The 54801-nt window shown below is 68.1% G+C and carries 52 protein-coding genes (1 of these 52 only partly in view); 25 read left to right on the forward strand and 27 right to left on the reverse strand.

The features are described from left to right. The first annotated feature begins 131 nt into the window (after window positions 1-131). Entirely contained in the window at window positions 132-854 is a 723-nt protein-coding gene (locus AAFN88_RS20400) for a purine phosphorylase (RefSeq protein ID WP_347522534.1), read from the forward strand. Here AAFN88_RS20400 and hpnH read toward each other — a convergent pair. Both hpnH and hpnA read right to left on the reverse strand, forming a co-directional pair. Beyond that, window positions 837-1976, reverse strand: a complete 1140-nt coding sequence (hpnH, locus tag AAFN88_RS20405) for an adenosyl-hopene transferase HpnH (RefSeq protein ID WP_347522535.1) — start codon at window positions 1974-1976, stop codon at window positions 837-839. The two genes, AAFN88_RS20400 and hpnH, sit on opposite strands and share 18 nt — an antisense overlap. A gap of 133 nt (window positions 1977-2109) precedes the next feature. Next, a complete protein-coding gene (gene hpnA, locus AAFN88_RS20410; protein ID WP_347522536.1) occupies window positions 2110-3102 on the reverse strand; it encodes a hopanoid-associated sugar epimerase in 993 nt (330 codons plus the stop codon). A gap of 85 nt (window positions 3103-3187) precedes the next feature. On the opposite strand from hpnA, the gene AAFN88_RS20415 reads away from it, so the two are divergent. From AAFN88_RS20415 to AAFN88_RS20430, 4 genes are all read left to right on the forward strand, one after another. Then, entirely contained in the window at window positions 3188-3814 is a 627-nt protein-coding gene (locus AAFN88_RS20415; RefSeq protein WP_347522537.1) for an ABC transporter substrate-binding protein, read from the forward strand. Between the two features lie 105 nt (window positions 3815-3919). Beyond that, the gene (locus AAFN88_RS20420) at window positions 3920-5149 is read left to right on the forward strand and encodes a CoA transferase (RefSeq protein ID WP_347522538.1); all 1230 of its coding nucleotides are present in this window, start codon (window positions 3920-3922) and stop codon (window positions 5147-5149) included. Next, the gene (locus AAFN88_RS20425; RefSeq protein ID WP_347522539.1) at window positions 5146-5850 is read left to right on the forward strand and encodes a glutathione S-transferase C-terminal domain-containing protein; all 705 of its coding nucleotides are present in this window, start codon (window positions 5146-5148) and stop codon (window positions 5848-5850) included. The genes AAFN88_RS20420 and AAFN88_RS20425 overlap by 4 nt, the downstream gene beginning before the upstream one ends. A 112-nt stretch (window positions 5851-5962) precedes the next feature. After that, complete coding sequence (locus AAFN88_RS20430) at window positions 5963-6586, forward strand: sulfotransferase family protein (RefSeq protein ID WP_347522540.1); 624 nt, start codon at window positions 5963-5965, stop codon at window positions 6584-6586. Window positions 6587-6599: 13 nt separating this feature from the next. Here AAFN88_RS20430 and AAFN88_RS20435 read toward each other — a convergent pair whose 3' ends face one another. Beyond that, window positions 6600-7604: an NAD(P)-dependent alcohol dehydrogenase gene (locus AAFN88_RS20435; RefSeq protein ID WP_347522541.1), complete on the reverse strand. Its 1005-nt coding sequence runs from the start codon at window positions 7602-7604 to the stop codon at window positions 6600-6602. A gap of 148 nt (window positions 7605-7752) precedes the next feature. Here AAFN88_RS20435 and AAFN88_RS20440 point away from each other — a divergent pair, with 148 nt between their 5' ends. The 4 genes from AAFN88_RS20440 (at window position 7753) to AAFN88_RS20455 (ending at window position 11217) form a co-directional block, all read left to right on the forward strand. After that, complete coding sequence (locus tag AAFN88_RS20440) at window positions 7753-8802, forward strand: cobalamin-independent methionine synthase II family protein (protein WP_347522542.1); 1050 nt, start codon at window positions 7753-7755, stop codon at window positions 8800-8802. Between the two features lie 13 nt (window positions 8803-8815). Continuing rightward, window positions 8816-9760, forward strand: coding sequence for a DMT family transporter (locus AAFN88_RS20445; protein WP_347522543.1), 945 nt, complete (start codon window positions 8816-8818; stop codon window positions 9758-9760). Window positions 9761-9903: 143 nt separating this feature from the next. Beyond that, on the forward strand, window positions 9904-10791 hold the full coding sequence (locus AAFN88_RS20450) for an ABC transporter substrate-binding protein (protein ID WP_347522545.1): 888 nt from the start codon (window positions 9904-9906) through the stop codon (window positions 10789-10791). Between the two features lie 21 nt (window positions 10792-10812). Next, on the forward strand, window positions 10813-11217 hold the full coding sequence (locus AAFN88_RS20455; RefSeq protein WP_347522546.1) for a hypothetical protein: 405 nt from the start codon (window positions 10813-10815) through the stop codon (window positions 11215-11217). Window positions 11218-11334: 117 nt separating this feature from the next. On the opposite strand, the gene AAFN88_RS20460 is transcribed toward AAFN88_RS20455, so the two are convergent. The 4 genes from AAFN88_RS20460 to AAFN88_RS20475 all read right to left on the reverse strand — a co-directional run bounded on the left by AAFN88_RS20460 (window position 11335) and on the right by AAFN88_RS20475 (window position 17376). Then, complete coding sequence (locus AAFN88_RS20460; protein ID WP_347522547.1) at window positions 11335-12528, reverse strand: O-succinylhomoserine sulfhydrylase; 1194 nt, start codon at window positions 12526-12528, stop codon at window positions 11335-11337. Between the two features lie 59 nt (window positions 12529-12587). Beyond that, a complete protein-coding gene (locus tag AAFN88_RS20465; RefSeq protein ID WP_347522548.1) occupies window positions 12588-13010 on the reverse strand; it encodes a rhodanese-like domain-containing protein in 423 nt (140 codons plus the stop codon). 147 nt (window positions 13011-13157) lie between these two features. Then, a complete protein-coding gene (locus tag AAFN88_RS20470; RefSeq protein ID WP_347522549.1) occupies window positions 13158-14807 on the reverse strand; it encodes an ABC transporter substrate-binding protein in 1650 nt (549 codons plus the stop codon). A gap of 127 nt (window positions 14808-14934) precedes the next feature. Continuing rightward, on the reverse strand, window positions 14935-17376 hold the full coding sequence (locus AAFN88_RS20475) for a mechanosensitive ion channel domain-containing protein (RefSeq protein WP_347522551.1): 2442 nt from the start codon (window positions 17374-17376) through the stop codon (window positions 14935-14937). Window positions 17377-17507: 131 nt separating this feature from the next. Here AAFN88_RS20475 and AAFN88_RS20480 point away from each other — a divergent pair, with 131 nt between their 5' ends. Further along, entirely contained in the window at window positions 17508-19193 is a 1686-nt protein-coding gene (locus AAFN88_RS20480) for a thiamine pyrophosphate-binding protein (protein WP_347522552.1), read from the forward strand. Between the two features lie 159 nt (window positions 19194-19352). On the opposite strand, the gene AAFN88_RS20485 is transcribed toward AAFN88_RS20480, so the two are convergent. Beyond that, window positions 19353-20084: a hypothetical protein gene (locus AAFN88_RS20485; RefSeq protein ID WP_347522553.1), complete on the reverse strand. Its 732-nt coding sequence runs from the start codon at window positions 20082-20084 to the stop codon at window positions 19353-19355. A 403-nt stretch (window positions 20085-20487) separates the two neighbouring features. On the opposite strand from AAFN88_RS20485, the gene AAFN88_RS20490 reads away from it, so the two are divergent. After that, window positions 20488-20724 (forward strand): hypothetical protein, encoded by a 237-nt coding sequence (locus tag AAFN88_RS20490; protein WP_347522554.1) that lies wholly within the window; start codon window positions 20488-20490, stop codon window positions 20722-20724. A gap of 97 nt (window positions 20725-20821) precedes the next feature. Next, complete coding sequence (locus tag AAFN88_RS20495) at window positions 20822-21334, forward strand: hypothetical protein (RefSeq protein WP_347522555.1); 513 nt, start codon at window positions 20822-20824, stop codon at window positions 21332-21334. 65 nt (window positions 21335-21399) lie between these two features. On the opposite strand, the gene AAFN88_RS20500 is transcribed toward AAFN88_RS20495, so the two are convergent. Next, complete coding sequence (locus AAFN88_RS20500) at window positions 21400-21708, reverse strand: hypothetical protein (protein WP_347522556.1); 309 nt, start codon at window positions 21706-21708, stop codon at window positions 21400-21402. A 222-nt stretch (window positions 21709-21930) separates the two neighbouring features. On the opposite strand from AAFN88_RS20500, the gene AAFN88_RS20505 reads away from it, so the two are divergent. Together AAFN88_RS20505 and AAFN88_RS20510 are read left to right on the forward strand one after the other, a co-directional pair. Then, window positions 21931-22542, forward strand: a complete 612-nt coding sequence (locus tag AAFN88_RS20505) for a LysE family translocator (RefSeq protein ID WP_347522557.1) — start codon at window positions 21931-21933, stop codon at window positions 22540-22542. Window positions 22543-22553: 11 nt separating this feature from the next. Beyond that, window positions 22554-23465, forward strand: a complete 912-nt coding sequence (locus AAFN88_RS20510; protein WP_347522558.1) for a DMT family transporter — start codon at window positions 22554-22556, stop codon at window positions 23463-23465. A gap of 9 nt (window positions 23466-23474) precedes the next feature. Here the strand turns inward: AAFN88_RS20510 and AAFN88_RS20515 are convergent, their stop codons facing one another. The 5 genes from AAFN88_RS20515 to AAFN88_RS20535 all read right to left on the reverse strand — a co-directional run bounded on the left by AAFN88_RS20515 (window position 23475) and on the right by AAFN88_RS20535 (window position 26904). Then, on the reverse strand, window positions 23475-23864 hold the full coding sequence (locus AAFN88_RS20515; RefSeq protein ID WP_347522560.1) for a type II toxin-antitoxin system death-on-curing family toxin: 390 nt from the start codon (window positions 23862-23864) through the stop codon (window positions 23475-23477). Beyond that, window positions 23861-24085: an AbrB/MazE/SpoVT family DNA-binding domain-containing protein gene (locus AAFN88_RS20520; RefSeq protein ID WP_193369590.1), complete on the reverse strand. Its 225-nt coding sequence runs from the start codon at window positions 24083-24085 to the stop codon at window positions 23861-23863. The genes AAFN88_RS20515 and AAFN88_RS20520 overlap by 4 nt, the downstream gene beginning before the upstream one ends. 79 nt (window positions 24086-24164) lie before the next feature. Continuing rightward, window positions 24165-24959 (reverse strand): ABC transporter ATP-binding protein, encoded by a 795-nt coding sequence (locus AAFN88_RS20525; RefSeq protein ID WP_347522561.1) that lies wholly within the window; start codon window positions 24957-24959, stop codon window positions 24165-24167. Then, window positions 24956-25879 (reverse strand): ABC transporter permease, encoded by a 924-nt coding sequence (locus AAFN88_RS20530; RefSeq protein ID WP_347522562.1) that lies wholly within the window; start codon window positions 25877-25879, stop codon window positions 24956-24958. Before AAFN88_RS20530 ends, AAFN88_RS20525 begins: the two co-directional genes overlap by 4 nt. Before the next feature lie 53 nt (window positions 25880-25932). Then, window positions 25933-26904: an ABC transporter substrate-binding protein gene (locus AAFN88_RS20535; RefSeq protein WP_347522564.1), complete on the reverse strand. Its 972-nt coding sequence runs from the start codon at window positions 26902-26904 to the stop codon at window positions 25933-25935. A gap of 227 nt (window positions 26905-27131) precedes the next feature. Here AAFN88_RS20535 and AAFN88_RS20540 point away from each other — a divergent pair, with 227 nt between their 5' ends. Continuing rightward, a complete protein-coding gene (locus AAFN88_RS20540; protein ID WP_347522565.1) occupies window positions 27132-28139 on the forward strand; it encodes an aldo/keto reductase in 1008 nt (335 codons plus the stop codon). Between the two features lie 93 nt (window positions 28140-28232). Beyond that, entirely contained in the window at window positions 28233-28862 is a 630-nt protein-coding gene (locus AAFN88_RS20545; protein WP_347522566.1) for a MarC family protein, read from the forward strand. 12 nt (window positions 28863-28874) lie between these two features. On the opposite strand, the gene mgrA is transcribed toward AAFN88_RS20545, so the two are convergent. From mgrA to AAFN88_RS20560, 3 genes are all read right to left on the reverse strand, one after another. Then, a complete protein-coding gene (mgrA, locus tag AAFN88_RS20550) occupies window positions 28875-29906 on the reverse strand; it encodes an L-glyceraldehyde 3-phosphate reductase (RefSeq protein ID WP_347522567.1) in 1032 nt (343 codons plus the stop codon). Window positions 29907-30005: 99 nt separating this feature from the next. Beyond that, window positions 30006-30584 carry a GNAT family N-acetyltransferase gene (locus tag AAFN88_RS20555; RefSeq protein ID WP_347522568.1) on the reverse strand — a complete coding sequence of 193 codons (579 nt, stop codon included), beginning with the start codon at window positions 30582-30584 and terminating at the stop codon, window positions 30006-30008. A gap of 61 nt (window positions 30585-30645) precedes the next feature. Further along, the gene (locus AAFN88_RS20560; RefSeq protein WP_347522569.1) at window positions 30646-31428 is read right to left on the reverse strand and encodes an SDR family oxidoreductase; all 783 of its coding nucleotides are present in this window, start codon (window positions 31426-31428) and stop codon (window positions 30646-30648) included. 132 nt (window positions 31429-31560) lie between these two features. Here AAFN88_RS20560 and AAFN88_RS20565 point away from each other — a divergent pair, with 132 nt between their 5' ends. After that, complete coding sequence (locus tag AAFN88_RS20565; RefSeq protein WP_347522570.1) at window positions 31561-32034, forward strand: DUF1203 domain-containing protein; 474 nt, start codon at window positions 31561-31563, stop codon at window positions 32032-32034. Window positions 32035-32044: 10 nt separating this feature from the next. On the opposite strand, the gene AAFN88_RS20570 is transcribed toward AAFN88_RS20565, so the two are convergent. The 5 genes from AAFN88_RS20570 to AAFN88_RS20590 form a co-directional block, all read right to left on the reverse strand. Next, window positions 32045-33847, reverse strand: coding sequence for an acyl-CoA dehydrogenase C-terminal domain-containing protein (locus AAFN88_RS20570; RefSeq protein ID WP_347522571.1), 1803 nt, complete (start codon window positions 33845-33847; stop codon window positions 32045-32047). A gap of 10 nt (window positions 33848-33857) precedes the next feature. Next, on the reverse strand, window positions 33858-36188 hold the full coding sequence (locus AAFN88_RS20575) for a 3-hydroxyacyl-CoA dehydrogenase NAD-binding domain-containing protein (protein WP_347522572.1): 2331 nt from the start codon (window positions 36186-36188) through the stop codon (window positions 33858-33860). Beyond that, window positions 36188-37327 (reverse strand): thiolase family protein, encoded by a 1140-nt coding sequence (locus tag AAFN88_RS20580; RefSeq protein WP_347522573.1) that lies wholly within the window; start codon window positions 37325-37327, stop codon window positions 36188-36190. Before AAFN88_RS20580 ends, AAFN88_RS20575 begins: the two co-directional genes overlap by 1 nt. Before the next feature lie 3 nt (window positions 37328-37330). Next, window positions 37331-39139 carry a long-chain fatty acid--CoA ligase gene (locus AAFN88_RS20585; RefSeq protein WP_347522574.1) on the reverse strand — a complete coding sequence of 603 codons (1809 nt, stop codon included), beginning with the start codon at window positions 39137-39139 and terminating at the stop codon, window positions 37331-37333. 221 nt (window positions 39140-39360) lie between these two features. Next, entirely contained in the window at window positions 39361-40338 is a 978-nt protein-coding gene (locus tag AAFN88_RS20590; protein ID WP_347522785.1) for a zinc-dependent alcohol dehydrogenase family protein, read from the reverse strand. Window positions 40339-40452: 114 nt separating this feature from the next. On the opposite strand from AAFN88_RS20590, the gene AAFN88_RS20595 reads away from it, so the two are divergent. The 4 genes from AAFN88_RS20595 (at window position 40453) to AAFN88_RS20610 (ending at window position 43829) form a co-directional block, all read left to right on the forward strand. Beyond that, window positions 40453-40827 (forward strand): hypothetical protein, encoded by a 375-nt coding sequence (locus tag AAFN88_RS20595; RefSeq protein WP_347522575.1) that lies wholly within the window; start codon window positions 40453-40455, stop codon window positions 40825-40827. Window positions 40828-40843: 16 nt separating this feature from the next. Beyond that, entirely contained in the window at window positions 40844-42397 is a 1554-nt protein-coding gene (locus AAFN88_RS20600) for an altronate dehydratase family protein (RefSeq protein WP_347522577.1), read from the forward strand. Further along, window positions 42394-43491 (forward strand): Ldh family oxidoreductase, encoded by a 1098-nt coding sequence (locus AAFN88_RS20605; RefSeq protein ID WP_347522578.1) that lies wholly within the window; start codon window positions 42394-42396, stop codon window positions 43489-43491. The genes AAFN88_RS20600 and AAFN88_RS20605 overlap by 4 nt, the downstream gene beginning before the upstream one ends. An 83-nt stretch (window positions 43492-43574) precedes the next feature. Then, on the forward strand, window positions 43575-43829 hold the full coding sequence (locus tag AAFN88_RS20610) for a hypothetical protein (protein WP_347522579.1): 255 nt from the start codon (window positions 43575-43577) through the stop codon (window positions 43827-43829). Window positions 43830-43833: 4 nt separating this feature from the next. Here the strand turns inward: AAFN88_RS20610 and AAFN88_RS20615 are convergent, their stop codons facing one another. Together AAFN88_RS20615 and AAFN88_RS20620 are read right to left on the reverse strand one after the other, a co-directional pair. Further along, entirely contained in the window at window positions 43834-44151 is a 318-nt protein-coding gene (locus AAFN88_RS20615; RefSeq protein ID WP_347522581.1) for a DUF2061 domain-containing protein, read from the reverse strand. 130 nt (window positions 44152-44281) lie between these two features. Next, complete coding sequence (locus AAFN88_RS20620) at window positions 44282-45454, reverse strand: AGE family epimerase/isomerase (RefSeq protein ID WP_347522582.1); 1173 nt, start codon at window positions 45452-45454, stop codon at window positions 44282-44284. A gap of 356 nt (window positions 45455-45810) precedes the next feature. Between AAFN88_RS20620 and AAFN88_RS20625 the strand changes: the two genes are divergently transcribed. Continuing rightward, window positions 45811-46527 carry a Crp/Fnr family transcriptional regulator gene (locus tag AAFN88_RS20625; protein ID WP_347522583.1) on the forward strand — a complete coding sequence of 239 codons (717 nt, stop codon included), beginning with the start codon at window positions 45811-45813 and terminating at the stop codon, window positions 46525-46527. Between the two features lie 384 nt (window positions 46528-46911). Beyond that, window positions 46912-47652 carry a LuxR C-terminal-related transcriptional regulator gene (locus AAFN88_RS20630; RefSeq protein WP_347522584.1) on the forward strand — a complete coding sequence of 247 codons (741 nt, stop codon included), beginning with the start codon at window positions 46912-46914 and terminating at the stop codon, window positions 47650-47652. 108 nt (window positions 47653-47760) lie between these two features. Here the strand turns inward: AAFN88_RS20630 and AAFN88_RS20635 are convergent, their stop codons facing one another. From AAFN88_RS20635 to AAFN88_RS20645, 3 genes are all read right to left on the reverse strand, one after another. Beyond that, window positions 47761-48483 carry a response regulator transcription factor gene (locus AAFN88_RS20635; protein WP_347522585.1) on the reverse strand — a complete coding sequence of 241 codons (723 nt, stop codon included), beginning with the start codon at window positions 48481-48483 and terminating at the stop codon, window positions 47761-47763. Window positions 48484-48842: 359 nt separating this feature from the next. Beyond that, complete coding sequence (locus AAFN88_RS20640) at window positions 48843-49826, reverse strand: nickel/cobalt transporter (RefSeq protein WP_347522586.1); 984 nt, start codon at window positions 49824-49826, stop codon at window positions 48843-48845. An 11-nt stretch (window positions 49827-49837) separates the two neighbouring features. Beyond that, the gene (locus AAFN88_RS20645) at window positions 49838-50509 is read right to left on the reverse strand and encodes a DUF1007 family protein (protein WP_347522587.1); all 672 of its coding nucleotides are present in this window, start codon (window positions 50507-50509) and stop codon (window positions 49838-49840) included. A gap of 460 nt (window positions 50510-50969) precedes the next feature. Between AAFN88_RS20645 and AAFN88_RS20650 the strand changes: the two genes are divergently transcribed. Together AAFN88_RS20650 and AAFN88_RS20655 are read left to right on the forward strand one after the other, a co-directional pair. Then, window positions 50970-51284, forward strand: a complete 315-nt coding sequence (locus AAFN88_RS20650; protein ID WP_347522588.1) for a DUF1127 domain-containing protein — start codon at window positions 50970-50972, stop codon at window positions 51282-51284. A gap of 278 nt (window positions 51285-51562) precedes the next feature. Continuing rightward, window positions 51563-54801 carry the 5' portion of a PAS domain S-box protein gene (locus tag AAFN88_RS20655; protein WP_347522589.1) on the forward strand. The gene runs 241 nt beyond the window's last position, so the window shows 3239 of its 3480 coding nt (coding positions 1-3239); it begins with the start codon at window positions 51563-51565; its stop codon lies beyond the right edge, outside the window.

Raw genomic sequence — 54801 nt, forward strand, 5'->3', positions numbered from 1 at the left:
GTCAGGAAGCCCGCTCGCTGCGTCGAAGCCCTCAACCGTAGTCCCTGCTACGCTTTTCGGACTTCTCCTGCCGAACGGGCTTCCTGACGCGATGACGCGCCGCCATAGCCTGAGAATTCCGGGCTAACCCGGTGGCCCCTGCCCCACAGGCTGCAACCTCCCGCAAGATCGGTGTCGTCACCGGGTTGGCTTCCGAGAGCGAGATCGCCGCGGCTCTGCTCGCCGACGCGACCCTGGAAGCCGAGGTGCTCTGCGCCGGCGCCAGCGCAGCACGGGCCGCCGAGCGGAGCGCCGAGCTCATCGCCAACGGCTGCCAGGCGCTCTTGAGCTTCGGCATCGCCGGCGCTCTGGCGGGCGAACTGGACTGCGGCGACCTGATCGTCGCCCACGGCCTGCGCGACCCCGAGGGGACAGACTACATCACCGACGCCGCCTGGCGCGGCCAGCTCGTCGCGGCGATGCAGGACAATGCCCTGCTCTACCGGGAGGGTGCGATCCTGGGCAGCCCGCGCACGCTGCGCAACCCGGCCGACAAGGCGGCGGCTTTCGCGGACAGTGGCTGTCTGGCAGTGGACATGGAATCAGTCGCCGTGGCCGGCGCGGCCGCGGAGGCCGGCCTGCCCTTCCTGGCGGTGCGCGCCATCGCCGACAGAGCCAAAGACAGCCTGCCGGCGCTGGTGGAGAATGCCGTGAAGCCGGACGGGCGGCCCGATGTGGCGCGCGCGCTGGCGGCGCTGCTGCGCCGGCCGGCGGAGATTCCGGCGACCCTCAGGCTGGCGCGCCAGACCGAGCTGGCGCTCGCCCGCCTGCGCATGCTGGAAGACGTGAAAGAGGTGTTATTCGGCCGCTTCTGAGGAGGAACCCGGTTTCTCGGGCTTCTGCTGTACCGCCTCGGCGACGAACTCCTCGAAGGTGTACTCGGCGGGGCGCTGTTTGGAGAGATCGATCTCCGGGGCCATCTCGCCCTCGGTGGAGACGCCGCTGAGCGCCACCTTCAGGGCCTTCAGCGGATGCGCCACGGTGTCGGCCACCGCCGTGCCCTCATAGCCGCAGTGGACCATGCAGTTGGCGCACTTCTCGTAGTTGCCGGTGCCGTAGCTCTCCCACTCGGTCTCATCCATCAGCGCCTTGAAGCTCGGCGCGTAACCCTCGTTCAGCAGATAGCAGGGCCGCTGCCAGCCGAAGACGTTGCGCGTCGGGTTGCTCCAGGGCGTGCACTCGTAGGCCTGGTTGCCGGCCAGGAAGTCGAGGAAGAGGCTGGACTGGGAGAAGCGCCACTTGCGCCCCTTGCCGCGGCGGAAGACCTCGCGGAACAGCTCCTTGGTGCCGCGCCGGCTGAGGAAGTGCTCCTGGTCGGGCGCGCGCTCGTAGGCGTAGCCGGGCGAAATGGTCACGCCCTCGACCCCCAGGTCGCGGGCGAAGTCCAGGTACTCGGCCACCTCGTCGGGCTTGGCGTTGTTGAAGAGGGTGCAGTTCACGTTCACCCGGAAGCCGCGGTCGCGCGCCATCTCGATGGCCTTCACCGCGCGCTTGAAAACGCCCTTCTGGTCGACCGCCCGGTCGTGCTCCTCCTCCAGGCCGTCCAGGTGGATGGAGAAAGTCAGGTACTGGCTGGGCGTGTAGTCGCCGATCTTCTTTTCCAGCAGCAGGGCGTTGGTGCAGAGGTAGACGAAGCGCTTGCGCTTCACCAGCTCCGCGACGATCTGCGGCATCTCCTTGTGGATCAGCGGCTCGCCGCCGGGGATGGAAACCACCGGCGCGCCGCTCTCCTCCGCCGCTTCGATGCACTCCGCCACCGAGAGCCGGCGGTTGAGGATCTCCTCGGGGTAGTCGATCTTGCCGCAGCCCGGGCAGGCCAGATTGCAGCGGAACAGCGGCTCCAGCATCAGCACCAGCGGATAGCGGCCGTTGCCCTTCAGGCGCTGCTTCATGATATAGGCGCCGACGCGCAACTGCTGAATAAGGGGAACCGCCAAGGGGTCACTCCGGAGACATAAGGGGAATCGCAGGCAAATACCGTTTTTCCGGGCCCCAGTCTAACGTTTTTGCGCTGCGACACCACCCCACAGGCTGTGGGGATTTAGGGGCACCTTCCCCGCCCGGCCTCCGTCAGGCCAGGTAGCCCGCCTGCTCGAACCAGCCGACCGCGTCCCGCAGGGCCTCCCTGGCGGGCCGGGGGTGGTAGCCGAGGCAGCGGCGCGCCTTGGCGCTGGAGAAATACATCGGCTTGGCGGCCATCTTCAGGCCGTCGACGGTCAACAACGGCTCCCGCCCTCCGGCCATCCGCGCCCAGGTTTCGGCGGCGTAGGCCAGGGGGAACAGCGGGCGGCGGGGCAGCCGCAGCCGTGGCGCCGGGGCTCCGCGCAGGGCCGCGACTTCCCGGAGGATCTCCCCAAGCCCCAGGTTCTCGCCGCCCAGCACGTAGCGCTGGCCGGTCTCGCCCTTTTCATAGGCCGCCAGGTGGCCCGCCGCGACGTCGTCGACGTGGACGACGTTGAGGCCGGTATCGACGAAGGCGGGAATCCGGCCCCGCGCCGCGGCCAGCACCATGTGCCCGGTCGGGGTCGGCTTCACGTCGCGCGGGCCGATGGGCGTGGAGGGATTGACGATCACCGCCGGCAGTCCGGCCTGGCGCTGCAGGCGGCGGACCTCCTCCTCGGCCAGGAACTTGGAGCGCTTGTAGACGCCGATCATGTCATCCAGGCAAACCGGCGTCTCCTCGTCCGCCGGCGCGCCCGCCGCCGCCTTGCCCAGCACCGCGACGGAGGAGGTATAGACGATCTTCTCCACCCCCTGGCGCAGCGCCAGTTCCATCAGCCGCCGGGTGCCCGCCACATTGGTATGGAGCATGGTCTCGGGCCGGCGCACCCAGATGCGGTAGTCGGCGGCGACGTGGAACAGGACCTTGGCGCCCTTGACCGCCGCCGCCAGGGACTCGCCGTCGGTCAAGTCTCCCTCGACCGCCTCGATATCCAGGCCGTCCAGATTGCGGTGGTCGCTGCCGCGCCGCACGAGACAGCGCGGCCTTTCCCCACGGGCAACCAGGGCTCGCACCACGGCGGAGCCGACGAAACCGGTGCCCCCGGTGACGAGAATAGTCATGGGGATCAGCTTGCGCCTCCCCCAGCGGGATCACAAACCACAAATTTCTTGCATGGGGCGGCGGCGACCGTACATCTGAGGAGGCATGAAAACGGCGACATCGATGAATATCTCCCTGCCGAAGACCTTCCTTCTGGCCCTGCTGCTTCTGCTGGCGCCCACCGCAAAGGCCGCGGAAACGCCCAGCGCTACGGTGGAGCGGCTGAACGCCGCCTTGCTGGAAACCATGCGGCAAGCCGAGGAACTGGGTTTCGAGGGGCGCTATGCCAAGCTGGAGCCGGTGCTGACGGAGGTCTTCGACTTCCCGGCCATGGCACGGATCACCCTGGGCAACCAGTGGTCCGGCATCAGCGACGCCCAGCAATCGGCCTTCACCCAGGCCTTCGCCGACTACAGCGTCGGCGTCTTCGCCCACCGCTTCGACGGCTTCGGCGGCGAGCGCTTCGAGGTTCTGGGCGAGCAGGAGGCCCGGCGCGGCGCGGTCCTGGTGCGCAACCGGATCGTGAAGAGCGACGGCGAGGCGGTCGAGATCAACTACCTGACGCAGCCCCGGGACGACGGGACCTGGCGCATCGTCGACACCATCCTGGGCGGCACCGCTTCGGAACTGGCGGCACGGCGCGGCGAATACAGCAGCATCCTGAGGAAGCTGGGCATCGACGCCCTGATCCGGACCTTGAAGGACAAGACCGCCGGCTTCGCCGCGGAATAACCCCCCAGTCCGACACAATTGCGTGTGGATTTGGCGCCGGACCCCCCTTCCCCTTATATAGGAGGACGCGCGCAAGCTCCACGAAGGGACGGAAAGGGAGAATCCATGCCGGGACCGCTGGACGGCTTCAGGGTCGTCGATCTGACCACCATGGTGTCGGGGCCGCTGGGCAGCATGATCCTGGCCGACCAGGGCGCCGACGTGGTGAAGGTGGAGATGCCCAGGGGCGGCGACCACACCCGCCAGGTGGCGACGCGCCGCAACGGCTATTCCGCCTCCTTCCTCAACAACAACCGCAACAAGCGCTCCATCGCCCTCGACCTGAAGACGCCGGACGGCCTGGAAGCGGTGAAGCGCCTGGTGCGCGAGGCCGACGTCTTCCTGCAGAACTTCCGCCCCGGCGTCACCGACCGCCTGGGCCTGGGCTACGAGGACCTCAGGGCGATCAACCCGCGCCTGGTCTACGTCTCCATCGCCGGCTTCGGCTTCGAGGGCCCCTTCGCCGGCAAGCCGGTCTTCGACCCTCTGATCCAGTCGCTGAGCGGCCTGACCACCGTGCAGGCCGGCTCCGACGAGGATCGCCCGCGCCTGGTGCGCACCATCCTGCCCGACAAGCTGACCGGCTTTGCCATGTCCCAGGCGGTCTGCGCCGCGCTGCTGGCCCGCAGCCGCAGCGGCGAGGGCCAGCACGTGCGCCTCTCCATGCTCGACACCGTGCTCGCCTTCCTCTGGAGCTCCGACATGGGCGGCCACACCTTCGTCGGCGACGAGATGGAGAAGGAGGCGGCGCAGAGTTGGATCGACCTGATCTACGAGACCAAGGACGGCTACATCTCCGTCGCGGTCATGCGCCACAAGGAGTGGCTCGGCCTCGCCGAGGCCGCCGAGCGGCCGGAATGGACCGAGGACCCGCGCTTCCAGGACTCCGAGAGCCTCGACAGGCACAAGCACGCGCGCCTGGAGCTGACCCAGGAGGTCTTGCGCGAGCGCACCACCGCCGAATGGATCGACCGGCTGGAAGCCGCCGGCGTGCCCTGCGCCCCGGTGCTGACCCGGCGCGAGGCGATCCGCCACCCGCAGGTCCAGGCCAACGGCATCGTCTTCGAGAACGATCACCCCGCCGCCGGGCGCCTGCGCCAGGCGCGCAATCCGGCGCAGTTCTCCGCCACGCCCAACGAGCACCGCTTCGGCGCCCCGGCACTGGGCGGCCAGACGCGGGAGATCCTGGCGGAGGCCGGTTATAGTCCCGCCGAGATCGAGGCCCTGATCGAGGCCGGCGCCGCCGCCGAACCCAAGCGTGCCGGCCCCCAGGGTACCGGAGAGGACGCGGCATGATCGATTTCTACTACGCCCCGACGCCCAACGGCTGGAAGGTCGCCATCCTGCTGGAGGAACTGGGCCTCAACTACACCACGCACCTGCTGAAGCTGGCCGAGGGTGACCAGTTCAAGCCGGAGTTCCTGGCCATCAGCCCCAACGCCAAGATGCCGGCCATCGTCGACCATGACGTCGAGGGCGAAGCGGTCAGCGTCTTCGAGAGCGGCGCCATCATGATTTATCTGGCCGAGAAGACCGGGCGCTTCCTGCCCCAAGGGCCGCTGGCGCGTAAGGAGCTGCTGGAATGGATGTTCTGGCAAGTCGGCAACCAGGGGCCCATGGCTGGCCAGCTCAGCCACTTCAAGAACTACGCGCCGGAAGGCCAGGACTACGGCTTCAAGCGCTACCTCGGGGAATACGAGCGCAATCTGGCGGTGCTGGAACGGCGCCTCGAAGACCGCGACTGGATCCTGGGCAAGGCCTACACCATCGCCGACATGATCGCCTTTCCCTGGGTCTTCATCGCCAAGCCTTTGGGCTCCTCGCTCGACGACTTCCCGAAAGTTGCGGCCTGGCGCCGGCGCATCAAGGAGCGCCCGGCCGTGCAGCGCGCCATCGACCTCTACAAGGACCGCCAGAACCGCGGCCAGCACACCGCCGAGAACAACGCCCTGCTATTCAATCAGGGCGCCCGACACCTGAAGGGCGCGGAAAACTAGGCCGCCCCTCTCGGCAGCCGCCGTCGACAACCTGGGGTCAGTTGCACACCCTGCGCCGATTGGCGATCCTCGACGCTTGCCCGGGGGTCGCGGCAACGAAGGGGGTTAGATCATGGGGCTATCGGTCATCGGCGCCGGCTTCGGGCGCACCGGAACTTTGTCGCTGAAAGGCGCGCTGGAACAGCTCGGCTTCGGCCCCTGCCACCACATGGCGGAGGTCTTCGCCCATCCCGAACAGATTCCCGCCTGGAAGCAGGCCACCGCCGGCGCCGCGGTCGACTGGGACGAACTCCTGGCGGGCTATCGTGCGACCGTCGACTGGCCCTCGGCCTACTTCTGGCGCGAACTGGCCGCAGCTTACCCCGAAGCCAAGGTCCTGCTCAGCACCCGCGACGTGGATTCCTGGTACGCGAGCTTCAGCAACACCATTCTGAAGCTGATCGCCGCGAAGGACGAGATTACCGTGCCGCCCGTCCGCGCGGCCTTGGAAATGGGCGCCCCCCTGGTCTCCACCAAGGTCTTCGGAGATCGCGCCGACGATCCGGAGCATGCCAAGGCGGTGTTCCGGGCGCACGAGGCGGAGGTGCGCCGGACCATCCCGGCGGAACGGCTGCTGGTCTTCGACGTGCGCGAAGGCTGGGCGCCGCTCTGCGCCTTCCTCGCTGTGCCGGTCCCCGACGGCCCCTTCCCGCGCCTCAACGACGCCGAGCAGTTCAAGGCGCTGACCGGAAGCTAGACTGCCCCGGGATTTAGATCTCGATGACCAGCTTGCCGAAGTGGCCGGCCGCTTTCATGGTGCGGTAGGCCTCGGGCGCGTCGTCGAAGGCGAAGCTGCGGTCGATGACCGGGCGCAGTTCCGCCGCGGCGATGGCCTGGTTCATGTCGCGGAAGAGGTTGCGCGAGCCGACGTAGATGCCCTGCACGGTCAGCGACTTGCTCATGATCGGGCGCGGGTTGACCACACCGCCGGAAAGCACGCCGATGAAGCCGATGGTGCCGGCGATGCGCGTCGCGGCGATGGACTTCTCCAGGGTGCCGGCGCCGCCCACCTCCACGGTCAGGTCGACGCCGCGGCCTTCGGTCATCTCCAGCACCGCCTTTTCCCAGTCCGGCGTGGCGCGGTAGTTCACCGTCTGCCAGGCGCCCAGCGCCTTCGCCTTGGCCAGCTTCTCGTCGCTGGAGGAGGTGATGATGACCCTTGCGCCCATCAGGGTGGCGAACTGCAGGGCGAAGATAGAGACGCCGCCGGTGCCGAGCAGCAGCACCGTGTCGCCGGCCTTCAGCTTCCCGACCGGCACCAGGGCGCGCCAGGCGGTCAAGGCTGCGCAGGGCAGCGTCGCCGCCTCGGCGAAGCTCAGGTGGTCGGGGATCTTCACCAGGCCGTCGGCCCGGAGGTTGCGCTCCTCGGCCAGCACGCCCTCTATCTCGCCGCCCAGGGCCGAGGCCATGGCTTCCGCCGTGCAGGGCCCGTCGATCCAGTTCTGGAAGAAGCAGCCGGCAACCCGGTCGCCCGGCGCGAAACCGCTCACGCCCGGCCCCACCGCCAGCACCTCCCCGGCGCCGTCGGAGTTGGGGATGCGCGGCAGCTCGACGTCGCGCGCCACCGGGTCGCTGATCACGCTGAGGTCGCGGTAGTTGATGGCATTGGCGCGCAGGCGCACCCGCACCTCGCCGGGGCCCGGGTCCGGCAGGCCGACCTCCGCCAGCTTCAACCCGTCCAGGCCCTCGGTGGTTTGGATCTGCCAGGCGCGCATTCTCGACTCCTCCCTCTCTAAAGACAGCGCCGATCATAGCCGGACGCGGCCCAGCCGCAATGGGGGGCCGCAATGGGGGCCCTTTCCCTGGCGGCCCGCGCCAAGCTCTGCTAAAGCCTTGGGAGCGATTCCGGGGGGAAGAGTAGAGATGCCTTTGCTGACCACCACCATCGGGGCCTATCCCAAGCCGAAGTCGGTGAAGATCCCCGACTGGTTCGACCCGGGCGCCATGGACTCCAGCGTCGCCACGCGCGACTACGTGCAAGCCGTCGCGAAGCTGGGCGCCGAGGCGGAGAAGGTTATCGCCCAGGGCGTCAAGGAGGTGATCGAGGACCAGGTCGCCTGCGGCATCGACATCCCCACCGACGGCGAGGTGAAGCGCGAGAACTACGTGCACTACCACTGCCGCCACCTGGAGGGCTTCGACTTCGAGCACCTGACCCACCGGGTGCTGCGCGGCGGCGCCTACGAGACCGACCTGCCGACGGTGCGCGGCCCGGTCAAGGCACGCGCCCCCTTCCTGCCCGGCGACTGGAAGCTGGCGCAGTCCTTCACCGAGCGCCCGGTGAAGATGACCCTGCCCGGCCCCATGACCATCACCGACACCACGGCGGACGAGCACTACGGCGACCCCATCGCCCTCGGCCGCGACCTGGCCGAGGCGCTGAACCAGGAGGTTCTGGCCCTGGCCGAGGCCGGCTGCAGACACATCCAGATCGACGAACCGCTCTTCGCGCGCAAGCCCAAGGAAGCGCTGGACTACGGGCTGGAGAACATCGCGCGCTGCTGGCAGGGCGTGCCGGACGGCGTCATCAAGACCATGCACATGTGCTGCGGCTACCCCAACTACCTGGACCAGCAGGACTACGCCAAAGCCGACCCGCGCGCCTACTTCGACCTGGCCCAGGCCGTCGACGAGTCCGTCGTCGATGCCATCTCCATCGAGGACGCCCACCGTCCCAACGACCTCTCGCTGCTCGACCTCTTTCAGAACACCACGGTGATCTTCGGCGTCATCGCCATCGCCCGCAGCCGCGTCGAGACGGTGGAGGAAGTGCGCGAGCGCCTCAAGGCCGCCCTCGAGCATCTGCCGCCCGAACGCCTCGTCGCCGCGCCGGACTGCGGCCTGGGGCACCTGGGCCGCGAGCTGGCGATGAAGAAGCTGAAGGTGCTGGGCCAAGCGGCGAAGAGCGTCTAGCCGCAAGGCGCCTATGACCCGGACCCTCGATCAGCCTACGCTCACGGCACCGGACCACGAGAGCCATCCGCTCGGCCCCTGGCTGGTCTTCGCCTCTGCCGTAGTGTGGAGCTTGGGCGGCATCCTGGCGCGGCTTGCCGAGGTCGAGAATCCCTGGACCACCATCTTCTGGCGCGCCGGCACGGCGACGCTGTTCCTGCTCGCCTTCATGCTGCTGCGCGACGGGCGGGCGGGCACTGCCGCGCTCTTCGCCCGCATGGGGCCTGCGGGCTTCGCCGTCGGCCTCTGTTTCGCCATCGCCTCGACGTCCTTCGTCGTCGCGCTGCAGTTCACCACCGTGGCCAACGTGCTGCTGATGCAGGCCGGCGTGCCGCTCATCGCCGCGCTCATTTCCCGCGTGCTGTTCGGTGAACCCTTGCGGCTGGTGACCGGCCTCGCCATCGCCGCGGTGATCGCCGGCGTCGCGGTGATGGTCTCGGACTCGCTGACCGGACGGGTGTCGCCTGTCGGGGACGGCCTCGCGCTGCTCATCGCGTTCTCCGTCGCCACCGCGACCGTCATCACCCGGCGCAAGTCAGGCATCCGCATGACGCCAGCGGTCTGCACCGGGTCGGCCATCGGCTGCGCGGTGGCGCTGGCCATGAGCCTCGCGACGGCAGGCAGCGTGGCGGTGGCGGGCTGGCAACTGCCCATCCTTGCCGTATTCGGCATGACCCTCGGCCTCGGCATGGCCCTCTTCACGCAAGGGGCGCGCCTCATCCCCTCCGCCTTCGCCGCCCTGCTCGGCACCGCCGAGACGATCCTAGGGCCCCTGTGGGTCTGGCTGGTCCTCGATGAGACGCCGACGCCGCGCACGATCGTCGGCGGCGCCATCGTCCTGACCGCGATCGTCGGCTATCTGATCTGGCAGATCGCCAACCAACGCAAGATCCGGCGTACAGCGCCGCCTGCCCTGTAACGCCAGCGACTCCAGGCCATCAGTTATGCGGCGGCGCCGACAGATATCGGGCCTGCTGCCTTGAACCGGGGCGCCGCGCGCGGCTAGGCTGAGGGCAAGGCTGCCGTCCGTGCAGCCGTCTTCGCAATTCGGGGGATCTCGCCTTGGAAAAGATCAACATCCAGTTCACGCTGTTTTCCGCCTTCTACTCGCCGCTGATCTCCACCATGTCCGGCGGCTTCCTGAAGGAGGAAGGGCTGGATCCCGAGTGGTCCGTTGCTCAGCCCGGCGTCTCCGCCATCCAAGCGCTGCAGGACGGCACCGCCCACGTGGTGCAGTCGGCGCTCAGCCAGGCCTTCGGGCCGCTGAACGAGGGCAAGACCCCGCCGGTGGTGCACTTCGCCCAGGTCAACGAGATGGACGGCTTCTTCATCACCGGGCGCGAGGCCGACCCCGACTTCACCTGGGACAAGCTGGAAGGCGCCGAGGTGGTGATGTTCAAGGGCGGCCAGCCGCGCGCCATGTTCAACTACGCCTGCCACAAGGCCGGCATCGACTTCGACAGGATCAAGCCGGTCACGCCGGGCGGCGCCGCCGACATCGACAAGGCCTTCCGCGAGGGCCAGGGGCTCTACGTGCAGCAGCAGGGTCCCTTCCCCCAGCAGCTGCAGGCCGACGGCATCGGCCACGTGGTGGCCCAGGTCGGCCCGCAGATCGGCCCCTGCGGCTTCTCGAGTTTGGCGGCGACGCGCGAGTGGCTGCGGACCGACATGGCCAAGGCCTTCGTGCGCGCCTACAAGAAGACCCGCGCCTACATGAACGAGACCCCGGCCGCCGAGATCGCCAGGGCGGAGAAACCCTACTTCCCGAAGATCGACGAGGCGGTGCTGGCCGACTGCATCGCCACCTATCAGAAGCTCGGCTGCTGGACCCCGCACGTGGAAATCATCGAGGCGGCCTACGAAGTGACGCTCGACGTCTTCGAGTACAACGGCCTGATCAAGCAGCGCTACGCCTACGATCAGGTCTGCGTGAAGCCGCCACAGGGGTAAATTAAGGCGAGGGTGACTGGAGTGAGTGAGGACTACGACGCCTTCGGCAACGATCGAAACGCGGTTCGCGTCCCTTATGACGCCTCGACTGCGGGCTTCGACGATATCGATCTAAGGAACGTCAGGTCGGCCATCCGGGAACTCGGCGGGTTTGATGGCGCAGCGATAGCCAGCTACATGGCCTTGATCGGCGTTTCAGATAAGAACCTCAGAGATCTGTCTGATCGATTGGATCACCCCGGCCAATTGGGCTTGCTTACACAAGAAGAGCTTTGTGCATTGATTGCCATGTGCAACGTCGTCTGCGCTGCTTTGGGAGACGAAGAACTCGCGACATTGACCGAAAGCGGTCGCGATGAGCACTTTCTGACCATCCGCCGCCTTTATCACGCATTCAGGCGCCAAACCCGGTCGCAACGCACCTAGCCGAACACTTGGCTTGTCATGCTCGGGCTTGACCCGAGCATCCATGGCAGAGGCCGGCCGCCAAGCGGCAGCCATGGACCCTCGGAACAAGTCCGAGGGTGACAGGTGGAGAGTGCCCTAGACCTTCAGCGCCTGTTCCAGGTCTTCCACTAGGTCGGCGGCGTCTTCCAGGCCGACGGAGAGGCGCAGGGTGCCGTCGCTGATGCCCAGCTCGGCGCGGGCCTCGGGCGAGAAGCGCTGGTGCGTCGTCGTCGCCGGGTGGGTGACGAGGCTCTTGGAATCGCCGAGGTTGTTGGAGATATCGATCAGCCGCAGCGCGTTCAGCAGGCGGAAGGCGCGGGCCTTGCCGCCCTCCACCTCGAAGGCCACCAGGGTGCTGCCGCCCTTCATCTGGCGCTTGGCCAGCTCGGCCTGCGGATGGCTGGGCAGACCCGGATAGAGCACCCGCGTGACGCCGGGCTGCCGCTCCAGGAACTCGGCCACCGCCAGGGCGTTGGCGCAGTGGCGCGCCACCCGGATGTCCAGCGTCTCCAGGCCCTTGACCATGACCCAGGCGTTGAAGGGGCTCATGGAGGGGCCGGTGTGGCGGTAGAACATCTGCAGATGGTCTTCGATGAAGGCGTTGCTGCACAGCACCGCGCCGCCCAGGGTGCGGCCCTGGCCGTCGATGTGCTTGGTGGCGGAGTAGACCACCACGTCGGCGCCTAGCTCCAGCGGGCGCTGCAGCACCGGCGTGGCGAAAACGTTGTCCACCACCACCGTGGCGCCGGCGGCGTGGGCCAGCTCGCTCACCGCCTCGATGTCGATCACCTCCAGCGTCGGGTTGGAGGGCGTCTCCATGAAGACCGCCTTGGCGCCCTTGGCCAGGGCCTGCTCCCAGGCGGACAAATCGGTGCCGTCGACGAGCTGGCTCTCGACGCCGAAGCGCGGCAGCAGCTCGGAGATGATGTAGGCGCAGGAGCTGAAGAGCGCGCGCGAGGCGACGAGGCGGTCGCCGGCCTTGAGCTGCGACATGAGGGAGGCGAAGACCGCGCCCATGCCGCTGGCCGTGGCGCGGCAGGCCTCGGCGCCCTCCATGAGGCGCAGGCGTTCCTCGAACATGGAGACCGTGGGGTTGGCGTAACGCGAATAGACGAAGCGCTCCTTGTCGCCCTTGAAGGCGGCCTCGGCCTCCTCGGCGGTGGCGTAGACGTAGCCCGAGGTGAGGTAGAGCGCCTCGCTGGTTTCCTCGAAGGGGCTGCGCGCCAGGCCGCCGCGCACCAGTTCGGTCTGCGGGCGCCAGCGGCGGGTCGTGGTGGTGTCTTTCGGCATGATCTTGTTCTTCGATGTCGGCCGGGAAATTCCGGCCCGCTTATTCTTAGCCCTCGTCCTTACCCTTGGGCCCAGGGCAGGCCGGCAACCTTCCAGCCGCCGACGCTGCCGCGGTGCATGTCGCCGTCGCGGTCGCCCTCGAAGCCCTCGGCCACGTTGTAGCAGGGCCCGAAGCCGGCGGCGGTCAGCGCCATGGCGGCCGAGCGTGAGCGCGCGCCCGAGCGGCAGAGCAGCAGCACCGGCTGGTCCTTGCCCACGCCCTTGGCCGCGACCTCCTCGACGAAGCCCTCGTTGCGCGCCATGTCCGGAAAGACCTGCCAGGAAACGCAGAGCGTCTCCTTGCCGATGCCGTCAAGGCGCGGCACCCCGACGAAACCCCACTCGGGCAGCGTCCTCACGTCCACCAGCACCGCCTTGGGATCCTTCTCCAACAGCTCCCAGGCCTCCGCCGGACGCAGGTCGCCTGCATAGCCTTCGTTCATGCTTCGCTCTCCCTCTTCCGGCCCCTTGTCCCGGCGCCGGCCTGTCGTTCGATCCGGCCGTCTGCCGGGGCGGCGAGTTTAGGCCTCGGGACGGCAGACGCAACCACCTATTTCACACCAGGAAATGCAGCCTGCCCATGAAATAACTCAAGATTTGAGGAAATAGTCCTCAGCGAAGAGCAGCGTGGCCGGATGCAGGCGGAAACCGCCCACCTTGTCGGACATGACCGTGACCACGGAAAGCCAGGACGGCTGCACCATAGGACCGACTTCCTGCATCCTGATCTGGATGCGGCGCATCACCTCCCGCCGCGCGGCGATGTCGACCTCCGCCCCGGCGCGCTGCAGCAGTGCGTCGATCTGCGGATCGGCGAAGCCGGTGGTGTTCCATGGCACGCCGGAGCGCACGGTGAGGTCCAGCAGCATGAAGCCTAGGGGCCGCGGCGCCCACTCGACAAAGGCCAGGGGCGCCTTGTCCCAGACCTCCCAGAAGCGCGGCGGCGGCAGAACCTCGGTGGCGCAGCGGATGCCGGCCTCGGCGTACTGAGCCGCCATGACCTGGACCGCGTCCAGTTCCCACTGCGGCCAGTTCTTGCAGGTGATGGTGATGTCGATCCCCTCGGGGTGGCCGGCCTCGGCCAGCAGGGCCCTGGCCGCGGCCGGATCCCGCGCCAGCGGCGGCAGCGGCGCATAGCCGGGATGGACCGGCGCCACCAGGTGGTGCTCGGCCGGCTCCCCGAAGCCGCGCAGGGCCAGGCGGGTGACCTCGGCGGCGTCGATGGCCAGGCGCATGGCGCGGCGCACCCTCACATCGTCGAAAGGCGGCCGGTCGACCTTCATCTGCAGCATGGCGGTGGCGGCGGTACGGGTCCGGTGGACCGTCAGGCCCGGCCGTCCGGCCAGGGTTTCGGCGACGGCATAGTCGCAGCGCACCAGGCCGTCGACCTGCCCGGAAACCAGTGCCCCGCTGGCCGCGACGGGCTCGTCGCCCAGGTCGATGACCGCCAGTTCGTCCAGCAGGGCGCCGCGCGGTCCCGCCCCTTCGCGGGCCCGCAGCACAGCGCGCTCGCCGACCTGCCATTCCACCAGCCGGAAGGCGCCGGTGCCGTTGCTGTCGATGCCGAAGTGCCCGCCCTCCTCCGGATCCAGCATGACGTTGGTGAAGTGGAAGAGGTGCTCGGGCACCGCCAGTTGCGGCTGCTTGAGGTTGAGGCGAACGTGAAAGTCGCCGGCCTTCTCCACCGCGCTGGCGTCCCAGAGGCGCCGGGTGACCGCGCCGTCCTGCAGCTTCTCCTCCAGCATGTAGCCGCTCATCAGGCCCAGGGCCGAGGATCCCGTCGCCGGATCGAGGATGCGGCGCAGGTTCCAGACGACATCGTCCGCCGTGAAGCGGCGCCCGTTGCGCCAGGTCACGTCGTCGCGCAGGAAGAGGTCCCAGGTCTTCAGATCCGGCGCCACCTGCCAGTGCGACAGCAGATGCGGACGGGTGATGTTGTCGAAGCCGGTGCGGGTCAAGGGTTCGCAGACCTGGTGCACCAGGCTGGCCGGCGGCAGCCAGGCCAGGGCATGGGGGTCGCCGAGGGCGTGCACCCGCCCGCCCAGGGTCAGGCGGCCGCCGCGCCGGGGCCGCAGCGCCTGTGCCGCCGCCGGGCGCGGTCCTCCGGCCAGGGCCGCCGCAGCGCCCGCCGAAAGGCCCAGCAGCGTCGCCAGACGGAGGAAATCGCGGCGCCTCAGCCGCCCGGCAGCGAGCAGCCCGCCGGCTTGATCGATCAGTGGATGCAGGCGCTCTTCGCACATCCCGGCCTCACTTCCTGTGGCAGAGGCCAAACCCATGCGGCCTCCCGACCGCCGTATGTCCAGCGGGAGACTCCGCCAACCAGCCCTACCCTGAGGCGATATGATAGGCGGGGCCGGAAAGCCAAGTCTAGGCTGGCGGCCCCGCTTCGGAGCGGCCGGGTTCCGGCAGCTTTGCCTGGTCGGCGAAGTGGATCACATGCTGCGGGAAGGGAATCTCGATGCCGGCTTCGCGGAACGCCTTGTCGATGGCGAAGCGAAGATCGCTGGAGATCATCAGGCGATAGCTCACTTCGTTGGTGAAGCAGCGCAACTCGAAGTCCAGGCTGCTGTTGCCGAAGTTCACGAACAGCACCTGCGGCTCCGGCGAGGTCAGCACCTTTTCGTGATGGTTGGCGCAGTCCAGCAGCACCTCCCGTACCTTCTCGACGTCGGAGCCGTAGGCCACGCCGATCGAAATCTCGATGCGGCCGTAGGTGTCCTTGTGGGTCCAGTTGATCACCGAGGTCGAGATGAATTCGGAGTTCGGAATGATCACCGAGGCGCGCTGAAAGGTGGTGAGCTCCGTCGAGCGCACCGTGATCCGTTTCACCGTGCCCTCGTTGCCGCCCACCAGAACCCAGTCGCCGACTTTGATCGGCCGCTCGATAAGCAGGATGATGCCGGAGACGAAATTGCTGACGACCGCCTGCAAGCCAAAGCCGATGCCGACCGAGAGCGCGCCGGCGATCAGCGCGATGTTGGAGAGGTCGATACCCAGGGCGGAAATGCCGAAGGCCGCGGCGACGATCACGCCGATATATCCGAGACCCGCGGAGAGCGAGTTCTGCACGCCGATATCGAAGCCCGTATTGGGCAGGACCCGATTGGTCAGAAAGCGCTGCCCGAGGCGCGTCAGCGCCAGCAGGACGGCGAATACCGCCAAGGCCACGACCATATCGGAAAAGGAGATGGTGACTCCGCCGATCGTGATTCCGGAGGCCAGACGGCGGGCCTCCGCCCAGTATTCGCCGAAAGGCGCAAACCAGATCGAGGCGATGAGCACCGGGGCGGCGATCGCCAGGACCGTGTCGAGCAGAAACCGCAGCCAGAACTTCAAACGGTTGCGCAGGACATGAGCCAGTCCCAGCACGTTGCTCACGGCATTCGACCGCATGGCCGCGCCGATCAGCTCCCGCACCAAGCCGCGCAGGATGGCCATCGCCACCAGGATCAGGATGCTCAGCAGCAGATTGGAGATGAGGAAATCGGCAAGGTCGGCGTAACCGAAGAAGGCCGCGACGATGCCGGCCAGGGCGATGGGCGCGATCAGGCGGCGCAGGAAGCGCCAGAGAGCGGACTCCGGCACGCTGCCTTCGTCTTCGCCCGCTGCGGCTTCGCCGGCCGTCCCGGCCTCCGCCGCCTCGGCTTCCCCGGAGATCAATTCGCGCCGCCAGTAGCGCTGGCGCGAGATGTCGATGACCGGCAAGGCCAGCACCAGGATCACGATGAAGGTCGACAGCGAGAAATAAGCATCGCTGACGCCGATTTGCTTCTGCGCCTCGAAGAGGAAGATGGCCGCGGCGAAGAGCCCCGCCAGCAAGGCGAAGCGCCAGCCCAGCCGGCGCGAGTTGTCCGGCGTGACCGGCAGCAGCCGCCACTGCGGCAGGTCGGGGGACAGCACCGCATAGGGCACCGCCCAGGCGAGGCTGAAGAAAACCATGACCGCCAGGAAGGTGGTGACCACGGTCCAGAACAGGCTAGCGTCGGCCTCGTAATGCGGCCTCGCGGCATAAAGCAGCCCGGCGAAAACCAACGCCGGAATGATGCCGCGGGCGACGGCGCTGGCGATGGCGGCCAAGAGCCGTGCGCTGTAACTCGGCTGGCTCGCCGAAGGGTCGCGGCCGTAGCGCCCCAGCAGCCAGCGCCGCAGCAGCCAGCCCGCCGCGATCGCCAGCAGCAACTGCAGGCCGATGCGCAGCGACACCTTGCTGCGGCGTTCCTCGGCTTCCAGGTTCTGCCACCAGGCGACCGGCGAGCGCGCGATCTGGTTGATGATCGAGAAGAACTCGGGCCCTGCGGTACGCCAATTCTCCATCGCCCAGGGCGCCGGATAGGCACGGAACAAGGCTTCGAAGCGCTTGCGCTGCGTGAGCGTGCCGACCAGCTTGTCCAACTCGTCGGCCTGGACGATGACGAGGTTGGCCTGGGTGATGAGCGCCTTCACCTGCTGCAGTTCCATCTGCAGCGCCTGGCGCTGCTGAGCGACTTCCGGCGCCTCTTCGCCTTGACCTTCCTCCGGCGGTGGGCCGAGGGCGGCCAGCCGGCGCTCCCTGGCCTCGACTTCAGGCTGCATCGCCTCGATCAGGGCTTCGGCCTTCCCGCGCACCTCCCCGGTCGCTTCCAGGAATCCTCCCGCGCTCTCCGCCGTGGTGTCGGCGCGGTACAACTGCTGCTCGATGAGGTCGAGCCGGTGGGTCCACTGCTCGATCGCGGCTTGCCCTTCGGACACCTGGGCAGCGGCGGGCCCTGCCGCGGCGGCGCCCAGGCAGAGAATCGTCAGGACAAGCAGGCGAAGCATGAGCAGGCGCAAAGCGGCGATCCTTCCCGGAAACCAGAAATACCTACCATGCCGACTTAAGTCAGAGAAAGCTGCCCTTGCAACCGCCCGATCTTATTCTAGTCTGAAGACCACAGAGGGCAGAGATCACCGAACGGAACCCCATGAGCAGCAATCTGGCCAACGGCGGCAGAATCCTGGTTGATCAATTGGCGGCCGAGGGCGTCGACCGCGCCTTCGGGGTGCCCGGCGAGAGCTATCTGGCGGTGCTCGACGCCCTTCACGACACCCCGGAGATCACCTACCATCTCTGCCGCCAGGAAGGCGGCGCGGCGATGATGGCCGACGCCTACGGCAAGCTGACCGGGCGCCCGGGCATCTGCTTCGTGACGCGCGGGCCGGGGGCGACCAGCGCCAGCGCCGGCGTGCACGTCGCCTTCCAGGACTCCACGCCGATGATCCTTTTCATCGGCCAGGTCGGCCGCGGCATGACCGAGCGCGAGGCCTTTCAGGAGATCGACTACCGCCGCATGTTCGGCCAGATGGCCAAGTGGGTGGCCGAGATCGACGACGCCCGGCGCATCCCGGAAATGGTGAGCCGCGCCTTTCACACCGCCACCTCGGGCCGCCCGGGGCCGGTGGTGCTGGCCCTGCCGGAGGACATGCTCTCGACGCCGGTGCCCGCCCCCTTGATCGCCAAGCCCTACCACGCCAGCGCCGGCTATCCGGACCCGGCCCTGATGGCGGAGTTCCGCCGGCGGCTGGAGCGGGCCAGGCGGCCGCTGATCGTCGCCGGCGGCGGCGGCTGGAGCGCCGAGGCCAAAGCCGGGCTGGAGGCCTTCGCCGGCGCCGCCGGCCTGCCGGTCGCCGCCTCCTTCCGCTGCCAGGACTACTTCGACAATACCCACGAGAGCTACGTCGGCCAGGTCGGCATCGGCATCGATCCCAAGCTGGCCGCCCGGGTGCGCGAGACCGACCTGCTGATCCTGCTCGGCTCGCGCTTCGGCGAGATGACCAGCAGCGGCTACAGCCTGATGAAGATCCCCAACCCCGACCAGCCGCTGGTCCACGTCTATCCCGATCCGGAGGAACTGGGCCGCGTCTACCGCCCCGACCTGGCGATCCAGGCCGGCGGCGCCGCCTTCGTGCGGGCGCTGGGCGAGATGGCGCCGCTCGACGGTGGCGCGTGGCAAGACTGGACCGCCTCGGCGCGCGCCGACTACCTGGCCCACAACACGCCGACGGAGATCCCCGGCAAGCTGCAGATGGGCAAGGTCATGGACTGGCTGCGCGAGACCCTGCCGCCGGAGACCATCGTCACCAACGGCGCCGGCAACTACACCGGCTGGGTGCATCGCTTCTACCGCTACCGCCGCTTCCGCAGCCAGCTCGCCCCGACCTCCGGCTCCATGGGCTACGGTCTGCCGGCGGCGGTGGCCGCCAAGGCCGTCCACCCGGACCGTCCGGTGGTCTGCTTCGCCGGCGACGGCTGCTTCATGATGCACGGGCAGGAGCTGGTGACCGCCGTGCAGTACGGCCTCAACATCATCGTCATCGTGGTCAACAACGGCATGCTGGGCACCATCCGCATGCACCAGGAAAACCACTACCCGGCCCGGGTCAGCGCCACCGATCTGGTGAACCCGGACTTCGCCGCCCTGGCGCGCGCCTACGGCGCCCATGGCGAGGTGGTGGAAAAGGACGCGGACTTCGCCGAGGCCTTCACGCGCGCCCAGGCCAGCGGCAAGCCGGCCCTGCTGGAACTGCGCCTCGACCCCGAGGCGATCACGCCCAGCGCGACCCTCAGCGGCCTGCGCGCCAAGGCCCAGGCCCAGGCCCAGGCGACGTAGTTTCCGGCACGATCACGTTACCGGTCCGCAGCAATCGCCAAAGCGCCGCCACTCACTGCTGCCGTCACCCTCGGGCTTGTCCCGAGGGTCCAGGGTGGCTGGCTGAGCTGTTGCCCTGGATGCTCGGGACAAGCCCGAGCACGACGATCGAATGAATTCTTAAGGGTAGTTGCAGCGGTCGGCGGTGACGGTCAGGAAGCCGCGGGCGCCCGGCAGCGCGGTGAAGCGGAACTCGTTGCCGCCGGAGACCACGGAGTGGTGCAGCGGCAGGGCCCCTTCGGCCGTCACCGTCTTGCCGCCCAGATAGGTGAAGGTGACGGTGACCGGCTTCTCGGGATCGTACCAGGCCTCCAGGTTGCCGCCGGCGTCGCGCGAGGCCTCGCCAACGGCGGTCACGGTGATGGTACGCTCGCCGAAGCTGACGGCGTCGTTGGCGCCGCCGCTCTGCAATTCCGTGGAAACGATGAAACGCTTGGTCTCCGGGTGCTCGTCGCAGACCCGTGGGCTGTCCGCCGCGGAGACCAGGAAAGCCAGGCGCTCCTCGTTGGCGCCGGCCTCCAGCTTTTCCTGCACCAGCTGCATCATCTCGCGCACGAACCCCGTCGGCACCTCACGCTGGTAGCGCGCTTCCCAGGAGGAGATAACCTTGCGCGCCTTGGCAAGCTCCGTGGCCAGCGCCGCGCTCTGCTGCTCCAGGCCGCCGACCTCCGTCTCCAGGGCGGCGATCCGTTCGTTCGCCTTCACCACTTCGCGCTCGGCGAGCTGGGACCCAAAACGGTGGGAGTAGACGCCCGCGGCAATGACCAGCAACAGGGCCAGGGACCACTTGGTGACGCCCCACCAGAAGCGGCGGCGCCGCCGCTGCCGGTTTTCATGCAGTCCGAGAGACATGTTCCGATTAACGCCTTTGCATCAAGTTTCTAGCTCATTCCGTGGCGAGGCTTGCCGGCACCGCCAGGCGGCGCCCGAGACCTGCCCTCTTCCGCTGCTGAAGGGCCGCTATCGGCCGCCGGCCGGCGCCAAGACCTAACCAACTGAAATCGCACGTTCTTTATTCGTGATCGGTGTTTTTTCTACCACCGCCTCAAGGGCCAGGCAAGCCACAGCCCCATTCGCCGGAGCGGATCGACCTCTAGGAAGGATGCCGGCCCGGCGCGCGGCGGCGTCCGGGCCCGTTAACCGAAGCTTACCGCTTGCCGCCCTAAGCTGCACAGCCGCCGGGGTGACAAAAAAGGGGCGCTGCGGCGCTCGATCCCGCCGGCGCTTCGCGAGTGCAGGAGCAGGTTCCTTACCTATGGCCGACAATTCCGACGATCCCCGCCGCGCCCTGCTGCGCCAGCTTGCCCGGCTGCGCGGGCGTCTCGACCCGGCCGCCCTCAACCATTTCCTGGAAAAGGTCGACGGCTGGGAGCCCTACGACCGCGAGTCGGCGGGCGAGGCCGTGCGCCAGTTCCTGGTAACCCGCACCGACGGCGGCAAGTTCCAGCAGCGCCTGCGCGACGAGTTGAAGAAGAAGAAAGACCAGTCCTAGCTCCAGCCGCTCGCGGGCCTTTCCAGCCGCGGCACGTCCTCCCCCGTGAATTCAGCCGCCCCTTCTGCTAAGTTGTTCCGACAAGCAGGAGGGAGCTATGCGTTTTCCGCTAATAGCAGCTCTGCTGGTTCTCGTGCCGGGCGCCGCCTTGGCCGCCAACGAAATCAAGTGGCCGGATGCCGCGATCCCGGTCCCCCCTCTCATTCAGGCTTTCATCGTCGCAGAGTGTCTGGATCACGCCGGTACGACCGGCGAAGACGCCGACACCTGTGTCACGCGCGAGGAGTTCGGCTACCGCGCCGTGGTCATGATGCTGACCGATGCCGAAACCGCCGAGAAAGCGGCGGAGCGCTACCGTTCCTGCCGATCGGGGCTCGGAATGCAAGGCGGCCGCTTCCATCGGCGCAGGGCCGACTGTATCGGCGGTACGTTCCTCTACAAGTGGCGCTTCCAGGACACGAGACGCGCGGCGATCCCGGCGCCTGAGCCGACGGTCAGGTCCGCGGCCGGGATCACCGGCGCGACCGGCAGCAACATCACCCTGGGGCCGCACTTGGAACAGAGCGCGCAGGCCCGGCACCCAAGCGAGGCTTCCCGCTTGGCCCCGTAAGCAGACAAAGCCGCCCGGGCGACAAGAATTGGGACGCCGCTCCCGCTTCGGCGGGCGAGGCAACTTCAGTCCCACCAAACAGCCAGCAGGCGATGCCCCGGCTCCAGCTCCGGGCTGGGCCGCAGCGTCTCGGGCTGGACTTCCCAGATGGCAATAACGAGATCGGAGACGCCGGCGCGGTCGCGGATCGACGAGAGCACCTCGCGGAAACGCGCGAGGCCCGGGTGCTGCGGCAGGTTCGCTCCGATCGAGCCGAGATCGTCGTTGCCCTCGAAGAAGTCCTCGATGCCGACGACCGCTTCATGGTCGCTTTCATCGGAACCGCCGATGGCCTTGATTTTGGCGATCAACGCCGCCCGTTTCGTCTGATCCATGCTCTGCCCCCGGTGCGAAGGCCGCTCGCCGGCGGCGATCGAACCTATCACAACCGTGGCGGGCAGGCTTCCCCCCAACTAGCCCTGCACCCGACGGCCCCAATCTTCATCTGCCTTGGCTAGCGCCTGCATGGCAGCCATGAGCCCGATCAGGCGAAAGTGAGTTGCCGTCCCTGGGGGGCAGTCCCTATCTTCCAAGGCCCACAACGCAAAGTATCGGCCTTGGAACTCTCCTCGCTTCTGATCTTCGCCGGCGCATTGATGGTCGCGGCCGGCTCGCCCGGCCCCAGCATCGCCGCCCTGGTCGCGCGCGTGCTGACCGGCGGCTGGCGCGGGGTGCTGCCCTTCCTGGCGGCAATGTGGATCGGCGAAGCGATCTGGCTGTCGCTCGCCGTTTGGGGCTTGGCCGCCATCGCCGAGAGCCTGCAGGTGCTGTTCACCGTTATCAAGTACCTGGGCGTCGCTTACCTGCTCTACCTGGCCTGGCGCATGTGGTTCGCGCCGGCGGAGGTGAGTGACGCGGCATTGCCGGCCGCCCGGTCGGGGCGCAGGCTCTTCGCCGCCGGCATGGCCGTCACCCTGGGCAACCCGAAGATCATGGTGTTCTACCTGGCCCTGCTGCCCGCCATCATCGACCTCGGCACCATCACCCTGGCCGGCTGGGCCGAGCTGACGGCGACCATGCTCGCGGTACTCACCGCCGTCGACCTGGGCTGGGCCCTGCTGGCCGCCCAAGCCCGCCGGCTGCTGCGCACCCCGCGGGCGGTGCGCGCCGTGAACCGCCTCAGCGCCGGCGTCATGGCCGGTGCCGCCGCCGCCATCGCGACCCGCTAGCGCCTCCCTTCATGCCCCGCGATCTGATCAAGGCCATGGGCTGGGCCACGCTGGGCGCCTTCCTCTTCGCCTTCATGTTCATGCTGCCGAAGCTGACGAGCGGCGCGGTGCCGCCGCCGCAGGTGGCCTTCCTGCGCTACTTCGCCGGCTTCCTCACGGTCCTGCCGTTCTTCCTGGGCGCCTACGGGCCGGCCGAGGGCGTGAGGCAGGTCACCGCGCCTTCCAAGCGGCGGCTGAACCTCATGCACGCCCTGCGCGCCTGCTGCGGCGTCGGCTCCGTCGCCTTCGGCACCTATGCCGTGACCCACATCCCGCTGGCCAACGCCCAGGCCATCGCCATGACCAACGGCGTCTTCGCCGTGGCCCTGGCCGCGGTCTTCCTGCGCGAGCGGGTGACCACCAGCGACTTCGCCGCCGGCAGCGTCTGCCTGGCCGGCGCGGTGATCGTCGCCGGGCCCGACCCCGGCGCGCCGGGCTGGATTTCCCTGGGCGCCGCCGCCGCCCTGGCGCAAGCCTTCGCCTGGGGCTCCGAGGTGGTGCTGCTGCGTTTCGCGGCGGTGAACGACACCCCCAGACGCACCCTGACCATGGTCAACGGCAGCGCCTGCCTGGGTCTGCTGGTCGCCACCTCCTGGCTGTGGCAGCGCCTGCCGCCGCACGACCTGCTGATCTTGCTGTCCATGGGGCCGGTCGCCATCGTCGGCCAGTACTGCAACATCCGCGCCTTCCAGATGGCCGAGACCGCCAAGCTGGTGCCCATCAAGTACATTGGCCTGGTCTTCGCCGCGCTGCTGGGCCTGGTCTTTTTCGACGAGGTGCCGCGCCCGGCGGCCGTCGCCGGGGCGGTGATGATCTGCAGCGGCGCCTTCTACCTCGCCCGCCGCCACAAGCCGGTGCAGGCCGCGGCGAAGGTTAGGCCTTAAGCCGGCAGGTCAACGCGCCTGGGAGAACTCCTCGAACCAAGCGGTCAGCGCCTCGGCATCCGCTTCGCCCGCAGCTAAGGCGACAATCATCTGGACGACCGAGGTCTCCGGCGGCCGGAAGTCGTAACCGTTAAGCGAGAGGAAGGTCGCCGCCGCCAGGATGCCGCTGCGCTTGTTGCCATCCAAAAAGGGATGGTTCTTCACGATGCCCAGGCAGTAGTCGGCGGCCAGCGCGAAGAGCGACACCCCTTCTTCATAGGCCGCTCTGTGCTGAGGCCGCGCCAGGGCGGATTCCAGAAGGCCCGCGTCGCGGGTGCCGTCCGTGCCGCCGAAGCGGGCAACGGACTCGCTGTGCAGGGCATGGACCATCGTCAGGGTCAGCCAGCGCGGCTCGCTCACTGGGCCAGCTTCTTCATGGCATTGGGGTAGCGATGCATGAAGTCGCGGGCCGCGTCCAGCGCCTCGGCGAAGTCCGGGTCGTAAGGCGTCAGTTCGATGCCGTCTCGGGTTTTCACGACGAAGAGGCTGTCGCCTTCCTTCAGCCCCATCTCGCGGACCTGCTCCGACAACGTGACCCCCAGGGAGTTCCCGATTTTACGGATCTTTACAGAGTCGCCCATGGCGCTCGCCCTCCGAAGGTGGAAGGATCATCGTATCACAGATATATAATTATACATCTGTATAATTTCGGCTGGCAGATCAGCTCAACAGCAGGGAATCGCTGTCCAGCTCCTCGCCGCGCACCTTGGCGAAGAGGGCCATGAGATCGCCGACCTGCAGGCGCGCGCGCTCCTCCCCCGACACGTCCAGCACCACCTCGCCCTCATGCAGCATCAGGCTGCGGCTGCCCAGCGAGAGGGCCTGGCGCATGGAGTGGGTGACCATCAGGGTGGTCAGCTTCTCCGCCTCCACCAGGTCGCGGGTCAGCTCCAGGACGAAGTTCTGCATGCGCGGGTCGAGGGCGGCGGTGTGCTCGTCGAGCAGCAGGATCTTGGTCGGCCTCAGCGTCGCCATGACCAGGCTGACCGCCTGGCGCTGGCCGCCGGAGAGCAGGCCCATGCGGTCGCCGAGGCGGTTCTCCAGGTTGAGGCCCAGGCGCGCGATCTTGTCGCGGAACTCGTCGCGCCGGGCGAGGGTCAGCGCCTTGCCGAGGCCGCGGCGCGAACCGCGCGAAGCCGCCAGGGCGAGGTTCTCCTCGATGGTCAGGCCCTCGCAGGTGCCGGCCAGCGGATCCTGGAAGACGCGGGCGGCAAGGGCCGCACGGCTCGGGGCCGGCCAAGACGTCACGTCGGTGCCGTCGATGACGATGCGCCCGGAGGTCGGCTGCACCTCGCCGGTCAGGCAGTTCAGCAGCGTCGACTTGCCGGCGCCGTTGGAGCCGATGACGGTGACGAACTCGCCGGCGGCGATCTCGGTGGAGACGCCCTGCAGGGCGCGGGTCTCCATCACCGTGCCGGGGCTGAAGGTGACCTTCAGGTCTTCGACCCGGATCATGCGCCGCCTCCCCCCCCGCTGCCGGCATTGCGCCGCGCCAGCATCGCTTTGAAGGGATTGCGCGCGCCCGGCAGGATGAGCGCCAGGGCGACCAGCACGGCGGTCACCAGGTTCAGGTCCGCCGAGGTCAGGCCCAGATAATCGGCATTGAGCGCGAAGGCGATGGCCAGGCGGTAGACGATGGAGCCGAAGATGCAGGCGGCCACGGCCATGATCACGCCGCGCACCCGGAAAATCGCCTCGCCGGCGATGACCGCGGCCAGGCCGACGACGATGGTGCCGGTGCCGATGGTAATGTCGGCGAAGCCGTTCATCTGGGCGAAAAGTGCGCCGCCCAGGGCGACCATGCCATTGGACAGCGCCATGCCGGTGGCGGTCACCTTTGCGGTGGCGATGCCCTGGGCGCGGGCCATGCGCGGGTTGGCCCCGGTGGCGCGCATGCCCAGGCCGTATTCGGTGATCAGGAACCAGCCGATCATCACCGCGACCACGGCGATGACCGCGGCGCCGAAGATGGGCTTCAGGTAGAGCCCGGAAAGCCCCAGTCCCTCGAAGGGCGTCAGCACCGTGGGCTCGGTGATCAGCGCCAGGTTCGGGCGCCCCATGATGCGCAGGTTCACCGAGTAGAGCGCGATCATGGTGAGGATCGAGGCCAGCAGGTGCAGGATGCCGAAGCGCAGGTTGAGGATGGCCGTCACCAGCCCGGCCAGCATCCCGGCGACCACGGCCAGCCCCGTCGCCAGGTAGGGATCGACCCCGGCGATGATCAGCGTCGCCGCCACCGCAGCGCCCAGCGGAAAGCTGCCGTCGACCGTCAGGTCCGGGAAATTCAGGATACGGAAGGAGAGGTAGACCCCCAGGGCGACGAGACCGTAGACGAAGCCGATCTCGATCGCCCCGAGGAAGGAGACTAGGTTCATGTCATTCGCCGCACGGCTGGCCGCGCAGTCGCTTCAATGCCGGTGGTGGGCGCTTACTGCACCACCTCCTTGGCCTTTGCAACCAGGGAGTCGGGAATGGTGACCCCCATCTTCTCGGCCATGCCCGGATTCACGTAGAGTTCGGTGATCTCCACGCCCTCCACGGGAATGGTGCCCGGCGCCTCGCCCTTGAGAACTCGCACCACCATCTTCCCGGTCTGGCGGCCGATGTCGTAGTAGTTGAAGCCCACTGCGGCGATGGCCCCGCGCGGCACGGAATCCGTGTCGCCGGCATAGACCGGGACTTGGTTGTCGATGCCCACCTTCACCACCGCCTCGAAGGCCGAGACGATGGTGTTGTCGGTCGGCACGTAGATGACGTCGGCCTTGCCGATCAGGCTCTGGGCGGCGCCCAGCACCTCGGAGGACTTGGTGGCCGGCGCCTCGATGACGGTCAGGCCGCGGGCCGGCGCTTCCTTCTTGATCAGCTCCATGAGGGTGACTGAGTTGGCCTCGCCCGGATTGAAGGGCACGCCGACCGACTTGGCGTCCGGGGAAATCTGCTTGATCAAGTCCAGGTGCTTGCCGATGGGCGAGAGGTCGGACATGCCGGTGACGTTGCCGCCCGGCATCATCGGGTCGCCGACCAGCTTGGCCCCCACGGGGTCGGTCACCGCGGTGAAGACCACGGGGATGTCGTCGGTGGCCGAGACCACGGCCTGGGCCGAGGGGGTGGAGATCGGCACGATCACGTTGGGCGCCTCGCCGACGAACTTGCGGGCGATCTGCGCCGCGGTGGCCGGATTGCCCTGGGCGCTCTCGTAGAGGAATCGCAGGTTCTTGCCCTCCACGAAGCCGGCGGCGGCCAGTTCGTCGCGCACGCCGTCGCGCGCGGCGTCGAGGGCCGGGTGTTCGACGATGGCGGTGGTCGCCACGGTGATCTCCTGGGCCGCGGCGGAGAGGGTCAGTCCGGCAGCGGTCAGCGCAGCCGCAGACAGGCCGGTAATGGCGGTTCGTAGACGCATCTTGGTCTCGCTCCCTGGTGTTCTTATTGGATGCCCGGCGGGCGGTGTTTCAGACCTTTGGCTTAGCACGCAAACGACCCCTCGTCCAAGGCTCTCGCGGGGCGGGCGCCCCGCCCGGCTGCCGGTTGCCGTCCGGCCGGGCGAGAGACTAAACTCCCCCGCCAGTTCCCGCTCCAGGGCCTGGATTGTCTCCAGAAACCTCAAGAATACCCCGCGAAAGGTGCCCAATGGAAACCCGTAAGCTCGGCCGCAGCGGCCTCTCCGTCTCTCCCCTCTGCCTCGGCACCATGATGTTCGGCGACCAGACGGACGAGAAGGCCGCCCGCCGGATCATCGATCATGCCCGCGATGCCGGGGTGAACTTCATCGACACCGCCGACCAGTACGCCAAGGGCAAGTCGGAGGAGATCGTCGGCCGCGCCATCGCCAAGGACCGCGATGCCTGGGTCCTGGCCACCAAGGGCGGCAACCCGGTGAACGACACGCACGCCAATTCCCAGGGGCTGAGCCGCAAGTGGCTGCTGAAGGCCATCGACGACAGCCTCGCCCGCCTGAAGGTGGACTACGTCGACATCTGGTACCTGCATCTGGACGACTACTCTGCGCCGCTGGAAGAGGCGGTCAGCGCCGTCGCCGACGTGCTGGGCTCCGGCAAGGCGCTCTACTGGGGGGTCAGCAACTTCCGCGGCTGGCGCATCGCCGAGCTGGTGCATCTGGCAGCCCAAGCCGGCATCGACAGGCCCGTCGTCTGCCAGCCCTACTACAACGCCATGAACCGCATGCCGGAGGTGGAGGTCCTGCCGGCCTGCGAATACCACGGCCTGGGCGTGGTGCCCTACAGCCCACTGGCGCGCGGCGTGCTGACCGGCAAGTACCGGCCCGGCAAGGCGGCGCCCAAGGGCAGCCGCGCCGGCCGCAAGGACAGGCGCATGATGGAAAGCGAGTTCCGCGAGGAATCCCTGGTCATCGCCCAAAAGATCAAGGACCACGCGGAGGCCAAGGGCATGACGGCGGCCGACTTCGCGGTCAACTGGGTGCTGGCCAATCCCATCGTCACCTCGGTGCTGGCCGGCCCGCGCACCCTGGAGCAGTGGAAGGGCTATCTGGGCGCCTTGGAGCACGGCTTCGACGAGGAGGACGAGGCCTTCTTGAATTCCCTCGTCGCCCCGGGCCACCCCTCGACCCCCGGCTACAGCGACCCGCGCTACCCGCTGACCGGCAGGCCGGGTTGGTGAAATAGCGCGGCGGCGGGCCGATCCCAGGCCCCTGGACGCAGGCCACCGCCCCTGCCAGGATGCGCCTAACTCACCGCCGCACCTCCCGGGGCCATGCTGGAAACCGCGCTCGTCGCCACCGCCACTTTCTTCGCGACCATGGGGCCGCTCGACGTGGCGGCGCTCTTCGCCGCGCTGACGCCGCGCAACACGACCAAGGAGCGGCGGGCCATCGCGCTCAAGGGCACCCTCATCGCGCTGGGCATCCTTCTGGCCTTCGCCGTCTTCGGCGACTCGCTGCTGCACCTCTTCGGCATTTCCCTGCCGGCGCTGAGAACCGCCGGCGGCATCCTGCTGCTGCTGATCGCCATCGACATGGTCTTCGCCCGGCCCTCCGGCGGCGTCTCGACCACCGAGGACGAGAACCGCGAGGCCACGGCCAAGGCCGACATCTCGGTTTTCCCCCTGGCCACGCCGCTGATCGCCGGGCCGGGCACCATGGGCGCCACCATCCTGCTGGTCGCCGATGCCGAGGGCGATCCCGCCACCATCGCCATCGTCGTCGGCTGCCTGGTCGGCATGCTGCTGGCCACCTTCGTGCTGATGCTGATCGCCGTGCAGATCCAGCGCCTTTTGGGCGTCACCGGCCTGCACGTCATCGCCCGCGTCATGGGCGTGCTGCTGGCCGCGCTGGCGGTGCAGTTCCTCTTCGACGGGATCGCCAGCAGCGGCCTGCTCGGTTAGGCCGGCTCCGGCTCAGCCGTGGGCGCTGGACGCGGCCCAGAGGTTGATGCCGCCGTCGGTCGCCAGTTCGTCGATCCCGGACAGTTCGCCCTCCGTGAAATCCAGCTTGCCGAGGGCGGCCACGCAGTCCTCCACCTGCTCGACCCGGCTGGCGCCGATCAGCGCCGAGGTGATGCGGGGGTCGCGCAGCACCCAGGCGATCGCCATCTGCGCCAGGCTCTGGCCGCGCGCCTTGGCGATCGCGTTCAGGGCGCGCACCTTCTCCAAGTTTTCCTCGGTCATGAACTCGGGCCTGAGGGACTTGCCGGCGGTGGCGCGGCTGCCTTCGGGCACCTCCTTCAGATACTTGTCGGTCAACATGCCCTGGGCCAGCGGCGAGAAGGCGATGCAGCCGATGCCTTCCTCCTGCAGCACCGGCAGCAGGCCCTCGGTCTCGATCCAGCGGTTCAGCATGGAATAGCTCGGCTGGTGGATCAGGCAGGGGGTGCCGAGATCGCGCAGAATCCCGACGGCTTCACGGGTCTTCTGGGGCCCGTAGGAGGAGATGCCGACGTAGAGCGCCTTGCCCTGGCGCACCGCGGCATCCAGCGCGCCCATGGTCTCCTCCAGCGGCGTGTCCGGGTCGTAGCGGTGGGAATAGAAGATATCGACGTAGTCGGTGCCCAGGCGCTTGAGACTCTGGTCCAGGCTGGCCAGCAGGTACTTGCGGCTGCCCCACTGCCCGTAGGGGCCCGGCCACATGAGATAGCCGGCCTTGGAGGAGATGATCATCTCGTCGCGGTAAGGCGCGAAATCGGTCTTCAGAAGCTGGCCGAACTTCTGCTCGGCGCTGCCCGGCGGAGGCCCGTAGTTGTTGGCCAGATCGAAATGGGTGATCCCCAGGTCGAAGGCGCGCCGGCAGATGGCGCGGCCGATCGCGAAGGGGCGGTCGTCGCCGAAGTTGTGCCACAGGCCGAGCGAGAGCGCCGGCAGCCGCAGGCCGCTGCGCCCGCAGCGGTTATAGATCATGGTGTCGTAGCGTTCCTGGGCGGCCAGGTACGGCATCGCTGTCTCCCAAAAATTGGAATTCCTCCCGGCCCGCAGAGCCGGAAACGACGGCAGTCTGAGATCCCGCCGCCTTGTGGCGCAAATCCACTCCGGTATTTAATTGGCGCCGCTTTGCATCCATTCGCTGGCCAAGGCAGCGTAGACCAGTTCACTGGTCCACTCGCCCTTAACGAACTGGTTCTCGCGCAGTTCCGCCTCACGGCAAAGACCCAGCCGTTCCATCAGCTGGGCCGAAGCCGTGTTGCGGGCATTGCAGCGCCCGTAGACGCGGTGCAGCCCGAGGTGTTTGAAGCCGAATTCCAGCAGGGACCGGCAAGCTTCTCCGGCCAGTCCGCGGCCATGGAAATCGGGATGCAGCAGGAAGCCGATCTCCCCTTGCCGATGCCGGGCGCTGCGCAGGGTCAACCCCACCTGGCCGATCACGCGCCCTTTGTCCTTCAATGCCACCGCCAAAACCAGCTTGTCGTCGTCAGCCTCAAAGCCGCTGTTGCCGAGCCAGCCATCGAGAAGCGTGCGCGTCTCTTCCCGGCTGCGCGGTTCGGCGTAGCGATAGCGCGCCACTGCCGGCGAGGTCTGAAACGCGCAAAGGTCTTCAAAGTCGTTCTCGACGAAAAGCCTGAGCCACAAGCGTTCCGTCTCGATAGGAAATGGCGGCGGGATTGTCTGGCTTTCCACTCCGGTTGCTCCAGGTTGGTTTGGCGGCAGTCTACCGATAGACCGCCGCAACCTTGGTCTGTCAAGCGGCGCTGATGCCGCCGTTCACCGAGATCGCCTGGCCGGTGATCTTGGCCGCGCCGGGACCGGCCAGGAAGACGATGAGCTGGGCCAAGTCCTCCGCCGTGGTCGGACCCAGGCCGGCCAGGGGCCGCGCCTTCTCGAACAGCTTCTTGGAGAAGCTGCCCTCTGCCATGAGGCGCTCGGTGAGCGCCGTGCCCTCGACCAGCGAGGGGGTGATGGCGTTGGCGCGGATGCCGTTACGCTTGCCCTCGATGGCCAGCCCGCGGGTGAACTGCACGATGCCCGCCATGACCGCGCCGATGACGCTCTCGCCCGGCGTCGCCACCTTGGCGGCGTCGGAGGCGACATTGAGAACGCAGCCGCCGCCGCCCTCCATCATCGCCGGCAGCACGGCGCGGCAGGCGTTGAGGGTCGGCGCCATGTCTTCCATGAGGGTGCGGTTGATCTGGGCGATGGGCTGGCGGAACAGCAGCTCCGGCAGGTTGTTGCCGCCCGGCGAGCAGACCAGCAGGTCGATGCCGCCTATGCCGGCCACCGCCGTCTCCGCCATGTCCTTGGCCGCCTTGGGATCGCCGCAGTCGGCCAGCAGGGCCGCGATCTCCGCCTCCCGGCCAAGGGCGCGCAGGTGATCGACGGCGGCGGCCGCGCGCTCCGGGTTGCGGCCGACCAGGCGCAGGCGCGGCACCCCCGCGCGAATCAGGGCCTCCGCCGCCGCCAGGCCGATGCCCGAGGTGCCGCCGACGATCACCGCCGAGATGTCCCGATACTGCTTTGCCGCCATGGTGCCCCGCCTGCCTTGCTCGCCGCTTCGCCGGAGAAAAGGGACCAGTTTACGCGGCCCGGCGCAAGATGCGGATAGAAGCGCGCGCCGGACCCTGCTGGACTGCGGGGACCCGATCACAGGAGTAGAGCCATGACCGCCTTGCGTTTTCTCGCCCTCGACAGCGGCCTCGTAGAGGCCTGGCGCCGGGGCCGCGCCGACGCCAACGGCCAGACGCCCGAACGCCAGCTCTCCGACGGCGGCGGCAACCCCTGCCGCCACTGCCTGGACGACATCGCAAGGGACGCGCCCATGCTGGTGCTGGCCCACCGCCCCTTCCCCGGCCCGCAGCCCTACGCCGAGGTCGGCCCCATCTTCGTCCATGCCGAGGACTGCCCGCGCTACGGCGAGACGGCGGGCAAGCCGGGGATCTTCCTGCGGCGCGAGGTCATCCTGATGCGCGGCTACGGTCCCGACGACCGCATCGTCTACGGTACGGGCAAGGTGATTCCAACCGCGGAGATCGAATCCCGCGCCGCTGCGCTGTTCGAAGACCCGGAAATCGCCTACATCCACCTGCGCTCGGCCAGCAACAACTGCTTCCAGTGCCGCCTCGAGCGGGGGTGAGGCGCCTGCTCTAAAACGCCGCTTCCTTCATTTCCATCAGCGGGGCTTTGCCGGCCATGATGGCGGCGAAGTGGCCGGAGCTCTTGGGCAGGAGGCGCTGGAAGAAGAAGCGCGCGGTGGCGAGCTTGGCTTCGTGGAAGCCGCTGGGGTCGTCGTCCAGCTTCGCGAGGCTGGCTTCCGCCATGCGGGCCCAGAGATAGGCCAGCGCGGTGTAGGCGAAGAGGTTCAGGTAGTCGGTGGCCGCCGCGCCGGCCTCCTCCGGGTCCTTCAGGCCCTGCTGGCCGATCCACAGCGTCGCCTGCTGCAGGCGGCTCAGGGACTTGGCCAGCGGCGCGACGAACTCGGCCAGCTCCGGCTTCGTCATGCCATTCTCGACATAAGCTTGAACGGGGTGGAAGAAGCGGCGCAGCAGGCGGCCCATGTTCTGGCCCAGCTTGCGCCCCACCAGGTCGAGCGCCTGGATGCCGTTGGCGCCTTCGTAGATCTGGGCGATGCGGGCATCGCGCACCAGCTGTTCCATGCCGTGCTCGCGGATATAGCCGTGGCCGCCGAAGACCTGCATGCCGATGTTGGTGACCTCGAAGCCGGCGTCGGTGAAGAAGGACTTGATGATCGGCGTCATCAGGGCGACCAGATCGTCGGCCTCCTGGCGTTTGGCCTCGTCCGAGTGCTTCTCGGCCACGTCGACGGCGAAGGCGACCCAGAGCGCCAGTGCCCGCGCGCCCTCGTTCAGCGCCCGCATGGTCAGCAGGTTCTTGCGTACGTCCGGGTGCACGATGATGGGGTCGGCGGGCTTGTCCGGCTGCTGCGGCCCGGCCAGGGAGCGGCCCTGGAGCCTTTCCTTCGCATAGGCCGCCGCCGACTGGTAGGCGGTCTCGGCCAGGCCCAGACCCTGGATACCGACGTCGAGGCGCGCCACGTTCATCATGGTGAACATCTTGGCCATGCCGCTGTGCGGCTCCCCCACCAGGTAGCCTTCCGCCGCATCGAAGTTCATGACGCAGGTGGAGGACGCCTTGATGCCCATCTTGTGCTCGATGGAGCCGCAGGCCACGCCGTTGCGCGCGCCCAGCGAGCCGTCCTCCTTCACCAGGAACTTCGGCACGATGAACAGCGAGATGCCCTTCGACCCTTCCGGCGCGTCGGGCAGCTTGGCGAGCACCAGGTGGATGATGTTCTCGCTCATGTCGTGCTCGCCGGCGGAGATGAAGATTTTGGTGCCGGTGATCTTGTACTTGCCGTCCCCGCCAGGGTCCGCCCCCATCGGTTCGGCCCGCGTGCGGATGAGGCCCAGGTCGGTGCCGCAGTGCGGCTCGGTGAGGCACATGGTGCCGGACCAGCGGCCGTGGATCATGTTGGGCAGGAAGGTCTGCTTCTGATCGTCCGAGCCGTGCAGCTCCAGCGCGTTGCAGGCGCCGTGGGTCAGGCCCGGGTACATGCCGAAGGAGATGTTGGAAGAGCAGATCAGCTCGGTCATGACGAACTGCAGGGTCTTGGGCAGGCCCTGGCCGCCGTAGTCCGGGTTCAGCGACAGGCCGTTCCAGCCGGCTTCGCAGAAGGCCTCGTAGAGTTCCTTGAAGCCCTGGGGCGTGCGCACCACGCCGTTCTCGAAGGCACAGCCCTCCTCGTCGCCGGAGCGGTTCAGCGGCAGCAGCTCGTTCTCACAGAACTTGGCGCCTTCCTCCAGAACCGCGTCGACCAGATCCCGCGCAGCCTCCTCGCAGCCGGGCAAGCTCGCCACCTGCCCCTCGTAGTCGAGCAGGTCGTAGAGCAGGAAGCGGATATCGTCGAGCGGGGCTCTGTAACTGACCATTTTAGATTTCCTAGTTACGAAGCGGCTTGCCGGTTTCGAGGGTGTGCTCGACCCGCGCCAGGGTGCCCGGGGTCCTGACCAGGCGCATGAAGGCGGCGCGTTCCATCTTCAGGACGTCGTCTTCATTCATGGCCTCGGTGAAATCGGCCTTGGGGCCGCCGGTCAGCACCTGAGCCAACTCGCTCGCCACCACCATGTCGTGCTCGGTGGCCACGCCCTTGGCGTAGAGATCGCGCAGCGCGAAGGCCAGCGAGGCCTTGCCGGAGGGTCCCGGCAGGAACAGATCGGCCGGCTCCGGCGGCCGGTAGCCTTCGCCCAACTCCAGCGCTTTCTGCTTGGCGTCAGCCAGCAAGCGCTCGCGGTTGAAGGTGATGCGGTCGCTGCCGCGCAGGAAGCCCAGCTCCTTGGCCTCGTAGGCCGACTTGGCCACCTTGGCCAGGCCGATGGTCTCGAAGGCGGCCGCCACCGGCGGCATGGGTCCCTTGGGGCGCTTGGGATCCTGGGCGTAGCGGGTCAGCAGCTCCTTGCAGCCGCCCCAGGCCGGCACCACGCCGACGCCGGCCTCGACCAGGCCGATGTAGCTCTCGGCATGGGCCTGCACGGCGTCGGAGGCCAGCAGGATTTCGCAGCCGCCGCCCAGCGCCAGGCCGGAGGGCGCGGCCACCACCGGGAAGGGCGCGCGCTTCAGGGCGGTGTAGACCTTCTGGCCCTCGGCCACCATGTCCTCGATCATCGGCCAGGCGCCGACGTTGGCGGCGAACATCGCCAGACCCAGATTGGCCCCGGCGGAGAAGTGCGAGCCCTCGTTGTAGATGACCAGGGCCTTATGGTCCTTGGGGACGATCTCCACCGCCTTGGCGATGATCTTGAAGACCTCCGGGTCCATGGTGTTCATCTTGGTGTGGACTTCCAGGCAGACGACGCCGTCGCCGATATCCCAGAGGGAGGCCGAGCCGTTCCCGGCCAGCCGCTCGCCCTTCAGCTTTATATCGGAGAGCAGCAGCACGCCTTCGGCGCGCTCGACGTCGGCGTAGTCGCCGCCGACGGTGAGGTACTGCTGGCGGCCGTCCTTCACCCGGTAGAAGCCCTCGGCGGCGGCCGCCTTTTCCAGCAGCGGCGGCACCGGGCGGCCCTCCTCCTTTAGGCGCGCGGCGACGTAGTCCACGCCGATCCTGTCGAGCAGCTCGAAGGGGCCGAATTTCCAGTTATAGCCGGTGCGCAGGGCGCGGTCGACCGAGGGCACGTCGTCGGCGATCTTCGGCAGCAGCGAGGCGGCGTAGCTCAGCACCTGCGACATCACCGCCCAGGCGAGCTGCCCGCCCTTGTCGGCGTGCTCGACCAGCGCCCGGGGGCCGCCCTTGCGCGCGGCGGAGACGGAGCCGAGCGACACCTTGACCGCTGGCGCGTAGTCGCCGGTCGCGAGGTCGACGGCTTCCTTCACCTTGCCGCCGCCCTCGCGGTTCAGGCGGTAGAAGCCGCCCTTGCCCTTGCGGCCGGTGTAGCCCTCGGCGATCAGCTTTTCCAGGATCGGGAAGGGCCGGCGCAGGGCGTGGTAGGCGTCGTCCTTGGGCAGGGTCGCGGCCATGGAGGCGTCGACCTTGGGCATGAGGTCCAGGCCCACCAGGTCCAGCAGCGCGAAGACGCCGGTCTTGGGAACGCCCAGCGGACGGCCCAGGATGGCGTCGGCTTCTTCGATGGAAAGTCCGCGGTCGAGAGTCTCCACCACGGCGCACTGCAGCCAGAAGGTGCCGATGCGGTTGGCGACGAAGCCAGGCGTGTCGTGGCAATGGACAATGGCCTTGCCCAGCACGCGGTCGCCGAAGGCGGCGATCTCCGCGACCGCCTGGCCCCGAGTCTTCTCGCCGGCCACCAACTCCAGCAGCGGCATGTAGCGCGGCGGATTGAAGAAGTGGGTGATGAGGAAATCGGCACGGAAACGTTCCGGCATTCCCTCGGTCAGCAGCTTCAGCGGCAGGGTCGAGGTGTTGGAGGAGACGATGGAGCCGTCCTTGCGCACCGCTTCCAGGCGGCGGTAGAGGTCGCCCTTCACCTCCGGGTCTTCCAGCACCGCCTCGATGATCCAGTCACACTCGGCCAGCCTGTCGAAGTCGTCCTCCAGGTTGCCGGGCGTCACCAGCCTGGCGGCGCGTTTCCACATGAAGGGCGCCGGGTCGGCCTTCAGCATCTTCGCGATCGCGCCCTCGGCCAGTGCGCTGCGGTTCTCCGCGCCTTCCGGCACGATGTCGAGCAGCAGCACCGGCACCCCGGCGTTGGCGAGATGCGCGGCGATGCCGGCGCCCATGACGCCGGCGCCGATCACGGCAGCCTGTTGAATGGGCATCAGGCGGCCTCCAGGATGGTGGCGATGCCCTGGCCGCCGCCGATGCACTGGGTCGAGAGCGCGAACTGCTTGCCCTCGCGCTGCAGCAGCGCCGCGGCCTTGCCGGTGATGCGCGCGCCGGTGGCGCCCAGCGGATGGCCCAGCGCGATGGCGCCGCCGTCCAGGTTGGTCTTCTCCAGATCCAGGCCCAGCTCGTCGGCGCAGGCCAGGGCCTGGGCGGCGAAGGCCTCGTTCAATTCGACGATGTCGATGTCGCCCACCGAAAGACCGGCGCGTGCCAGCGCCTTGTTGGTGGCGGCCACCGGGCCCATGCCCATGACGTCCGGATCGCAGCCGGCCACGGCGATGGATTTCACCTTGGCCAGCGGCTTCAGGCCGTGCGCCTTGGCGTAGGCCTCCGAAGTCACCAGCACCGCCGAAGCGCCGTCGGTCAGCGGCGAGGAGGTCGCCGCGGTGACGCTGCCGTCGGTGGCGAAGGCGGGCTTCAGCTCGGCCAGCGCGTCCAGCGAGGTGTCGGGGCGGATGCAGCCGTCGGCCTCCACCGCCGCGCCGTTCACCTGCACCGGCACGATCTCGTCGCTCAGTTTGCCTTCGTTGCGTGCTACGGCGGCCCTGCGATGGCTGAGCACGGCCAGTTCTTCCTGGCGGGCGCGGGTGATCTGGTGGCGCCGCGCCACGTTCTCCGCCGTCTCGCCCATGGAGATGTAGGCGGCGGGAAAGCGCTCGGCGAGGCCGGGATTGAGCAAGGGATTGAAACCGGCCATGGGCACGCGGCTCATGGACTCGATGCCGGCGCAGATGAAGGCCTCGCCGGCGTTCATCTGGATATTGCCGGCGGCCATGTGGATGGCCTGCATGGAGGAGCCGCAAAAGCGGTTCACCGTGGTGCCCGCGACCGAGATCGGCAGCTCGGCCAGGAAGCCGATGAGCCGCGCCACGTTCAGGCCCTGCTCGCCCTCGGGGAAGGCGCAGCCGACGATGAGGTCCTCGATGTCCTTGGGTTCGACGCCGGTCCTCTCGATGAGGCCGCGCACCACCTGCGCCGCCATCTCGTCGGGGCGCAGCTTCACCATCTCGCCCTTGTGGGCGAAGGTGAAGGGTGAGCGGGCATAGCCGGCAATCACAACATTCTTTTCCATCGTCTAAAGACCTTTCGTCTCTTCCAGCGGAGGCGATTCGCCCGCCGGGGTCTGACCATCCTGCTCTTGTCCCGCGTGCTTGGCACGCTCTTCGGCAATCAGTTCCTTCTTCGACAGCTTGCCGATCATGGTCTTCGGCAGCTCGTCGCGGAACTCCACCTCGCGCGGCATCTCCATGGGGGAGAGCTTGTCCGCAAGGAAATCGCGCAGTTCCTGCTCGTTCAGGCGCTCACCCTCTTTCAGTCGCACGAAGGCCTTGGGCACCTCGCCGCGATAGGGGTCGGGTTTGGCGCAGCAGATGACCTCGGCCACCGCGGGATGGCGGTGAATGGCTTCCTCGATGTGGCGCGGATAGACCTTGTAGCCGCCGGAGACGATGACCTCTTTCAGGCGGTCGATCAGGTAGCTGTAGCCGTCCTCGTCCATGTAGCCGACGTCGCCGGTGTGCAGCCAGCCGTGGCGCAGGGTCTCGGCCGATTCTTCCGGGCGCTGCCAGTAGCCGGCCATGACCTGCGGGCCGCGCAGGCAGATCTCTCCACGCTCGCCCAGCGGCACTTCCTGGTCGCGGTCGTCGAGGGAACGGATGACCACCTCCGTGCCCGGCAGCGGCAGGCCGATGGAGCCGACCTTGGTGGAGCCGGCGATGGGGTTGCAGGTGACCACCGGGGAGGCTTCGGAAAGACCGTAACCTTCGAAGAGGCGCCCGCCGGTCAGGTTCTCGAAGCCTTCGTGCACCGGAGCCGGCAGCCCGGCGCCGCCGGAGATGCAGACCTCGATGCAGGAGAGGTCGTAACGCTCCAGCTTCGGGTAGTGCAGGATGGCGTTGAACAGGGTCGGCACGCCGGGGAAGAATGTCGGCCGGCAGCGCGCTATGGTCTGCAGCAGGGTTTTGATCTCGAAGCGCGGCATCAGGATGATCTCGCCGGCCAAACGGATGCCAAGGTGCATGTTCACCGTCATGGCGAAGACGTGGAACAGCGGCAGCACCGCCAGCACCCTTTGCGTGCCGGGCTCGACGCCGATGAACCAGGTGTGGAGCTGGCTGGCGTTGGCGGAGATCGAGCCGTGGGTCAGCATGGCGCCCTTGGGCAGACCGGTGGTGCCGCCGGTGTACTGCAGCACCGCCACGTCGCCGATGCCGAGCTCGGCGGGCGTGAAGTCGCCGTCGTTGTCGATCAGCTTCGAAAAACGCAGGTAGCGGTCGTCGCCGGCGGGCGGCCTGGCCAGTTCCCCGCGCTTGGCGATGGCAAAGAGCTGGCGCGTGGGAAAGCGCAGGATATCGCCCATGGCGCCGACGATGATCTTCTTCAGCGCGCACTTCTTCTGCGCGCCGGGGGCCAGCGCCGAGATCAGCTTGGGCAGCAGCAGCTTCAAGTCCATGGTGACGGCGAACTCGGCGCCGGAATCGGCCAGCAGTCCGTGGACCTCCTCTTCGGCGTAGAGCGGGTTCACGTTGACCACGATGCCGCCCAGCTTCATCACCGCGAAATAGGCGATCACGTAGTAAGGGGTGTTGGGCAGGAAGAGCGCGACGCGGGTGCCCTTGACGACGCCCAGGTCCTGCAGGCCCTTGGCGGCGCGGGCGACCAGGTCGCCGACCTGGGCATAGGAATAGGGCCGCCCGAGGAAATCCAGGCAGGGACGCTCGCCGTAGGCCGCCACGGCGCGGTCGAGCGCCAGGGCCAGCGGCTCCTGCAGAACCGGCTCGTCCCAGGCGATGCCCGCCGGGTAGCTGCGGTCCCAGGGGTGCGCGCCCTGCGCGGCCCGCGGGTGGTGGGCATCCCAAAGGTCGGTTTCGGGACCCAGGGTCATCTTCCAACCTCGCACCTGCCCCCTGAGGCCCGCGCTTCTGAGCCGTCCGCCGGGGGTGCAGCGGACTGCCGGGTCATAACGCGAGGGTAGCGCCGAAGTCCCTTACGATCGGTAAGGATCGAACGCCTTGGGTTAAGCAGACGTTAACCATAAAGGTCGGCACTTTTCGCCGCGCTTTCAAGGGAGGTCACGCCGTGGGCCCCGTGTCATCGCTGGAATATTCAGGGCCGCAGGACCGCCGCCCCTTGCAGACGCCCCTGGCGCAGGTCGTCGAGGGCCCGGTTGGCCTCGGCCAGGGGGTAGTCACTGACATGGGTCTTCACCGGCACCTTGGGGGCCAGCGCCAGGAAGTCTTCGGCGTCGCGCCGGGTCAGGTTGGCGACCGAGCGGATCTGCCGCTCCTCCCAGAGGATGCGGTAGGGAAAGCTCGGGATGTCGCTCATGTGGATGCCGGCGCAGACCACGACGCCGCCGCGCGCCGTGCGCCGCAGCGCCTCCGGCACCAGGGCGCCGACAGGGGCGAAGATGATGGCGGCGTCCAGCTCTTGCGGCGGCGCCTCGCCGGAGGCCCCGGCCCAGGTGGCGCCGAGGGCGCGGGCGAAGGCCTGGGCCTCGTCGTCGCCGGGCCGGGTGAAGCCGTAGACCTCCCGCCCCTCCCAGAGGGCGACCTGGATCATGATGTGGGCCGCCGCGCCGAAGCCGTAGACGCCCAGGCGTTTGGCGTCGCCGGCCATGCGGTAGGCGCGGTGACCGATGAGGCCGGCGCAGAGCAGCGGCGCCGCCTCGGAATCGCTGTAGCCCTCGGGCAGGGCGAAGCTGTAGCGCGCGTCGGCGACGCAGTAGTCGGCATAGCCGCCGTCGATCTGGTAGCCGGTGTAGCGCGCCGCCCCGCAGAGGTTCTCGCGCCCCGAGGTGCAGTAGCCACAGGCGCCGCAGGAAAAGCCGAGCCAGGGCACGCCGACCCGCTGGCCCGGCGAAAAGCTCTCGACCCCCTCCCCCAGCGCATCCACCGTCCCGACGATCTCGTGACCCGGCACGATGGGCAGCTTGGGCTCCGGCAGTTCGCCGTCGACCACGTGCAGGTCGGTGCGGCAGACGCCGCAGGCCGCCACTTTCACGCGGATCTGGCCCGGGCCCGGTTCCGGCCGCGGCAGATTCGCGGCCTCCACCCGGCCCGCCGCCTTTTCCCGCAGGACCATTGCATGCATGCTATGATCGTCCGCCATGGCCGCAGCATAGCCAGACGGCGGCCCAGGCGCTAATGATGCAGATCAAGCTTCTCACCCGACCAAGAACGACCGCGAGCCGCAGATATGAAAACCATCCTGCCGGAAGTCAGCGACGGCGAACTCCGCAAGATCGAGATGCCCGGTGACAAGACCTTCACGCTGACCATCGAGACTCACGACAAGGACACGCGCATCCTGAAGCTCGAAGGCGTCGAGCACCTGCGCTGCAACAACCTGCTGCTGGGCAACGTCATCTTCGACGTCCAGAAGATCGAGGCGCCGAACCTCAGCGACCTGGCCCGCGTCACCTCGATGGACAACGCCGTCTCCGAGAAAGGCCGCGACTACCTGCGCGACCTGGGCACCGCGGTAGAAAAGGGCGAGCTGACTTTCCTGCGCCTGGAATCCTCCTACGGCTGCCATCTGGACGCCCTCTGCCGCAGCTACACTGCCGGCTGAGGGCAAGGCCCCGCAGATGACGACAGCGATCAGCGCCGGCCTGACCATTCGCCTGGGCCCCGACGACAACGTGGTGGTGAGCCGCGCCGAGATCCTGGAAGGCACCGCCATCCCAGGTGAAGGGATGCCGGGCGCAGGCGTCATCACGGCGAACCGCATCCCGACCGGCCACAAGGTCGCGACCCGCGCCATCGAAAAGGGTGCGCCGGTGGTGAAGTACGGCCAGATCATCGGCTTCACCACCCGCGACATCGCCCCCGGCGAGCACGTCCACGTGCAGAACTGCGGCATGGCCGAGTTCGACCGCGACTATGCCTTCTGCGAGGGCGCGAAGCCGACCGGGATGGTGCCGGAGGCCGAGCGCGCCACCTTCCAAGGCTACCGCCGCGCCGACGGGCGGGCGGGCACGCGCAACTACATCGGCATCCTGACCTCGGTCAACTGCTCGGCCACCGTGGCGCGCTACATTGCCGAGGCCTTCAACAGGACCGGCATCCTGGACGACTACCCCAACGTCGACGGCGTCTGCGCCTTCGTGCATTCCACCGGCTGCGGCATGGCCGACAGCGGCGACGGCTACGAGGCCCTGCAGCGCACCCTCTGGGGCTATGCGCGCCATCCCAACCTGGCCGGGGTGCTGATGGTGGGGCTCGGCTGCGAGGTGAACCAGATCCCCTTCCTGCTCGACGCCTACGGCCTTTCGACCGGCGAGCGCTTCCAGACCCTGACCATCCAGGAGACCGGCGGCACAAGGCGCACGGTGGACGAGGCCATCGAGCGTATCAAGGCCATGCTGCCGGCGGCCAATGCGGCCCGCCGCGAAACGATCCCGGCCAGCGAATTGACCCTGGCCCTGCAGTGCGGCGGCTCGGACGCCTATTCCGGCATCACCGCCAACCCGGCGCTGGGTCACGCCGCCGACCTGCTGGTGCGGAACGGCGGCACCGCGATCCTCAGCGAGACGCCGGAGATCTACGGCGCCGAACACCTGCTGACCCGGCGCGCCGTCAGCCGCGAGGTCGGCGAGAAACTGATCGAGCGTATCCGCTGGTGGGAAGACTACACCCGGCGCAACGGCGGCGAGATGAACAACAACCCCTCGCCCGGAAACAAGGCCGGCGGCCTCACCACTATCCTGGAGAAGTCGCTGGGCGCGGCCGCCAAGGGCGGCACCACCAACCTGGTCGGCGTCTACAAGTACGCCGAGCCGGTGAGCGCCAAGGGCTTCGTCTTCATGGACTCGCCCGGCTACGACCCCTGCTCGGTGACCGGGCAGGTCGCCTCCGGCGCCAACGTGGTCTGCTTCACCACCGGGCGCGGCTCGGTCTTCGGCTTCAAGCCCTCGCCCTCCATCAAGCTGGCCACCAACAGCGCCATGTACGCCCGCCTGTCCGAAGACATGGACATCGACTGCGGCGGCATCGCCGAGGGCAACAAGACCATCGATCAGGTCGGGCGCGAGATCTTCGACAAGGTACTGGCGGTGGCCAGCGGCAGGCCGTCGAAGTCCGAGGCGCTGGGCTTCGGCGACGCCGAGTTCATCCCCTGGCAGATCGGCGCGGTGATGTGAGCGCCGCCGACGAAGAGCAGCAGCAGGATCGGGAACCGGCGGCGCGCGTCGCCGCCGCGGACCTGGACCGCTTCGTCCGCGCGGTGCTGGCCGCCGCCGGGGCCGACGAGGTTTCCGCCGAGGCGACCGCCCGCGCCCTGGTCGGGGCCTCGCTGCGCGGCGTCGACAGCCACGGCGTGCGCCTGCTGCCGCACTACGCCAAGGTGGTGGAAGGCGGCCGCGTGAAGGGTCGCCCCGAAATGCGTTTCGAAAAGACCGCGGCGGCGGCCGGGCGGCTGGACGCCGGCCACGCCCTGGGCACCGCCGCCGGCTACCGCGCCATGGAAGAGGCCGTGAAGCTGGCCGAAGACGCGGGCCTCGGCGCTGTCAGCGTTTCCAACTCCTCCCACTTCGCCGCCGCCGGCTGCTACACCCTGGCCGCCGCGGAAGCCGGCTACATCGGGCTTTCCACCTGCAACGCCACCAGCGCCGTGCTGGCGCACAGCGGGCGCGCGGGTTTTCACGGCACCAACCCCATCAGTTTCGCCGTGCCGGTGGCGGGCGAGCGCCCCTACCTCATCGATATGGCCAGCAGCTCGATCCCGGTGAACCGCATCCTCCAGTACCGCGCCCTCGACAGGGAGCTGCCGGCGGAGGTGGTGGTGGACGACGGGGGCCGCATGACCCGGGATCCCCACGCGGCCAAGTCGCTGCTGCCGCTGGGCGGCAGCGGCTACGGCTACAAGGGCGCGGCCCTGGCCGGCATGGTCGAGATCCTCTCCGCCGGCCTGAGCGGCATGTGCCTCAGCCACCAGATGGCGGAGATGTTCCAGCCGCCCTGGTCGGAGCCGCGCCGCCTCGGGCAGTTCTTCCTGGCCCTGAAGCCCTCGGCCTTCGTCGCCGAAGAGGTCTTCCAGGCGCAACTGCGCGACTACCTCGACAGCCTGCGCGGCCAGGCGGCCCTGCCCGGCGAGCGGGTCATGGCCGCGGGTGACCGAGAGTGGGCGGTAGAGCGGCACCGCAGCACCGAGGGCATCCCGCTGGACGCACACAACTGGCGCCTCTTCGGCGAGGAGGCGGCGGCCCGGGGCATAGCGCCCCTCTCGGCGCTTTAGGGGCGCGGGGTCGTCAGGCCCCCTCGCCTTGTGGCAAGCTGCGGTGAAAATGCATCGTCCCCGGAAAGGTAGAAGACATGGAGTTGAAGCAGAAAGCTCAAAAAGCGGTCAGGGGCATCGAGGAGGTCGCCGGCGCCACGTTCTCGCCCGGCCAGAGAGAAGCCATCGACAAGATCGTCGAAGAACTGGTGATCGAGGCCATGCGCGAGTGCGAGGCCACCTACGGCCATGCAGCGCGAAACTGCTGCAGCGAGGACCAGGACATGTCCCACAAGATCGGCCGGGAGATCGAGCAGGCGCGCGACGCGCTGATCGCCAACCTCAGCGCCCTGCGTTAGAGCTTCACTCCGGGGGCTTGGCGTAGGCCCCCTGCGGCGGTCCCCAGGCCCCCGAAGACCGCCGGTTGGGCGCATGGCCCAGGCAGCCGGGGCCCAGGCAGCCGGGCCCCACAAGCGGTGCCGCCGCTTCTTGCGCCCGGGTGGCCGCGAAGCGCTGCCAGGCCCGCTCGTGGAAGAAGAAGACCACGGTATTCACCGCCGGCTCGATCAAAGCGACGCCGGTCGAGATCGCCACCGAGCCGGTCAGGGCGAAGGTGACGCCGAAGCCGACGCTGAAATGCAGCACGGCGAAACTCAAAGTCTTCACCAGGTCCAGCCTCATCTCACGGTCTCCTCGGACGGGTTCCATGAGCTGAATATATCTTGATTGAGATTGATTATCAACTAGAATAATTCTAATTCGCACTCTAGAACTGGATGCTGGGCCCGCACCCCCAGCGCCGACGACCAGGCTAATCCGCCCCCGCGTCCGGCAGCACGCGGATCGCCTCGGCGACCGCCAGGAAGAGGTGATAGAGGCTGCTGCCGGGAACACCCTCGCGAAGGAGATTGCCTTCGCGGTCGACCTGCTCGCGCCAGCGCGGACGGTCGAGCCCGGCGAAGGTGCGGAACAAACCGCCGAGCAGTTGGCGCGCGCCGTCGGCCGCGGCGTCGTCGCCGCTTCGTTCGTAGACGGCCAGGCAGGCCTTCACCGCCTCGGTCTGTGGCCACAGACGCTTGCTGCCGCCGTTCAGGATCCGCCCCTCGGGATCCAGTTCCTCGTAGGCCACGAAGGACGCGGGGCCGGCGCGGTCGATGCCCTTGTCCCAAGCCCAGTCGAAGAGCGGACGCATGGCCGCCGCGGCGCGGCCATCCTCCGCCAAAACGGCGTAGCGGTGCAGCAGCCAGACCCATTCGAAGTGATGACCCGGTTCGCGCAGCCGCCTGCCGTCCTGTGGAATTTCACGCCAGTCGCTGTCGAAGAATTCGATGAGCTGGCCGGAGGCGGCATCAAAGAAGTGCCGCTCGAAGAGTCCGAAGATGCGCTGCGCCTGTGCCAGCCAGGGCTGCGCGCCGCTGGCTTCGTAGAGCGCCAGGAAGGCCTCCAGCAGATGCATATGCGGGTTCTGGCGCCGCGGCAGCGGCAGCGCTTCGCCCGGCGTCACTTCCCACTCCGCATAGCCGTCGGAAGCGCCGTCGCGAGTGAGACCCAGATGCGCGTCGAGGAACTCCATGGTCTCCTCGGCGCGCCTCAGCACCCGCCTCTCGCCGCCGGCGCGATAGAGCCAGGCCATGGCCAGCAGAATGAAAGCATGGTCATAGCTGTCCTTGCCGCGGTCGAGCGGCGGCCCGCTGCGGCGCAGGCGCCGGAACCAGCCCCCTTCTTCGCGGTCCCAGGCATGGGCCTCCAGGAAATCGAAGGCCTGCTGCGCGCGCGCCAGGCCGGTATCGCTGTAGCCGGCATGGGCGGCATGGGAGAAGACATAGATCTGCCGCGCCTGCACCCTTAGGCGCGTGTAATCTTCCGTGGACGGCCTGCCGTCGGGCCCGAGCTTTTCCACGAAGGCCCCGTTCTCCCGGTCGAATCCGGTGTCGGACCAGAACGGCAGCAGCACCTGTGTCAGCCAGGGACGCAAACGTTCCACGGGAAAGGCTTCGGCAATTTGTGACATTTTTTGGCGGAGCGGGTTCCGGCTGCGAAGAAAGCGGCTTGGCGCCTCCATACTGCGATGCTCTTCGCAACGCAAGCCGCCAGCACCGCGAGTGCCGCCGGAAACCCGCAACGAACGGTCAGTTGCATCCGCGAGGTCGACAGGTACTATTGCGCAGGCGCCGGGGGTTTTCTCCGCTGCCCCGGCGGTGAAAACAGGGTATAGGTGAAAGGACGGACCCTCGGTTGCGATGAGGAGTTCTCTGGCTTTGTGCCACGGTTCAACGGCTGCACGCCCTGCGTTCCGCTTGCGGGGCCGCGCGCCAAGCCGAAGCGGCGTGAGTGGAAATCATGACGGCCAACCAAAAGCTATCGGGCGGCACCGGCTACGCTCTTGAATGCATCGAGATCTTCCGCGATCTCGACCCGCGCGAGATCGAGCGTCTGACGCAGCGCGTGAACTGGCGCAACTACAAGGCCAGCCAGCAGATCATCGGCCACCAGGAAGCCTCGACGGACGTCTACTTCATGGTCTCCGGGACCGTGCGGGTGATCCTCTTCTCCAGCGCCGGCAAGGAAGTGGCCTTCCGGGACATCCACGCCGGCGAGTGCTTCGGCGAGTTCGCGGCCATCGACGGCGCGCCGCGCTCGGCCAACGTCATCGCGCTGAGCGACGTCATGATCGGCTCGGTCTCGGCGGAGACCTTCCGCGCGATCCTGCAGGAGTTCCCGGCGGTCTCCATGGCCATGCTGACCAACCTGATCGGCACGGTCCGCTCGCTGAGCGAGCGCATCTTCGAATTCTCGACCCTGGCGGTGAGGAACCGGATTCATTCCGAACTGCTGCGCCTGGCCCGCGAGAGCGAACGCGACGGCAACACCGCGCGCATCTCTCCGGCGCCGACCCATGCCGATATCGCCAGCCGTATCTCGACGCACCGCGAGGCGGTCACCCGGGAGCTGAACGGCCTGACCAAGAGCGGACTGGTCAGCCGCGACGGCCGCACGCTGATCATCAGCGACATGAAAGAGCTGGAACGCCTGGTCCACGACGTGACCGGCGACTGAGCCGCCCCCCTGCCCTCAGCGACAGCCGTAAAAGAGGAAAGCCCCGTCCGATGGGCGGCGGACGGGGCTTGGGCTCACCTAGAAGGTCCGTCATCGCGGTTCGAGGGAGGACCTCCACGATGACGCGCCCAAGATAGCCGCCGGCGCGCCGCCGCTCTGTGGGTTTTGTCACAGGCCGGCGCAACAACAAGGCGGGGCAAGCGAGAATCTCCGCGCAAACGGCGCCGCCGGGTCGGCCGCCTACCTCCTCGGTGGTACTATGCCTGTGCCAGGGAACGCGGAAGTGCAGCATGCTAGGCTTCTTCCAGCCAGGGTGCCGAAGGGGCCGCCAGCGGCCCGGACGCCCTGCCTTTAGATGTCATCCAAGGTTGGAGGTCAGTCCAGATGAGCGATCCGCAAGCCCGAGATTCCGGAGAAGACAGCGCGCAACGGCTACGCCGCTGCGCCGTGGTGGCGGCCGGCATAGAACCCGGCCCGCTCCTGGAGGCCTTGCGCAGCGTGCCCAACACCCGGATCGGCGACATCTGCATCATCCCCTCCAACGGCCGGGGGGAACCGGAGGCCGACTACCTGATCCTGGCCGCCAACGACGCCAGCCGCTTTCACAGCCTGGAGGACCAGATCGCACGCTGGTCGGGCCGCAGCACGCGGGTTCTTCTGGCGGTGCCTGAATCGAAGTGCGCCATGCTGGGCGACCTGCCAGAGCGCGCCGACGGCCTGATCCTTCTGGACCGCGGCCTCAACTACCTGGAAGAAAGCCTGAAGCTGGCCGAGGACGGCTATTCCGTCATGCCCGCCGCCAGGGCCGGCAGCAGCGACGACGGCATCTGCAGGGAAATGCTGGGGCGCCTGAGCGATGGCGAGAAGGCCATCCTCGCCCTGCTGGCCGAGGGCGACAGCAACCGTAACATCGCCGAATCCCTGGGCGAGAGCGAGGCGCGGGTGAAATCCATGGTCCGCGCCATTCTGATCAAACTGGATTGCCGCAACCGGACCGAAGCGGCGGTGCTGGCCGCCACCGTCCTGCTGCCCCTGCTGGATTCTCTGGATCAGGACGATGCTGATGTCCAGGCCGGCGCGGCCAAGGGCAACGGCAAGGATCACGACGACGGCGTTTGGAACTAGACACCGGGAACCACGGCCCGCAGCCGTGCCCCGGACAGCGGCGCGCCGGACCCGAAGCGGACAGCGCGCCCTCTGGAGGGCGGGAGACGATGGATGGGCTAGGTTCGCCTAGCCCATCATCTGCGACATCACCACTTCCTTGGCGGCCGGCGCGGCGACCGCGGCCCGGTCCGTCTTGCCGAAAGGCAGGCCGGGAGCCAAGCCGTGATTCAGCGCCCAGATCGCCGCCTGGGTGCGGTTGCCGGCCTTGATCTTGCGCAGCAGGCTCTTCATGTGAACCTTCACCGTGGCCTCGGTGATATCGAGGCGGTTGGCGATCACCTTGTTGGCGTCGCCGTTCACCAGGCAGCGCAGGATCTCCAGCTCGCGATCGGACAGGCCGTAGCTCTCGACGCCCTTGCCGCCCACCGGCTGCAGGCCTGCGGCGCCGTTGATCAGCGCTGCGGCCAAGTCGGTCGGCATGACCTTCTGGCCCAGCAGGGCCAGCTTCAGGGAGTGGATCAGCGCCTCCAACGAAATGTCTTTCAGCAGGAAAGCCGCGGCCCCGGCATTGAGGCAGCTCGCCAGGGTGCGCGGGTCCCGCTCGTCGGTCAGCACGACCACAGGCGTTTCGGGCAGGTCTTCGCGCAACTGGTGCAGGTCCTCGACGACGCCGGAGAGATCGTCCCGCAGCTCGATCAGGACGAGACCCGCCGGCGCATCGGTTTCCTCGATCGCACCGACGCACAGCGCCTCGCCGCAGACGTTGAAGGAACTGCCGCGCAGCAGGCTTTTCAGCCCTTCCAGGAACAGCCGGTTTCGGCCGATCAGCAGTGTGTTTACCTCAGACATGATGCTTGCTCTCCCTTCCCCTTTTGCATTCCACCAACCCCGTGGTGTCAGCTTCCGACAGGCGGGATCTCGGGCAATCGCCCAGGGGGCGAAGGAATCCGCGTGTCGCTGATGGGAGAAAGTTACTCTGGCGCCGGGCGAGGGTCTGTGCGGATTACCACATAAGAGAGCGCTTCATCTTTTCGCATGCCGACCAAGGGTTTAGCTCGGTTTTCTTGGCAAAAAGGCGGCGATTTACCCGCAAAAGCCCTCGGAAAAAGGCGCCTGGCGCCCGATTTCCCGCGGCCTCCAGGCCCCAGTCCCACATCCGGCCATGCGCCGAAACCGCAGAGAGCCGGCCACCATGGCCGGCAAGGGTCTCACAGGGGACCGGCGGGGGCCAGCGAGGCCCAAAAGAGAAGCCCGCCGAGCAGCAGCAGCAGCCCCGCTCCCAAGAGGGCCAAGCCCCGGTAGATCGCCTCGACCCGGCGGCTGTCGCCGCCCACGACGGCCAGGGCGAGGCGCTTGGAGAACAGCGTCAGGACCGCCAGCAGGGAAACCGTCACGGCGGTTCCCAGCGACATGGCGAAGGTCGCCGCCACGCCCGCCAGCAGGACTCCATGGGCCAGGGCGAACAGCAGCACCAGCACGGCGCCGCTGCACGGCCGGATGCCGACGGCGAGCACCAGCCCCGCCGCCTCCGAAACGCGATTGCGCCGTGCCCCCGCCGTCGCCGCCGGAGCGCTCAGCAGGGCCGGGTCGGGCACATGGCCGTGCCCGCAGGCCGCGTCAGCAGTGTCGCCGTGATGGTGATGGTGATGGCGATGCCCCCCGCGTAGCTGCGACCAAAGCATCCAGGCGCCGATCAGGGCGACCAGCGCATAGCTGGCCGATTCCAGGTAGCTCACGGAGCGCGTGACCTGTACCCCGGCCAGACCGAGCAGCGCTGCCAACAGCCCCACCAGCAGCACCGCGGAGAGCCCCTGCACCAAGGAGGCGAGGAAAGCCAGCAGCACGCCGCGGCGCACGGCGCTCTCGTTGGCCAGCAGGTAGGCCGAGATCACCGCTTTGCCGTGCCCCGGCCCGACGGCATGAAACACCCCGTAGAGCAGGGAGACGAGAATCAGAGCGCCGGCCGCCGCGCTCCCTTGCTGTTTGAACGCGCGCACGGCGACCGCCAGGCGGCGGTGCAGGTCGCGCTGCGTGTCGCGGACGGCCCCGACGACACGCGGCCACAGGCCGGCGGCGGCCGCCGCCGGGGCGGCGGCGCCGGGAGGCGGAACCAAAGGCGTCTGCGCTCCTGCGGCGGCGGCCAGGCCCAGCCCGCCTCCAAGGCACAAGGCCAGCAAGAAGGTCCTCAGCACCGCCGGAACCTTCACTGAATCGCCTCGGGCTCTTGGCAGGCGATAACGAATTCCGTGGCGTAGAGCGCTCCCAGCCCCTGATTGGCGTCGGGATCGAGGAAGTCCGCTTCGAACAGGGTGAGCGTCTCGCCGCTTTCGCCGGCGACTTCCACCACGTGACACAACGGCGGCGGATCTCCGGCAAAGGACACCGGATCCTTCAAGGGCGGCTCGATGGCGATGTAGAAAGTGGGGTCGTAGCTCTTGAAGCTGACCTTGGCGAGACGAGGGTCGATGGGGTCCTTCAGCGGAAGAACGAAATCGAGAGCGAGAATGCCGTCCTCGAAGGTCGACACATAGTCCGTCACTTCGCCATAGGTGGCCTCGGCGCCGTCGACGGTCACCTGCGTGAAATAGCGGTATTCCTTCAGGTTGGTGATATTCAGATCGGCCAAAGGCCGCAGTTCTTCGGCCTCCAGAGTCCCGTCGCCGTTCTTGTCCAGCCCCTCGATGGCGAAGAGGCTGTAGAACTCGTCGAAGCGCCAGGAAATCCGCAGTGCCGAGACCCGCTGTGCCCCGTCGAAGAGAACCTTGCTGCGCGCATCGATCCAAACGTGGGGATGCGCCACCGCCGCGCCCCCGGAGAGGGCGCCGATCAGGGCTGCCAGCACGGCGCCCGCCGTCCAAGAGATCCGCTTCGTCATTCCGGTCCCCAAAAGCCTTCGCTGCCGCCGCGGGTCGAATCGGCCCGGCCCGGCAACTCTTCTTTACGACCTTAAACTTACGATTTCCTTCCGGCCAGCGGCCTCTCGCCTCCGCCGCGCCGGCGGGCCCCGCGCCGCGGCAAGGTTTCAATTGTTTCAGGACCGCCCGCCGTCGGAGGCACGGGCCGCCGTCCCCGCGCCCTCCAGTCTCCAAGCATAATATTTTGAAATAATTAAACTATTCCGCCGACCGGGGGGAGGAGCCACGGCAACGGCGATCCCCAACGTCGGCCGCCCCGGGCCACGAACAATTGATACCGAAACCCCGCTGTGCCGACATCGGCATGAAACAGCCGCCTTCTATATCTGCAGCCTAGCGGCTGAACGGCGCGCCGAGAGAGGACCCGGCCGCCGCCGGTCCGGGCGAGCAATCAGCAATCGACAAACCTGGTGACGTGACATGAGCAATTCCGAAGTTTTCGGCTCGCCGATGATCCTGACAGGTCAGAGACCCGTCAGCCCGTTCGGCGCGGTCCCCTTCGCCCCGCAGCGCAACACGGTCCCGGCGCGGCTTTTCCGTTTTCTGGCAAGCCTGCTGCGCCAGGCCCTTACGTCCGACGAGAGCCCAAGGCGCATCCGCAAGACCGCCGTGGCGCTGTCCCGCTTGGATGACAGGACGCTGCGCGATATCGGCCTCAACCGGGCCTCGATCATTTCCGCGGCCCACGAGGCGGAGCTGCGCCGCAGCTCCCGTTCCGGGCGCGCCCGAACGTAACCCGAACCCGGACCGGCCGCCGCTTGGGGACGCGGCGGCCGTCCGGCACAGCAGCCTGGGCAGGTCATGGGATGGGAGAACCCTCGAAGTCAACTGACGACGACAAGCCGCGGCACTGCGGTCAGGCGGCGCGGCCGCCTGCCGAGAAGCCGCCTTTCCTCTGGTGTGCCGCTCGGCTAATCTGCTTGACGTCCCCGGCAGGCAGTCCGCCTGCGCCTCCGGACCACCCCAGCGGGAGCGATCCGGCGGTGTGGCAGGGGGCCGCTCAAGGGGGCACCATGTCCGCGCCGAAATCCGAGACCCGACGGCAGGAACCGCAGTCTCCCGTGGAGACCGACCCCGATCTCCTGGCGCTGATGGCGGCACGGCTGCCGGCGGTGTTCTACCGCGGGCGCCTGGAGGCGGAAGGCCTGCGCCTGGAGAGGGTGAGCGGACGGGCCGAAGAGATCACCGGCTATGACGCGGAGCGCCTCTGTGCCGAAGATGCCCCCTTCGAAGCGCTGATCCATCCCGACGACCGGCCCGTCTACCGCCGGGCGCTGAGCCGCGCCGCTGCCGAAGGCGGCGCCGGCCTGGACTACCGCCTGCGCAAGCCGGACGGTACCGTCCTGCGCTGCCGCGACGAGATCGCCGTCCGCGACGGCGCGGTGACCGGCATGCTGCTGAACCTCGGCGACGCCCGCCGGGAGGAGATGGAGGAGGACGAGATCCTGCGCCAGCGCCACGGCATCATCGAGCGGGCCTCCCACCCCATCGTGCTGTCGGATGCGCAAGGGAACATCACCGCCTGCAACCGCGCCGCCCAGTCTCTCTTCGGCACCGCCTGCGAGGAGGTTGCCGGGCAGGACTTCGCCAACCTCCTGCTGGCCCCCGAGAGCCGCGCCGACTACCGCGACACCGTCGCCGGACTGCTCGCACAGCCGGGCGAGGATGCGGCGCCCGGCGCCCTCTCGCTGACCGCCCGCCGCAGAGACGGCAGCCTCCTTCCGGTCGAGGTCATGGCCAGCGTGATCACCCTGGCCGGCGCGCGCAATGTGGTGACCGAACTGCACGACATCAGTCAAAGGATCAACGCAGAGGAGGAACTAGAGCGGGTCTGGCGCCTGCTGCGCGATGCCGTCGACAACATCCCCAACGGCTTCGCCATCTACGGCGAGGACCAGCGGCTGATCCTCTGCAACGCCTCCTACGCTTCGCTCTACGACGCCAGTCCGGAAGACATGGTCGGCTCCTCGACCCTGGACAACTACCTGAGGGGTCGCGCGAAGATGAAGGTTTTCGACGGCAGGCCCGTCGACAGCGGCGAGGACGGAGAGGAAGACAGCCTGTGGCTCGACAAAGTCATCGCCGCCGAGAAGGAGCCGGTCGAATTCCAACTGCACGACGGCACCTGGCTGCAGACCTCGACCCACCCCATCCACGGCGGCGGGCGCGTCTACGTCCGCACCGACATCACCAAGCTGAAGCGCATCGAGGAATCGCTGCGCCAGAGCGAGCAGAAGTTCCGCGTTCTGGTGGAGAACAACCCGCTGCCGCTCTGGCTGACCGACACCTACAGCGGCGAGGTTCTGTACCACAGCCCGGCGGCCGCGGAGCTGCTGGGATACAGCTGGCCCATCACCGAGCTCTACCACTCCGAGCGCTCCTTCGCCTCGCCGGAAGAGCGCGAGGCCTGCACCAACGAGCTGATCGAGAAAGGCCGCCTGGACGGCCGCGTGACACGGCTGAAGAAGGCCGACGGCAGCGAATTCTGGGGCGCCGTGTCCGCGCGCCTGGCCAAGATCGGCGACCGCGCCTTCTCCATCGGTACGGTGGTCGACCTGACCGGACAGATGGCCAAGGAGGCCGAGCTGCGCGAGGCCCGCGAGACCCTGCACGACGCGGTGGAATCGCTCTCCGAGGGCTTTGCGCTTTACGACGCCAAAGACCGCCTGGTGATGTGCAACCAGCGCTACCGGGACTTCAACTTCATGAGCGCCGAGGCCCTGACTCCGGGCGTTCCCTGGATCGACTTCATCCGCAGCGGCGCCGAGCGCGGGCAATACGTCGGCGCCGAAGGCCGCGTCGAGGAATGGCTGGAAGAGCGCAAGAAACTGCGCCAGCAGTTCTCCACCGAGATGGAGTTCCAGCAGGCCGACGGTCGCTGGTTCCAGTTCTCCAACCAGCCGACCCGCCAGGGCGGCATCGTCGTGACCCGCACCGACGTCACCAACCGCAAGGAGATGGAGCGGGCGCTGCGCGAAAGCGAGAGCCTGGTGCGCTCGATCCTCGAGTCCTCGCCGGTGCCGGTGGCCATGGTACGGGCCGAAGACGGCCTGGTGATCTACGAGAGCCCGGCCTCGCGGCGCGTCTTCGGGCAGATGCAGACCTCGGGCGAGCCGTCCTACATCCGCGACCTCTACGTCAACCCGGAAGACCGCCTGCGCTATCTCGAACTGCTGCGCTCCCAGGGCACCGTGGAAGGCTTCGAGGTGCAACTGCGCCGCGCCGACGGCGAGGTGATCTGGGTCTCGCTCACCGCCAGCCTCATCGAATACCAGGGCGAGGAGATGATCGTCGCCAGCGCCCATGACCTGACCGAGCGCCGCGCGGTGGAGGAGCAGATGACCCGCCAGCGCGAGGCGCTGTACCAGAGCGAGAAGCTGAGCGCCCTGGGCGCGCTGCTGGCCGGCGTGGCGCATGAACTGAACAATCCTCTCTCGGTGGTCGTCGGCCATGCCCAACTGATGAAGGAAACCGCCGAGGACCCGCGCACCGTCCAGCGCGCCGAGAAGATCGGCAATGCCGCCGACCGCTGCTCGCGCATCGTGAAGTCCTTCCTGGCCATGGCGCGCCAGCGCCCGCCGGAGCGCCGCGCCGTCGACCTGCGCGACATCGTGCAGGCGACCCTGGACGTCACCGGCTATTCGCTGCGCACCGCCAATATCGAGGTGGAGATGGACATCGGCGCCGCGGTGCCGCCGGTCTGGGCCGACTCCGACCAGCTGAACCAGGTGGTCACCAACATCATCGTCAACGCCCAACAGGCGATGATGGAAGTTCAGGGTCCGCGCATCCTGACCATCAAGGGAACCTATGACACCAAGCACGATGAGGTGCGCCTGAACCTGGCCGATACCGGCCCCGGTATTCCCGAGGAGATCCGCAGCCGGATCTTCGAACCCTTCTTCACCACCAAGGACATCGGCGAAGGCACCGGCGTCGGCCTGGCCGTCAGCCACCGCGTCATCGAGGCCCACGACGGGCGCATCCGGGTCGACAGCACGCCGGGCAAGGGCGCCGCCTTCACCCTGGTGCTGCCGGCCAGCACCCAGGCCAGGGAGGCGCCGGCGGAAACCCCGGCCGCGGCGGCCGACAGCCCCAAGGCCCGCATCCTCATCATCGACGACGAGCCGGAGGTGCTGCAGACCCTGGCCGAGATCCTGACAGCCCAGGGCCACGACGTGATGACGGCCGATTCCGGCATGCGGGCGCTGGGCCTGATCGAAGGCTACAGTTTCGACGTCATCCTCAGCGA

It is taken from the genome of Pelagibius sp. CAU 1746, assembly GCF_039839785.1.
Lineage (GTDB): Bacteria > Pseudomonadota > Alphaproteobacteria > Kiloniellales > Kiloniellaceae > Pelagibius.

What these genes read in the sequence shown, in the direction of transcription:
- hpnA (WP_347522536.1), bottom strand. Translation starts at nt 3,102, where the DNA reads ATGACTATTCTCGTCACCGGGGGCACCGGTTTCGTCGGCTCCGCCGTG.
- AAFN88_RS20415 (WP_347522537.1), top strand. Translation starts at nt 3,188, where the DNA reads ATGAAAACGGCGACATCGATGAATATCTCCCTGCCGAAGACCTTCCTT.
- AAFN88_RS20420 (WP_347522538.1), top strand. Translation starts at nt 3,920, where the DNA reads ATGCCGGGACCGCTGGACGGCTTCAGGGTCGTCGATCTGACCACCATG.
- AAFN88_RS20425 (WP_347522539.1), top strand. Translation starts at nt 5,146, where the DNA reads ATGATCGATTTCTACTACGCCCCGACGCCCAACGGCTGGAAGGTCGCC.
- AAFN88_RS20430 (WP_347522540.1), top strand. Translation starts at nt 5,963, where the DNA reads ATGGGGCTATCGGTCATCGGCGCCGGCTTCGGGCGCACCGGAACTTTG.
- AAFN88_RS20435 (WP_347522541.1), bottom strand. Translation starts at nt 7,604, where the DNA reads ATGCGCGCCTGGCAGATCCAAACCACCGAGGGCCTGGACGGGTTGAAG.
- AAFN88_RS20440 (WP_347522542.1), top strand. Translation starts at nt 7,753, where the DNA reads ATGCCTTTGCTGACCACCACCATCGGGGCCTATCCCAAGCCGAAGTCG.
- AAFN88_RS20445 (WP_347522543.1), top strand. Translation starts at nt 8,816, where the DNA reads ATGACCCGGACCCTCGATCAGCCTACGCTCACGGCACCGGACCACGAG.
- AAFN88_RS20460 (WP_347522547.1), bottom strand. Translation starts at nt 12,528, where the DNA reads ATGCCGAAAGACACCACCACGACCCGCCGCTGGCGCCCGCAGACCGAA.
- AAFN88_RS20465 (WP_347522548.1), bottom strand. Translation starts at nt 13,010, where the DNA reads ATGAACGAAGGCTATGCAGGCGACCTGCGTCCGGCGGAGGCCTGGGAG.
- AAFN88_RS20470 (WP_347522549.1), bottom strand. Translation starts at nt 14,807, where the DNA reads ATGTGCGAAGAGCGCCTGCATCCACTGATCGATCAAGCCGGCGGGCTG.
- AAFN88_RS20480 (WP_347522552.1), top strand. Translation starts at nt 17,508, where the DNA reads ATGAGCAGCAATCTGGCCAACGGCGGCAGAATCCTGGTTGATCAATTG.
- AAFN88_RS20485 (WP_347522553.1), bottom strand. Translation starts at nt 20,084, where the DNA reads ATGTCTCTCGGACTGCATGAAAACCGGCAGCGGCGGCGCCGCCGCTTC.
- AAFN88_RS20490 (WP_347522554.1), top strand. Translation starts at nt 20,488, where the DNA reads ATGGCCGACAATTCCGACGATCCCCGCCGCGCCCTGCTGCGCCAGCTT.
- AAFN88_RS20495 (WP_347522555.1), top strand. Translation starts at nt 20,822, where the DNA reads ATGCGTTTTCCGCTAATAGCAGCTCTGCTGGTTCTCGTGCCGGGCGCC.
- AAFN88_RS20500 (WP_347522556.1), bottom strand. Translation starts at nt 21,708, where the DNA reads ATGGATCAGACGAAACGGGCGGCGTTGATCGCCAAAATCAAGGCCATC.
- AAFN88_RS20510 (WP_347522558.1), top strand. Translation starts at nt 22,554, where the DNA reads ATGCCCCGCGATCTGATCAAGGCCATGGGCTGGGCCACGCTGGGCGCC.
- AAFN88_RS20520 (WP_193369590.1), bottom strand. Translation starts at nt 24,085, where the DNA reads ATGGGCGACTCTGTAAAGATCCGTAAAATCGGGAACTCCCTGGGGGTC.
- AAFN88_RS20525 (WP_347522561.1), bottom strand. Translation starts at nt 24,959, where the DNA reads ATGATCCGGGTCGAAGACCTGAAGGTCACCTTCAGCCCCGGCACGGTG.
- AAFN88_RS20530 (WP_347522562.1), bottom strand. Translation starts at nt 25,879, where the DNA reads ATGAACCTAGTCTCCTTCCTCGGGGCGATCGAGATCGGCTTCGTCTAC.
- AAFN88_RS20535 (WP_347522564.1), bottom strand. Translation starts at nt 26,904, where the DNA reads ATGCGTCTACGAACCGCCATTACCGGCCTGTCTGCGGCTGCGCTGACC.
- AAFN88_RS20540 (WP_347522565.1), top strand. Translation starts at nt 27,132, where the DNA reads ATGGAAACCCGTAAGCTCGGCCGCAGCGGCCTCTCCGTCTCTCCCCTC.
- AAFN88_RS20545 (WP_347522566.1), top strand. Translation starts at nt 28,233, where the DNA reads ATGCTGGAAACCGCGCTCGTCGCCACCGCCACTTTCTTCGCGACCATG.
- mgrA (WP_347522567.1), bottom strand. Translation starts at nt 29,906, where the DNA reads ATGCCGTACCTGGCCGCCCAGGAACGCTACGACACCATGATCTATAAC.
- AAFN88_RS20560 (WP_347522569.1), bottom strand. Translation starts at nt 31,428, where the DNA reads ATGGCGGCAAAGCAGTATCGGGACATCTCGGCGGTGATCGTCGGCGGC.
- AAFN88_RS20565 (WP_347522570.1), top strand. Translation starts at nt 31,561, where the DNA reads ATGACCGCCTTGCGTTTTCTCGCCCTCGACAGCGGCCTCGTAGAGGCC.
- AAFN88_RS20570 (WP_347522571.1), bottom strand. Translation starts at nt 33,847, where the DNA reads ATGGTCAGTTACAGAGCCCCGCTCGACGATATCCGCTTCCTGCTCTAC.
- AAFN88_RS20575 (WP_347522572.1), bottom strand. Translation starts at nt 36,188, where the DNA reads ATGCCCATTCAACAGGCTGCCGTGATCGGCGCCGGCGTCATGGGCGCC.
- AAFN88_RS20580 (WP_347522573.1), bottom strand. Translation starts at nt 37,327, where the DNA reads ATGGAAAAGAATGTTGTGATTGCCGGCTATGCCCGCTCACCCTTCACC.
- AAFN88_RS20585 (WP_347522574.1), bottom strand. Translation starts at nt 39,139, where the DNA reads ATGACCCTGGGTCCCGAAACCGACCTTTGGGATGCCCACCACCCGCGG.
- AAFN88_RS20590 (WP_347522785.1), bottom strand. Translation starts at nt 40,338, where the DNA reads ATGGTCCTGCGGGAAAAGGCGGCGGGCCGGGTGGAGGCCGCGAATCTG.
- AAFN88_RS20595 (WP_347522575.1), top strand. Translation starts at nt 40,453, where the DNA reads ATGAAAACCATCCTGCCGGAAGTCAGCGACGGCGAACTCCGCAAGATC.
- AAFN88_RS20600 (WP_347522577.1), top strand. Translation starts at nt 40,844, where the DNA reads ATGACGACAGCGATCAGCGCCGGCCTGACCATTCGCCTGGGCCCCGAC.
- AAFN88_RS20615 (WP_347522581.1), bottom strand. Translation starts at nt 44,151, where the DNA reads ATGAGGCTGGACCTGGTGAAGACTTTGAGTTTCGCCGTGCTGCATTTC.
- AAFN88_RS20625 (WP_347522583.1), top strand. Translation starts at nt 45,811, where the DNA reads ATGACGGCCAACCAAAAGCTATCGGGCGGCACCGGCTACGCTCTTGAA.
- AAFN88_RS20630 (WP_347522584.1), top strand. Translation starts at nt 46,912, where the DNA reads ATGAGCGATCCGCAAGCCCGAGATTCCGGAGAAGACAGCGCGCAACGG.
- AAFN88_RS20635 (WP_347522585.1), bottom strand. Translation starts at nt 48,483, where the DNA reads ATGTCTGAGGTAAACACACTGCTGATCGGCCGAAACCGGCTGTTCCTG.
- AAFN88_RS20645 (WP_347522587.1), bottom strand. Translation starts at nt 50,509, where the DNA reads ATGACGAAGCGGATCTCTTGGACGGCGGGCGCCGTGCTGGCAGCCCTG.
- AAFN88_RS20650 (WP_347522588.1), top strand. Translation starts at nt 50,970, where the DNA reads ATGAGCAATTCCGAAGTTTTCGGCTCGCCGATGATCCTGACAGGTCAG.